Genomic DNA, 40,827 nt, shown 5'->3' with positions numbered 1-40,827 from the left:
ACTCACCACAATCATTTAGCACTCAGCAGTTAGCATTACTTGAGACTATCCCTGCAATGCAACAGGCGATTGCCGAACTCCAAGCCCAAATCCAGAACCTACTGCCCCCATCAGCAGAGTTCATGCCTCCCGGCTGGGATGCCGAAGTTTGGAGATCGCTTCCTTCGCAGGACAAACGCCACTTCCGGTTCTTGTACCGTCGTCGCAACTTCCGACCGTCCCAAGAGAACCAACCATTGGCCCTACCTGCTACCACTGTTGAGCAGATGAAGGAACGGCAACGGGCTGAGGTTGAACAGTTGATTGGTGAAGTGTCGCCAGAAGAGAAACAGCAATTTCAGGCCGCGAAGCTCCAAAAGCTCAGGGAATTTTGGTCGCAAGCTTCCGTTGAAGAACAAAAAGATATGCCGTTTTAGACATTGGGTAAAAGTATGAGCAGTAAACTAATTACTCCAGAATCACCTCTGCTGGTTCCACCATTACTGGCCGCAGAGATTGGTTTAGAAGAAGCGGTAATACTCCAGCAGATTCATTACTATTGTCAAATCTCCAAGCATATTAAAGCTGACGGGCGGCGTTGGTGAGTGGAAGACGCTCCAGGACTGGGGGCAAACACTGCCGTTTCTCAAAATCTCTACAATTAGGCGGGCGATCGCTAACTTGAGGAATTTCGAGCTAATCGATGTCTGCCGTCATAGTCAAAAGACTTGGTATCAGGCGAACTGGTTTACTGTCAACCTGGAGAATGTCGAAGCTTTATGGAATCGCATTTGCCACGCATCAGCAGATCGATGTGAGTCCTCTTAACATATCGAGTTGCTCAGTTCCAGTAGATGATATCAAAGAGTTCACTCCTAAAGAGTTCTCTTCACAACATCATGCTGCTGAGGAAGAAAAAAGTGAAGTGGAAGAAACCGAGATTTCGGACTATGAACGCGAATTGGTTTGTCTAACCCCAGAATCAGAGTTACCCCAGACCCTTCGCTTCGTTGATGAACAAGAACTGAATGACTCAACGGGCGTGGAAGACCATCATGAGGACACTTTTTCCGGGGCGGTTGAAGCTGATTTAAATGTGCCTAAGCAGGAAATTGCGGAGGTTTGTAATGAGTTGAGGCGGTTGCGGATTAATCCTCAGCCTTGTTTGGGCGTGGTCAAGAAGCATTGGGATAATGTAGCACGGGTGAAGGATGCGATCGCCGAAGGCTGGTGTGATAACCCGACTGGACTGTTTATTAATTCCTGCAAGAGTGGGGCTAAGGGCAAGAATACTGTTACCGCAGATGTTAGTGCTTGGTTTGAGTGGGCGCGGCGGCAGCGGATCGTGCTGGCGATGTCGGGTGGGGTTGTGTATACGGTTGATGGTGAGGCGGTTGCGGTTGTGGAGATGATGAGGCGGTTTCCGGTACAGGAGTAAGGTTCTGCATCTCCTCAAAATGCTGAAATCAATCATCGAGTGATTAGATCGCTGCATAGTCTAAGGCGTGACTCTAGCGAATGAAGAAACTCAATATGACAGAAAGATTAAGCAAAAATACTCTTGTAGATTTTCTGCTGGGATACTAAGACAATGACCCAGCTTAAAGGATTGTAATTAAAAAGCTGATAGTGAAGTTTCCGCAGTGGAGAATTGTTGCAGTGAATAGGTTACTGGTGAAGAAGAATGAGTAGCAATAATTACAACTGTATCAAATTTTATAATATATTTTGAAAGTTAAAAAATAATAAATATTTCAGACAATTTTGTAAGTGCTTTTTATCACAATTACTAAAGATACTTTTGGCACGATTAACGGCAATAACTCTGAAGCTCATCTAAAACATAGGTATATGAAAGGTGGAATAGAAGCTGATATCGGCAGATGATGTAAGCCAAGGCAATTTAAGGAACAATAAAATATTTAGAAAACTTTTAATACTCGTGTTTAAAAATCTGCATTGACGAGCGCACTTGCATAATGTGGAATAATTAGGTGATACGGCTGATGATGCTCACGGGAAAAGAGTTATATGATCGCCCTGCCTGGAGTTACGATCCAAAGCAAAATCTATGAGAGTTCAGCCTCTTTGGTGTATCGAGGGATCAGAGCGCAAGATAATTTAGCGGTAGTTGTAAAATTACTTAAGCAAGATTATCCTTCTACCCAAGAACTAATTCGCTACAGACAGGAATATGAAATTACTCGTCTCCTAAATCTAGAAGGAATTGTCAAGGCATATAGCCAGCAGGAGTATCAACGCACTCTTGTCATGCTCTTAGAAGACTTTGGTGGAGAATCTTTAGAGCAATGGATGTATAAGCGATCAAACTTCAGCCCTATACCTTTATCGACTTTTCTACCACTGGCAATCAATATCACAGAGATTCTGAGCAACATCCATACAGCCAATGTTATTCATAAGGACATCAACCCTGGAAATATCGTCCTCAACCTAGATACTGGGGTTGTAAAAATTATTGACTTTGGCATAGCCACCCGATTTAGCCGTACTAATCCAACTTTCAAAAGCCCGCATGGTTTAGAAGGAACACCTGCTTATCTATCTCCAGAGCAAACAGGGCGGATGAACCGCTTAGTTGATTACCGCACCGATTTTTACTCGCTGGGTGTAACATTTTACGAACTGCTGACTGGACAGTTGCCGTTTCCAACAACGGACATACTTGAGCTAGTCCATTGTCATATTGCCAAACAGCCTATACCGCCTCACCAACTGAATGAAACGATTCATAAACCAGTTTCAGAGATCATTATGAAATTGATGGCGAAAAATGCCGAGGATCGTTATCAAAGTGCTAGGGGTATCAAAGCGGATTTAGAAAGCTGTGCTAACCAACTGATAGAAACAGGGCAAATTAATTGCATTCAATTAGGTTTTCAAGACGTTTCGGGTCAGTTTCAAATTCCCGAAAAACTATATGGGCGCGAAGCAGAAATTGAAGCATTATTGGCGGCGTTTGACAGAGTGGCAGGAACAGCAAATGTTGGCAAAGCTTGCCGAGAAGAGGAAAGCATAGGAAATTCTCAATTTAAAGTAGAAATGATGCTAGTGTCGGGCTACGCAGGAATTGGTAAATCAACCTTAGTGCAGGAAATCTATAAACCAATTACCCAAAAGCGCGGCTATTTTATCTCTGGGAAGTTTGACCAGTTGCAGCGCAATATTCCCTACAGCGCGCTCGTCGATGCGTTACGAAAACTGGTGCAGCAACTGCTGAGTGAACCAGATGAGCAGTTGTTGCAATGGCGAGCGTACCTTCTAACAGCTTTGGGAACCAACGGACAAATCATCATTGATGTAATCCCTGAAGTTGAGTTAATTATTGGCAAGCAGCCACCTGTACCGTCCGTTGGAGCAACTGAATCTCAAAATCGCTTTCATCTAATCTTTGGAAAGTTTGTGCGGGTGTTTTGTTCAGAATCACACCCTCTTGTTATCTTTTTAGATGATTTGCAGTGGATGGACTTAGCAACACTTAAATTAATTGAGTTGATGTTGCTTGATGAAGAAACCCAATTCTTATTTTTAATTGGAGCCTATCGAGATAATGAAGTGAACTCGACACATCCACTAGTATTAACATTGGAAAGGCTGCAAAAACAAGGAGCAGTGCTTAGGGAGATTATTCTAGCACCCTTAACCCTTGAGCCATTGAATCAGTTGATTGCCCAGACGCTACATCAGAATGCAGACACCGTTCGTTCCTTAGCTGAGTTAGTGCTGCATAAAACTGGTGGTAATCCTTTCTTTGCTAGTGAATTTTTGAGAATGCTGTATAGCGAAAATTTGTTGACATTTGATTATGAAAACTTAAACTGGCAATGGAACATCGCTCAAATTCAATCCCAAGATATCACCGATAATGTTGTGGAGTTAATGCTTCGTAAGTTAAAGAAACTACCAGAACTTACACAGCAAATTCTTCGTTTAGCCGCTTGTATCGGGGCTGAATTTAACTTAAATACTTTATCAATTATTTGTAATAAAACTCCTAAAACGATTTTCGTAGATTTACTAACGGCCATTCAAGATGGGTTCATTCAACCTATATCTGAATTAGACAAGGATTTGTTAATTCAAAAGTATAGGTTTTTACACGATCGCGTTCAACAAGCCGCCTACGCCTTAATTGATGAGGCGCAAAAACAAAATGTTCATCTGCAAATCGGTCGCAATTTACTAGAAAAAACTTTGGGCGATCGGCTACCAGATCGATTATTTGAAATTGTCGATCATCTCAATCAGGGAATTGAGTTTGTTACAGATCAAGCAGAACGTAATGAAATTGCCAAACTGAATCTATTGGCAGGTCAGAAAGCAAAAGGAGCGATCGCCTATACTGTGGCGAAAAAATATTTAGCTACAAGTAGAAAATGGCTAGCAACTTTAAGCTGGCAAACAAACTATGATCTGACATTAGATTTATATGTAGAAACAACAGAAATCGCGTATTTATGTGGTGAATTTGAAGATGTAGAACAGTGGGCAAGAGTCGTTCTACAAGAAGCCAAAACGGTTCTCGATAGCGTAAAAGTTTACAAAGTCAAAATTCAGGCTAACATGGCGCAAGGTGAGCAGTTGAAAGCAATCAATACTGCGTTGCAAGTTTTACAGCAATTTGGGATTAGTTTTCCCGAAAAACCAACTCAGTCAGATGTTCAACGTGAACTTGACGCAATTAAATCCCGTTTAGATAAAAAACCGATTGAGAACTTAAGCCATTTGCCCCAAATGACTAATCCAGAGAAGTTGGCGGCAATGCAAATTCTGTCTAGCATCACAATTGCTGCTTATAGCACTGCTCCTATTTTGATGCCTCTACTTGTATCTAAACAAGTTAATTTGTCCATCCAATATGGCAATGCGTCTGTATCTCCCTTTGCGTATGCCAGCTTCGGATTAATTCTTTGTGGAATGGTCGGTGACATTGAGTTTGGCTATCAATTTGGGCAGTTGGCTTTAAGCCTGTTGTCAAAGCTGAATACCCATGCACTTAGAGCTAGAACACTGTTGACCGTTTATACCTTCATCATCCACTGGAAAGAACACGCAAGAGTTCTATTGAAACCATTACTAGAAGGCTATCAAAACGGGCTGGAAACTGGAGATTTAGAATTTGCCGCTTATTGTGCTTATAATTACTGCTTCCAATCCTTTCTCCTTGGAAAAGAACTCGTGGAAGCTAAACGTGAGATGGCAAAATACAAAGAAGTAATCTATCAACTCAAACAAGGAGTGGCACTCACTGCAACTCAAGTATTTCGCCAATCTGTCTTAAATTTGATGGGACGTTCGGTCAATCCAACCCGTTTAATTGGCGAAGCATACAATGAGGAAAATGGATTGCCCCAGCATAAAGCCGTAAATGATGGAACTATTATCTTTGTTGTCTATCTAAATAAACTTTTCCTATGTTATCTATTTTACGAATATGCTCAAGCATTTGAAACCTTAGTAATAGCGGAATCTTATGTAGCCTGCGCCACGTCCGCAACGCTAGTTCCTTTGTACTACTTCTATGCTTCTCTGACAAGACTTGCAACCTATCTGGAAAACAACGCTCAGGTACAAGCAGAAAGTTTAGAGAAAATTGTGGAAAGTCTAGAGAAAATGAAGCAATGGGCAGATTACGCGCCCATGAACTATTTGCATAAATATTATTTATTGCAAGCCGAAACAGCAAGAGTTTTGGGTCAGTTATTGGAAGCAGAAGAGTTCTATGAACAAGCAATTCAAAGTGCTACAGACAATGAGTATTTGCAAGAAGAAGCATTAGCCTATGAATTAGCCGCGAACTTTTACCTATCTCGTGGTAGGAAAAAGTTTGCCCAAACCTATATGAAAGAAGCTCACTACTGCTATGAACGCTGGGGAGCCACTGCAAAAGTAAAGGATTTGGAAATTCGCTATCCACAATTTTTTTCTCAATCATCAGGTAGGGCTTCCACGTCACTTCGCACGACTTCTGGAAACACCTCTAATCACTCAGACATTCCTTTCGATTTAGTGACGGTGATGAAAGCATCTCAGGCAATTTCAAGCGAAATTGAACTGGATCATTTGCTCCATTCCTTAATGAAGATCTTAATCGAGAATACTGGCGCACAAACAGGAATTTTAATTTTACAAGAAGCTGGAGAATGGAAAATTGAAGTTACTTGTAAAATGAATTTCGATCTGGGTGAGAACACTTGCACCATCAATATAATGCCGTCGCTTTCAATGGCTAGTTGCCTTCCCACAGCCATTATTAACTATGTTATTCGCACAAGAGAAAGCGTAGTATTGAATGATGCAACCCGTGAGGGCAAATTTATGCTTGATCCTTACATTAAAAAGCATCAACCTCAGTCGATTCTATGTGCGCCGCTCTTTGATCAAGGCAAAATAACTGGCCTTGTGTATTTAGAAAATAATCTATCGACTGGAGCTTTTAGTAGCGATCGCATCAAGATGCTACAGCTTTTATCAGGACAAGCTGCGATCGCCATTACCAATGCCAAACTTTATGCTGAAGTGAAGGAACGGGAAAGCCGTCTTATACAATTTATTGATGCAATGCCGATTGGAGTTACTGTCCATACTTCTACGGGACACATTACTTATGCTAATCGGGCAACCTATCAGTTAACAGATAAAGCTGATCTCCTAACGGAAGCCCCACCTGAGCAAATCTCTGAAATCTATCAAGTTTATAAAGCTGGAACTAATCAATTATATCCTACTGACCAACTGCCCATTTTTCGGTCTCTGGCAGGGGAGACGGTTACTGTAGACGATATAGAAGTTCGTCTATCAGATAAAACCATTCTTGTACAAATTTCCAGTACACCTGTGTTTGATAAAACGGGAAAGATTGCCTACGCTATTACCGCTTGTCAAGATATAACCGAACGCAAGCAAGCGGAAAAACTGTTAGCCGATTACAACCGCACCTTAGAGCAACAGGTTGCAGAACGGACGGTAGCTTTACAGGAAAGCGAAGCCGCACTACGTTATCGAGAACAGGAATTGCGACTAATTACCGACGCTCTTCCAGTTTGCATCAGTTATGTGGATACCAATCAACGCTATCGCTTTGTCAACCGCACCTATGAGATGTGGTTTAACTGTCAGCGAGATGAGATTCTGGGTAAATCTGTCTCTGAACTTTTGGGTGAGCCAGCTTATCACATTGTGGAACCCTACATCAATCGAGCGCTGGGAGGGCAGCTAACAAACTATGAAGCAGAAATTCCCTATCCGCTTGGCAAAAAGCATATTAGTGCTACCTTCATTCCAGATTTTGATTCCAATGCTCAAGTCAGAGGATTCTATGGTCTGATCACAGACATTGGCGAACAGCGAAACGCTGCACTGCGTGAACGCAAACGCGCCGAAGAAGCCTCAATTCTGGAAGAACGCAACCGCATGGCGCGAGAAATTCACGACACTTTAGCACAAGCTTTCACTGGGATTCTACTGAATGTTGGGGCGGCGACACAAGTGCTAACAGATGATTTAGAAGCGACACAGGCACATCTGGAAATGATCGATGAATTGGCACGAGCCGGGCTTGCCGAGGCCCGTCGTTCAGTGGTAGCACTCCGTCCCCAGCTATTAGAAGATGGCAGTTTACATAGCGCCCTTTCTCGCCTAGTAGCTCAGATGAGATCTGCTGCCGATACCGCTATTATCTACAAAATTAAAGGCACAGCCTATCCAATGCTTGCCGAGGTTGAGAATAACTTACTACGGATTGGACAGGAAGCATTAACCAATGCCGTAAAATACGCTGATGCTTGCGAAGTTCGTGTGGAGTTAGTGTATGAAAATACACAATGCATCTTGTGTGTTAAAGACGATGGAAGGGGCTTCGGGGTTGGTAGCATCCCAAGAGTTGGCGGATTTGGATTGCTGGGAATGAGCGAGCGTGCAGAATACATTGGAGGACAGCTGACAATTAAGAGTCAACCTGGGCAAGGAACAGAAATTATTGTCACTGTAACTCGATAGTAACATTTCAATTTTTAAGTTTGTACTTACAATTTCTTAATAATTATGAGCCAATCAATGATTATTCGTGTTCTGATTGTTGACGATCATTCCATTATCAGACAAGGATTGGCAACCATCATTAACCGCGATCCAGAAATGACGGTGATTGCTCAAGCAGAAGATGGGCAAGAAGCGGTAATTCACTTTCGTGACTACAAACCAGATGTAACGCTAATGGATTTACGAATGCCGCAGATGGGAGGAGTTGAAGCCATTACTGCTATTTGTACTGAATTTAAACTTGCCCGAATTGTTGTGTTAACAACCTATGATAGTGATGAAGATATCTATCGCGGATTGCAAGCAGGCGCTAAAGGATATTTACTTAAGGATGCTAAACCCAACGAACTTCTGAGTGCGATTCGCACAATTCATCGCGGTCAGCAGTATATTCCACCAGAAGTAGGGGCAAAACTAGTGCAGAGGATGAGCAATCCAGAACTGAGTGAGCGAGAGCTAGATGTACTCCGTTTAATGGCACAAGGAATGAGTAATTTAGAAATCAGCACTACTTTGAGTATCGGTGAAAGCACCGTCAAATCTCACGTTAATCGAATTTTAAGTAAATTGGGAGTGAATGATCGCACTCAAGCTGTGATTGTTGCAGTTAGACGAGGAATTGTCAGTTTGTAAGCAAGTTGTACTAAAGTTTGAATTTAGATTCCAACTTTAGTTGGAGTTAATCTTCCACTTATGTATGGACAGATTCATCAATCGTTGTATTGTAAAAAAGTTTCAACTCTGAGTGGACGACAAACAAGAGTCAATTGCATATATTGAATTCATGCAAATACAAAGAGCAATTTAGTTACTTTCCTTGAGTTTGCTTTGCACAGATTTCACAAAGAGGGATGTATGATGGTCGCTTGCGATGAGCATACTTGTCCTCGGAGGTATCAGTGAGTTATGACCGTGACGACAGTTCGTTATTCGTTCTACCTTCAACACAGGATCACATACAAGGTGTGCTGGATGCAACTGTGGTGCTAGTAATGTATGGGGATTACCAATGTTCTCAGAGTGCAAACGTTTATAGGCTAATTAAAGTTATTCAGCAACAGCTTAGTGTTTTTTTAGGAGAGGATTATTTGTGCTTTATATTCCGTCATTTTCCACAAACACAGCGCCATTCTCATGCTCAACGTGCGGCTGAAGCAGTCCAAGCGGCTGGCGTGCAAGGCCAGTTTTGGCAGATGCACAACACTTTGTTTGACTATCAACAAGAGTTGGGAAACAGTTATCTTGTGGAGTATGCCAATAATTTAGGACTAAATATTCCCCGATTTCTGCAAGATATCTCCAATCAAGTACATATAGCTCGCATTCATCAAGATATCGAAAGTGGATTACACAGTGGAGTCACTGCCGCCCCAGCACTGTTTATTAATGGAATTAGATATACCAATCGCTGGAACCTTGAACAGTTGATGGCAGCTATTGCCACTGCAAGTAATTAATGAGAAGGTCAGCAATTATGCAAAGAAGAACCAGTTTTGAAAGTAAAGGGCTAAAGTGTTCCGTCACTTTCTACACTCCAGATAAAGCCGCATCTGGCAATCGCTATCCAGCCATTGTCATGGCTCATGGAATTGGCTTGACCAAAGAAATGGGATTGCCGCAGTTTGCTGAGTTCTTCGCTCAAGCCGGGTTTGTCGTTTCGCTGTTCGATTATCGCTACCTTGGTGCTAGTGAGGGAGAGCCTCGTGGACAAATGCTCCCTACCGAGCAGCATGAGGATTTCCGCAATGCTATCACCTGGACTCAATTACAAAGCGAAGTTGACCCTGAGCGCATAGGTCTTTGGGGCTTCTCCTATAGCGGCGGTCATGCGCTGCATCTGGCTGCATTCGATCCGCGCGTGAAAGCGATCGTCGCACAGATGCCTACGGTGAATGCGTTTCTCAACTCCCGTCGCCTGGTCTCCCCACTTGAACTCGATGAACTCACAAAGGTGCTTTCACAAGACCGGATAAAACGGTATCAAACCGGAGAGGTGAGCTACTTCCCTTTAGTAGCCCCGCCAGGTCAACCCAGTTTCCTAGCAACACCCGACGCTTTCAATTGGATTGAATCGGCCAAGAGCGCCAGCGAAGGAAGATGGGAGAATCGCCTCACCTTTGAATCGATTGAACACTGTCTCTATTACGAACCGATTCCTCATCTGGAGGCAATCTTTCCAACGCCAGTATGCCTGATTGTGGGTGAGAAGGACTTTCTTGCATCTCCCGACTTGACCGCCTCTGTCTATGCGCGGGCGATGGAGCCGAAGTCTCTGACAATCTTGAAGGGCGGACACTTTGACGGCTTCCAGGGAGAGGGGTTCGAGATTGCAAGTACAACTGCCTTGGAATGGTTCGAGAAATATTTGCAACAAGCTTAAAAGTCTTTCCAGGCATTCTGAAGCAATCTCACAAGACAGAAACCTTGAGGAAAACAAGGAAATATACAAAAACTTTTAAAAGCTTACTTATGATTAAGAGTGAGTCTGAGACGGTAACAAAAATCCATGACTTTGATGTTGCTGTTGTAGGTGGGGGTGTGTCAGGTGCCTATTGTGCCTGGCGACTCCAGCGAACTCCAACTGAGCAACTTGGATCGGATCTTGCACTTCTTGCCAAGCAGCACCCAGACAAGAAGCTACGCGTGGGTTTGTTTGAATATAGCGATCGCATCGGAGGGCGTTTATTGTCATTACATCTTCCTGGTGTCAATCTGCCAGTAGAGCTTGGTGGTGTGCGTTTTCTCGAAAGCCACAAGCGCGTAGTGAAATTGGTAGAACACTTTGGACTTAGTAAAGAAGAGCTTCCGGTGTCCGATCCCGATGGTAAACACCTTTTCTACCTCCGTGGATACCATTCCACAGCCTCCGACTGGAACCGACCAGGGTTCGATCCGCCCTATCGATTGGAAAGCAGCGAGCGTACGCGATCGCCAGGGCAACTTCTCCATGAGGTTGCGTTTCGCCATCGCCAACGTGTCCAACAGAACCCAGAGTATTACCGTAACATAGGCTTTTGGAACCTGCTGCTGGATGAGTTGAGCGATCAGGCATACCGCCTCATCCGCGATGCAGTTGGGTACGAAAGTATCGTCAGCAACTGGAATGCTGCTGAGGCGATTTTATTTTTACTAGCTGATTTTGCACCAGATGCCAAGTATTATCGCTTGCAAAAAGGGTTTCAACATCTGCCCCATGTTATGAGCGAAGACTTTAAGGCAGCAGGCGGTAAGATTCTGAAATTACACCGTTTACACCGTCTTGATCGCAATCCGTCCAATGGCAATATCCGTCTAACCTTCGATAAAGGACTAAGTTCTTCAAAGCTCTCCGGCCGACGTATTTTGGGTAAGGAAGTCTTGTATGAAGCTCATCATGTGATTCTGGCTTTGCCTCGCAGAGCAATCGAGATGCTTCATCCCGACAGCTTTATCTTTGATTCAAGTACATTTGAGAGCGATATCAAAGCTGTGCTAGCACAGCCTACTTTCAAGATATTCGCAGCCTATCGTCGTCCCTGGTGGCAAACGGCTAGACAAATCTCTGCGGGACGCTCTATCACCGATCTACCTCTGCGGCAATGTTACTACTGGCACACCGCCGATGGAAAAAATGGAAACTGGAACTCTGTGCTAATGTCCAGTTACAGTGATGGAGCGAGTGTCGAGTTTTGGGCTGGTCTTGCGCGTGACCCTAACCGATATCAGCCTCCATTTCACTCTTCCCCACCAGGTATTGGGATTCCTGCTGAGGGCGACTTAAATAATTCACTTGCGCCAAAGGCAATGGTTGAGGAAATGCAACGTCAACTGCGCGAATTGCACGGAGTTGCTGACTTACCTGTACCAGATCCACTAACATCTCCTTTCATTCCGCCTTATATAGCCGTATTTCAAGACTGGACACAAGATCCCTTTGGTGGGGGCTGGCATTTCTGGAAAATTGGAGCTGATTCTAAACAGGTGATGCAAAGAATGCAGCGCCCTCTACCTGAAGAACCCTTGTATATATGCGGTGAAGCTTGGTCTACTCAGCAGGGATGGGTAGAAGGTGCGTTGGAAACGGCTGATATAGTGCTTGAGGAACAATTGCATTTGCAACCCCTGTACTGACAATGCCCATTTCCTAGCTGTTAGTACCGATATGCTGCTTGAAGCACAACTGCATTTACAACCAATTAATGGATAACTAAGGAGGCGGCAAACACAAGCTACATCGGTGCAAAGTAGATTTTGACTGCTTAGTACACACATCATTCATCAATAGGAACAATCTCATGACACAATCTCTCTGGTTTTTTGGCGCTCGCCTCAACATCATTGCCGATCACACCACCACTGGAGGTCAGTACGATCTGATCGAAGGCTACTTCCCCCCTGGCTCACAGACTCCTCCCCATCGCCACACGCGCTATTCTGAACAACTATATGTGCTAGAAGGAGAAATGACGGTCTGGGCAGGTGAGAATAAGGTTGTACTGAATGCTGGTGAAAGCTTTTTGATTCCGGTTGGCACACCTCACGTCGTCGCTGCACTCAGCGATAAGCCAGCTCGCGGCTTGGTCGTTGCTTCTCCCAGTGCCTTTGCCCGGCTGATTGCAGCAGTGGGAACGCTGGATGAGACAGAACCACCGGACATGGAGCTAGCTGAACGCATTACTGCTGAGATTGGTGACGAAATTCTGGGGCCGCCGGGAGCTTTACCCACCGCTTAATTCTATAAGAACATAGTAATACTCTGAGCATTGGTCGATTTCTTAATTTGTAACAGCCGATACTTTGTTCTCCAGCGATCGCTTTAGTTTGCGATCGCGCGTAGACAAGGCAAAGGCTTCTGACAGCATGGATACGGTATGTCGGCTCAGGGACAGCAAGTTGGAAAGCACAAAAGATTGCGAATCCATTTTCCCTATTTGGCAAAGCCAAACTAAAACTACTAAATCATGTTCAAACTATCCGTTAAATTGTCTGTTGCAATAGTCATTCTTACAGCATTAGTCCTGATCGGTTTGCAATCTTTTCAAGCAAAGCCTGTTCTATCTAAAACGCCAGATATACAAGCTCTGAATCAGTCAAGACTTGTTGCAACTGCCCCCACACCCCCCAACCTTGTCCGTGCTGTATTGGGAGGCAGACCTGTTTATGTGCTGTACGTGACCCGAGCCGAAGATACTGTCTTGGTGCGTTGTTACCCTACCTATGAACCCACAATCACGGTTCGACCAATGGGGGGTGATTCCAATGCCAACGCTCAGAGGGAAGGGGTCATGACCTGCCGTCCTTCTGCATAAAAACTATACTGAGCAACCCATTTGAAAAGAAAACATACACCAAGAAATTTTCATATGCACAAGATAATGACAAAATTCTGAGTCCGCCTAGAACTTTACTTTCCGCATAAGACAACAAATCGATTCACAAAAAAGGAGACTCTAATGCCTTACGTTACTGTCGGTAAAGAAAACTCTGGAAACATCGATATTTATTACGAAGATTTCGGAGCAGGTCAGCCGATTGTGCTGATCCACGGGTTTCCTCTAAGCGGTCATTCCTGGGAAAAGCAGGTGGGAGTTTTGCTGGACAAGGCCTATCGGGTCATCACTTACGATCGCAGAGGCTTCGGAAATTCTAGCCAGCCGTCCTTTGGCTATGACTACGACACCTTCGCGGAGGATCTCAACACGCTGATCGCAAAACTTGACCTGCGCGATGTTGTGCTGGTCGGTTTCTCAATGGGGACTGGCGAAGTGACACGCTATTTGGGTAAGTACGGTTCGGAGCGCGTCAGTAAAGCCGTGCTAATGGCTCCGGTGCCACCGTTCCTGCTCAAGACAGACGACAATCCGCAAGGAGTCGATCACAATGTCTTCGATGGGATCATGAAGAATATCGTTGCTGACCGTCCAGCATATCTGTCCGCATTTTTCAAAGACTTTTACAACGTGGATATACTTCTCGGCGATCGCATCAGTAACGATGCCATCCAAGCGAGTTGGAATGTTGCAGCAGGAGCTTCCGCTAAAGGAACTCTAGACTGTGTACCGTCTTGGTTGACCGATTTTCGTGACGATCTACCACGCATCGATGTACCAACTCTGATCATTCATGGAGATAGCGATCGCATCCTTCCATTTGAGTCTACCGCAGCGAGGCTGCCGCAGCTAATTAAAGATAGCCGTCTCGTGGTGATACCTGGCGGCCCGCACGCTATCAATTGGACTCATGCCGAACAAGTGAATCCTTTACTGCTGGACTTTCTTAAAGGAAATTAATCAGAATTCCAAAATCCACCCGAAATCAACAGTATCTGTTGCGATTGTTAAGAATTCTTGCAAAAAAGAAAACATGGATCTTCAACAACTTACGGCGCTGGAAAATATTCGTCAGGCCAAAGCACGCTATTGCCGATTCATCGATTTGAAGCAGTGGGACGATTTCAAAAACTTATTTACGCCGACGGTGCATATTACTTTTCATGGTGTTGAAGGAGAGCTATTATACCAATTTACAGACCTTCAAAGTTTCATCGACCAAACAGCAACCACGTTAAGCGGATCTCAGACCATCCATCAGGTTCATAACTCTGAAATTCAATTGACTTCGGAAACGACAGCGCGGGCGATCTGGTCGATGGAAGACTGGATTATTTATCCCGAAGATGTAAAGGGGCTTTTCAAAATGCTTCATGGCTTCGGACATTATTACGAAACGCTGGAATTGAGAGAGGGCTGCTGGCTCACCACGACACTTAGCTTAAAAAGAACCATTTTGGCTATTACCTGATCGGTGCAAGGAAAAAACATGGTTCAGAAGATGAAAGCGGTCATAATGACCGAACCTGGCGGTTTGGAAGTGTTGACTTACACAGAAGTCGATATGCCGCGTATTGAGCATCCAACCGATGTACTAGTAAAAATCAAAGCGGCAGGTGTTAATCCAGGCGATTGTCAAAATAGAAAATTCGGGTTTCCTTCCTATGCAGCAGGGGCAGGGAAACAGGGCTTTAGTATCCTGGGAATGGACGGAGTTGGCATCGTCGAGGCGATAGGAACGGGCATCACGCACATCAAGCCGGGTGATGAAGTATGGTATTATGACGGCGGCTACGCAGATAAACATGGTAGCTACGCGCAATATAAAGTCGTTAATGGTCATTATTTGTCCCCAAAGCCGAAGTCGCTTGATTGGGTAACAGCCGCAGCGTTGCCCGTCGTCGCTTTGACGGCGTGGGAGGCGGTAATTGATCGGGCGAATGTCCAATTAGGTGACTTTGTATTGGTACACGGCGGCGCTGGTGGGATTGGGCATATCAGCATCCAACTGGTGCTAAATCGCGGTGGACGTGTGGCGACGACAGTTAGTGGCACTGCAAAGGAAAAATTGGTACGTACACTAGGAGGCGAAGTACTCATCGACTATAAAAAAGTGGATGTGAAGCAAGCGCTGATTGACTGGACAGGCAAGGATGGTGCAGATGTTGTGCTTGACTACATTGGTCGTGAAAACTTTGCCAACAGCATCGACCTAGTTGCACCGTATGGAACGCTCGTAAATACAGTCGTCTCTAATTGGCCGAATGGGAATAATCTCGTTGCTGAATATAAAAATTTGAGTATGAAGTTCGTCAATATTGGTTTGCCGCAAGTGACTGGCAACCATGAATTTCGGGTTCGCCAAACGCAGGTTCTCAAAGAAATCTCACGACTCGTCGATGCTGGTGAATTGCAGGTTCACCTCGATCGAGTTTTTCCACTTCAACAAGTAGCCGAAGCGCAGCGATCGCTAGAGGCTGGTGAAATCATCGGGCGCGTTGTCATCGAAGTGTAATCAACGAGTAATTATGATAAAAAACGGAAAAATCGGCGTTGGTATCATTGGTGTTCATCCCTCGCGCGGATGGGCTATGACCGCGCATATACCTGCGTTGCAAGTATCACCTGATTTCAAAATCGTTGCATTGACAAATTCAGATTTAAATGTGGCGCACGAAGCAGCACTTAAGTTTAATGTACCGTATGCCTTCCAACGTCACGAGGATTTGTTGGCGTGTCCAGATGTGGATTTGGTTGTCGTTACCGTCAAAGTACCATATCACTTTGAATTAGTGAGTGCTGCAATCCGGGCTGGAAAATCGGTTTATTGCGAATGGCCTTTGGGTAACGGACTGCAAGAGGCAGTTGAACTGGAACAACTCGCTAAAAAATACAAAGTTCATGCGGTGGTGGGATTGCAGTCTCGCACAACGCCGGAGGTTAATTTTATTCGTGACTTAATTCGTGATGGTTATGTAGGCGAAGTTCTGTCCGTTTCACTTATTGGTTCAGGAATGATCGGCGGAGCAATGATTCCTGAACAATTTGCTTATACTCTAAATCCAAAGAATGGTGCTGGCATGATAAACGTTGCCTTTGCCCATGCGATCGATGCTGTGGGTTATGTGCTGAACTCTGAGTTGAGTGAGGTCATGGCAACGTTAGATAGCAGGAGAAAGACAGCGCAGGTAGTCGAAACAGAGGCGATCGTTGCAATGGAAACACCGGATCAAATTGTCATCAGTGGTAAAATGAATAGCGGTTGTGTGGTCTCTGCCCATTTTCGAGGGGGTTTATCACGAGGCAGCAATTTCAGGTTGGAAATTAATGGGACGCAAGGTGATCTGATTGTCACAAGTTCGCTTGGCTATCCTGGGCTTGGCAAAACTAAAGTCCAAGGTACTCAAAGTGAAAATGCTGCTATGCAAGACCTTGATGTCCCGCAAAAATATATAACGGCAAATGCAGATATAGGGATAATAGCAATGACAGTTTTTAATAATTATGCCCTACTTGCCAACGACCTTAAAAGTGGAACAAAGACGACACCGACATTTGCAGATGCTGTGATTTTACACCGCCTCATAAATGCCGTTGAACAATCGGCTGCAACTGGTAGTAGACAATATACCTAAAATTTCTGCGAAAGATTGCTAAACGTTACTCGGTAATTATAAGCATCATCATAAAAAACTAGACGGAAAAATTGCAGTCGTGATAGAAGCATCTTAAAGAATTGATGCCTCAATCGCCCAATACCTAATAGCCAAAGGTAAGGAGGAAAATTATGAACATTAACAAAAATGACACCGCAATAGTAGTTATTGATCCGCAAAACGATGTCTTGAGCGAAACAGGGGTTTCTTGGGATTTGGTAAGTACCAGCGTTAAAGACAATAACACTATCGAGAACATTGAGCGAATCTTCAAAGCCGCGAAAGAGCATGAATTTGAGGTTTTCATCTCCCCTCACTATTACTACCCCACCGACTACGCCTGGAAATTTGCCGGAACTGTAGAGCAAATGATGCTTAAATCTAAGGAGTTTGATCGTAGGGGTGCGTTGAGCCTCGACGGTTTTTTGGGGTCGGGTGCTGACTGGCTTGATCGCTATAAGCCCTTTATTGAGGATGGCAAGACAATCGTGGTTAGTCCCCACAAAGCCTATGGCCCACAGAGCAATGACCTTGTTTTGCAACTGCGTAAGCGCAATATCAACAAAATTATTCTGCTCGGAATGTTAGCAAATATTTGTGTTGAAGCTCACCTGCGCGATTTAATCGAGCAAGGATTCGAGGTCGCTGTCATCAAAGATGCAACGGCTGCCCCTCAACATCCAGAACTGGGTGATGGCTACAAGGCTGCATTGATCAACTTTGCATATCTTGCCAATACTGTTCTGTCCACAAACGAGCTTATAGAAGCAATGCAATAACGTCAAACTCAAAAGAAGCGGATTCAATTTCCGATTCACATTCTTCATTTTGATGCAAGTTGACGACACAATAATTCATCAATCATTTAGAGTATTATTTCCATGACTGTTCATAGCTTATTGACTCCGGAAAACTCCACTGTCATCTTTATTGATCATCAGCCGCAAATGACCTTTGGCGTGGCGAATATCGATGCTCAGACGTTGATTAATAATACCGTCGGCTTGGCAAAAGCAGCAAAGATTTTCAATGTACCAACTATCCTTACTACTGTTGAGACCAAAGGTTTTAGCGGCTATATGTGGCCCCAACTACTAGAAGTCTTCCCTAACCAAACGCCAATTGAACGCACCAGCATGAACTCCTGGGAAGAGTCCAAATTTGTAGCCCAAGTCGAGCGCATCGGTCGCAAAAAACTGGTAATAGCGGCATTGTGGACAGAAGTATGTTTAGTGTTCCCAGCAATTCAAGCGATAGAAGCGGGTTATGAAGTCTATGCAGTTGTGGATGCGTCCGGTGGTACTAGTCAAGTTGCTCACGATGCTGCCATTCAACGCATTGTCCAAGCTGGATCTGTGCCTGTGACATGGCAGCAAGTGCTGTTGGAATATCAACGCGATTGGGCGCGTAAGGAAACTTACGATGCTGTAATGGGTCTGGTTAAAGAACACTCTGGAACCTATGGAGTGGGCGTTGAGTACGCCTACACAATGATACATGGTGCGCCTCCGAGTAATCAGAAAGTGCCTACCTTGTCTGATGATTAGAGTACAAGTATTGTGAGGAGTTGTAGTGTGAGTATTTGTTTTAGTACGAAGCTTGCACTATACTCAATCGTTCTTTGTACTTACACAGCAGTAACCTTGCACGCACAGTTTATCCCCGGTGGAGAGAGGCATCGAACACAGCCAATTCCCTATTTCTAAGGGTCTGGATTTCGCTAATCATTTCACCTCATGCTCAACCTTCTTAATCCCATTCTTAATTTCCGTTTTATTTCAAAGTGTGCTGCCGAAAATTGCTGAACAATCTGGTGTCTTTAGGGTGGTTGTTCTCAATGAAACTTTTTTTTCAGTTAATTCTCTCGTCATGTCTAATCTTTGAACTATACCTCACTCAAAAAGGTATTTTTGAGTCTGCTGATGCCCAGGATATGTTACACGATCAAGTTACATCTGTTAATCAACTTACTGATGTGCAGCATACAGATTTGGCATTTCAAGCATTTCAAGCATTAGTTAATCGCTACGGCTGCATTGTTGATTATCCTAATCAAACATTTCAGGGCAATCGCTCAATTACTCGCTATGAGTTTGCTGTCGGGTTGAATGCTTGTGTTGCTCGGCTCAATCAGCTACTAGCTAGTGCGACAGCAGATTTGATTAAGAAGCAAGATTTACAAACTTTGCAAAGACTTCAAAAGGAATTTGCAGTAGAACTCTCAATATTGCATGGACAGGCAGATTCCTTAGAAGCGCGCACGGATCAATTCAATTCTCAGCAATTCTCGACGACAACAAAATTTACTGGAGAAGCAGTTTTTGTCGTGAGTGGTGCATTTGGCGATGATAAAGCTGTACCATCAGGAGAAACAACTGGCTTCAGGGGTAAGGTCGGTAACAGTATCATTTTTAGTGATCGCGTGCGGTTAATCTTTAACACCAGTTTTACAGGGCAAGATTTACTGAGAATTCGGTTTCAGGCTGGCAACATTCCTAGCTTTAGGGAAGCCACAGGAACAAATATGGCTCGCCTGAGTTTTGATGGTGATACAGGCAATCGATTAATTTTAAATCAACTCTATTATCAATTTCCCATTGGGCCTGCTGTTAAGGTGACTGCGATCGCCCAAGGTACTTCGTTTGATGTGGTCGATACCATTAATCCTCTATTGGGAAGTGATGGCAAAGGTTCTATCTCCGCATTTGGGATTCGCAGCCCCATCTACCGTGAAGAAACAGGTGGGACAGGTATTGGTATCAGTTATAACTTGAACTCAGCCATTAATTTGGCAATGGTTTATCTTGCTACTGAAGCTGGCAACCCGACTGCGGGATCTGGATTATTTGATGGTTCTTACTCTGCTCTAGCACAACTAACGTTCCAACCCACGAAATCCTTAAGTTTTGGCTTAACCTATGCTCGTTCTTTGAATGCGATCGATATTAGTACAAGTAGTACCATTACCAATGACCCCTTCAATGGAGCCAGTAACAACATTGTTGGGAATAGCTATAGTCTTGCAGCTTCCTGGCTCGTCAACCCTGCTTTCAGATTAGGGGGATGGGTAGGATATCTCCAAGCATCGGCACAACATCTCTCCAATGATCCCACCGCTGAGATTTTTTACTATGCTGTTAATTTTGGATTCCCAGATTTGGGCAAGGAAGGCAACCTATTAGGGTTTGTCTTTGGGCAACCCCCCAAAGTGATCGCTAATGAGTCTGGGGTAGTAGATCGCAACACCTCGTTGCATTTTGAAGCCTTATATCGATTTCAAGTGAATGATAATGTCTCAGTCACACCTGGTGTAATCGCTATTATCAACCCTGATCACAATAGCAATAATGACACGATTTTTGTTAGTACCATTCGGACGACGTTTCAGTTTTAGGCTCTGTACAGGCACGATAAGATCTGTTTTCTTTTTTAACTATTAAATTACCTAGAACGTTAAATTCTATGTTTGATGAACCATTAGCAATCAATATAAGTGAAGAAAACTGTCCAGTCACTGCTGTGATCTCTCATGTAGTGAGACCGAGACGTGAGCAAGGTTACGAAGCATGGTTTCATGGCATTGCCGCAGATGCACGAAAATTCAAGGGACATCTAGGTGTCAGCACTATTCGACCCCAAGATCATCTCCATCCTGAGTACGTAGTCATTCTCAAGTTCGATTGCTATGACAATCTCAAGACCTGGTTAGAATCGGATACTCGGCGGGAATGGATTGAGCGATTGCAACCCTTGATTGAAAAGCCAGAAGATATTCAAACCCTGACCGGATTAGAAACCTGGTTTACCCTCTCAAACAAGCCTATGATGTCTCCACCACCTCGCTACAAAATGGCATTAGTGACTTGGCTAGGAGTATTTTTCACTCTTCCTCAGCTCAATCGTTTGCTAGTACCGTTGCTGTCTGGACTACCTGTATTGCTTAATCAACTGATTAGCACAGGACTCAGTGTCGTTCTGCTGACCTATGTGATTATGCCGCGCCTAACGCAATTATTTCGTAAATGGCTGTATCCCATTTCATACACCTCTTCTGCCACTTTCCGGAATAAACAAGTAGTAAATAAGTCAAATCATCCAGAAGTATAACAGGGGTTAAACTGATTTATGGCAGTAATTAACTGATTGAATTTAGTAATAAGTGTGAATTAAAGAAAATACCTAGCTAAGAACAAATCAACAAAAATAATAAAAGTGGTTGAATAATTAAACACAGATTATTTAAAGTATTCTTCCATTTGTATTCATGATTCCATTGTGAATGATTATAAAAATCAACATCACTATTTTCTCCTTTAGCCTGAATTTAACGAGTCGAAATGCTAGATTGTGATTTCATTCGCCCCCATCTTTGAGGTGGGTGAGGTTTTAGTAAACAACACCTAGATACAAATTTGCTTAGTTGAGTATTTTGTAAACGAGTTTATTATATGCTGAAAAATACTTTTTTGAAAAAGTTTGCTACTGCCGCAGTAGTAAGTGCATTTTTATTGTGTGTAGGTATTAATAATGCCTACGCAGCTTCTTTCAACTCTATTTCTCGTATTTATGCTTTTGGCGATAGCTATTCAGACAATGGTGCAGCACTTAAAATTACAACAGCAGCAGTCAAAGCTAAAGTGCCTGGAGTATTTATCTTCCCTCGATTGGATATGTATGACTCTGATGGTCGGTGGACAAATAATCCCGGATTAACCTCAGTTGAAATACTGGCAAAACAAGAAAATTTACAGTTAACAAATTATGCTGTAGGTGGTGCAAAAAGCAGCAATGGGAATTTATTTAATTGGCTCGATCAATATCAAGATACGGGTTTATTTGGTCAAATCAAACAATATAAAACAGAAGTTAATCATGTGGCAGATTCTCAAGGGTTATACTTCATTTTTATATCTATAAATGACTTGTTAGAAAAATTACTTAATAATCAGACTAGTTCGGTTAATGCACTAGCTGATGCTGCTGTTAATAATATTGCTTCTGGGATATCACAACTTGCAGTGCTAGGTGCAAAACAGTTTTTTGTCGTAAATTCTACAGATCTAGCTGCATTACCGCTTTCTAAGAAATATTCACAAGACGCAGCTAAGTTTAGAGATGTTATCAATGAAAGTCTTCCCCATCAAATCGATACCCTGAATAAACAGTTAGGTGTTGAAATTGCACTATACGATCACGTTGCAATTAGCAACAAAATTCGCTCTAACCCAACAGCATATGATCTTACTAATGTAAATGATGCTTGCGAACTTTTATACACTACTGGTGGGTTAAAATCTAGTTGTTCAACACCTGATAATCATTATTACTTCGACGAGATTCATCCCAGTCGTCGTGTACATCAAATCATTGGTGAAGATATGGCCAATTTCTTAGAGACACGAAAAATAACGACTCTTCCTGAATCATCGACTGTTGTCACTTTAATATCTTGTATGGGTTTGATAAGTCTACTACAGTGTAAAGTTATAGTAGGTAAATAATATTTATCTGTCTTGCGATTATCGTTTCTTATGCTCAACAAAACGTTGTTTTGTGATATCCTCGGCTAAAAAGAAATATTTTTATCCAGCAAAGGGTTCAAGGTTTAAGTGCGTTCGCTCCAAATGCAGGCCATGTTTCACGACAAGCCGAAAGGAAGGCGGCAACAACTTCATGCAAACGCGTCTACGCTTTGTTCTTCTAGAGCCAATTCAGGTACTTCAATAGCAGTAATATTAATTGTAGCTGGATTCTCTTCTTGGGGAAGTTTATTTGAAAGTGCGCTTTCATTGCATGAGGCAAAGATAACGGTGGTACATTTAAGTTACCAACTCATAATCAGCGGCAATTGGGGTCGAAAATCTACCTGTTTCCCCTGTTCCTCTCCATCAAAACCAAGCTCTACACAATAGTCTATTCCTACTCGCAGCTTCATTTGATTTGTATCAATCACTGCTTGAAGTTCCGGTGACAAACCCTTTGCATAAGGGCCAATCAACGCTACACGCGTAATCTCGCGCCAACCAACACTATGCTCTAAAGGTTGTAATTTCTCAGTAGGGTATCGATCTGGACGTTGACCAAATGGAATTTGAAATAGCATTGGCTCGGTTAATACTTCACTATTTGTGCCTACCGCAATACTGGTTGTTTGGGGCAAATAAGGTGGGCGATATGCCCAACTAGAAAATGCTATTGTGTCACCAGAACCTACCGCAGGGCGTAAACATATCCCAAATGGACACGCACCATTTTTTCGATTCGTCCATCGCTCCCATAGACGAGTCAGATGAATTTGCTCAGACTTTGCTTGTTCGGGATTATGTACCCACAAAAATTCCAGCATGGCGTTGTGAAAAAAGAAACGACGATTAGCTGTGCCTTGCCCAGGATGTGGGTTAGATGAACCCTCAACTAGACCAAATGATACTAAAGTTTCAGCTTCCCAAGCATTAATATCAGTACAGATAAACAGATGATCTAATTCAAATGCCATAGTTTCAAAACTAAAAGAGGATAAGCTTACTCGGCTTCTTAAGTCTAATGATTCCAACTGACAAACTTCAAGCACCACTATTACCAATGGTTCAAGCCACTTATTTCATGTCCACATAAAAACTGCATAGCATTAATTTATAATCTCGTATTCTTTCTCTATAACACTCAATAATTTCTCCTCAACCGCCGTAAGATAAGGACGGTTCAACTTCCCCAACGACTGCAACAGATTTTTGACTGTCTCCTCCAGAGAATCCGAATATATTCTGCTGATGCGATTGCAGATTTCTTGCATCTGCTGACATTCATCTGGCAGATACTTAAAAGATTTGAGATGCTGCACCCCAATCGTCAATTCACAATCCCAAGTTTTCACCATACAGCTAAACTCACCAACATAAGTCACGATGCACCAACAGCCACCTTTACCCCTAAGTTCTGGGTTATCCTTGGCTAAGATTTGGCAGACTTCGCCAATCTGATAAGTGTTGGGAACTTGGGTGCGTTCGAGGATGCGTTGCACCACATCTTTAACGATACGTCCTGACGGGACTTTGCCCCCGGCTTCCTCCACTGCACTTTGCCATGCTTCAACCTGCTGTTGGGGTTCTAAAGCTACCAGAGGTCTAACTTGTCTTTCATTTGTTGGAAAAACTTGTCGTTCATCTTGGGATATTTCTGAATTTTGTAAACCATTGGTTAACAAATTATCCATGACTGTCGCTGCGGCGATTTTATAACTTGCGGCAATTCGCGTGTAACCAAATCTATCGCGGCAATATTCCTCAAAGGTTTTGTGAGTGGATCTGTACAGTCTGCGATCGCGTAACTCCGCCAAAGCCTTACCAGCCTCAAAAAATGCCCGTTCCACCTTACGTTCCAAATGTAGGCGATCACTTTGTTCTTGCTCGGTCAATTCAGGAACTTCAACAGCAGGAACGTCAACGATTGCTGAAGCCGGGTCTTCTGAAGGGGTGATGTCTGAGTTGAGAGATGCTGAATTACTTGATTCGGCAGAGGTAGCTTTTTTGTGCTTACGGGGTGGGGTGTTCATGTGCCTACCTATAATTCGGCCTTGTCTGAACCAGTATTCAAATCTGCCATGATTACTGTTGAATAAAATTTATGGGGTTAGTATCTTTAACCCCATTGAGGATATTAAAGTATTGCAGACATATCAAAAAGTAAATGAAGTCTTAGCAATCGCTCATCTGAGGCGAGCAATTAATTTGCAACTTTAAGCACTTTCGTCAATAAAAAACATTTCACCTAACGAGGCATTAAATAATTTGCAAACCTTAATTACTGTTTGATTATCCAAACGACTAAAGCGATTGTGATACAACCTTCCAATAATTGTCGGACTTAACCCAGTTCGTGCAGCAACCTCTTGCTGGGTTAAGTCTTGTTCCTCCATGTACTCCCGAAGTTTACATTTCACGTCCATTACGTTGAATTCTATCTTACAGAATAATAGTTTAATACTTTCCTGTCAACAGCTATCTAGCATTAAGTTGACAGCTATATATATAGCTGGTAGTATATTGACATAGAGAAAGCGCTCCCGACGGCGAATCTGAAGCGCTCTCTGTCCCGATAGGAACTTATTAATCATGACACACACTATATATAGCCATCAACAGCTGCAACTGAAATCTATTGCTCAACTGAAGCATATCTACACCGAAATTGGCTGCACAGTTGAAATAACAGACAAACGCTGCAAGAATTCTTGGATTAGTGCGATCATTTCCCACCAGTCCGCCCAGCTTCAGAAGATTGACGAACAAGCCCTCGCCCAAGCCGAACTGAACCGCCACATCGCAGACCAAGCTAACGTGATCGCACCCGACAAATTAACGATAGTCGAAATATCTTTCTACGATCAGGAATACTACGCAGACAACCAGTTGATAGCTGCAATCACCCATGATGCCGATGACTTTGCGACGCAGCGCTGGGTAGTGATGGTGAACGGTGCGGAAGTCCATCGTGCTACTACCCCAATGCAGTGCCACCGCTACATCTGCACACATTACAAAGATGGTTCATTACCAGTGCAAGAGCAAGAAGCAGGGGGGCAGGGAGCAGGGTGCGGAGGGGAAACTTCTTTGTGCCCCTTGTCCTCTTCTGCTACTGGCAACGAAATCATGGTACAGATTTTCAACGAGTGTGAGCAACATGGTTTGGAATTGCTCGACGATGGGATTTATACCAGTGATGGTGAGAAACTAGGCGAAGTCGGCTGCACAGATGGTCATTGGTGGGCCATACGCGCAACTGAAGGGAATCAGGAGCGATTACCCTGTAGCTCAGTGGAGTCGGCAGCACGATCGCTCTTTGGGGTGAAAGCTGTGTCTTATGAAGAATTGTTAGACCGACCGTTTGAACAGTTGACCCCCCAGGATTGGCAAAGGCTTTTGAACTATGAGGCGCATTCAGAAGCAGTAGCAGCGTAATTTTCACAGGGCGATCGCTTTTGTCAATGTTGAGCGATCGCCTCCAGCACTTGCAAGCCAATCGCCCTAACCCATCCTCACAAATCACCAATTAAATATATGCAACCCACAATCACGATACCCAAAGACTGGGAGTATCCCCGCTTTACTCTGGGTGAGCGCCATTCTAATTCAAAATTGAAGAAGGTAATTTTGCATTTTGAATTTTGCATTTTGAATTGTTTTGGACAAGGCTGGCGCTATACCGTACTGCCAAACAAAAATTCTTCAGAAGTCCGGCATTATTTTGACGACCAAATCTAAACGCTTTCTGTTGCAGAGATACAGGCACAACTCCAGGCTGAAATTGAAGAGCATCAACAGCAAATCAAAACCCTGCAACAGCAATTAGCAACAATTATAGGAGGCAACATAAATGCCTAAGTCACAGAAGAACTTTTCCGAATTGACTGCTGCTAATTTATTGCACTCGCTGCGTTGTCGTGGTGGTTGTGCGCCATTGCATACTATTAAGTTTTCCAATGTGGCTATTCAATCTTTGCTAGATAGAAAACTTGTAAAAGTGCAGAACACTGGCTGTGGTTTTTTGTTGGAAATCGTTGAGGAAATGCAATAAAAAGTCAGGAGTTACGAGTCAGAATTCCAAAGGATAAAAGCTGAGTTGGGCATAGCAGATTCATCAGTTAAATCCTTGATTAGTAATTATTCTGACTCTTGAATTCTAGCTTTGGGATTTTTTAAAAAGGAGCAATTAAAAATGTCTCATCCCAATTTGCATATATTAATTGATGCGGCACAGCTAATCCTTGAAGAGATAGCCAGACACCCAGATTACCAAGCACTTGATTATCAGCCTGATTTAACAATCGTGGATGCCCAAACTGCACTGTCTTACTTAATTCATGCGACAACGCCGTTAGAGAGTTTCAGAGAGGCTACGCCTGCAACTACTGTTTGAGCCTAGAATCACTGGTTAAGGTCGGAGCGTTACCACTTCGACCTTAGCCAGCGAGTATGTCGATGGAATAAATTAATTGAGTAGAAAGAACATTGACAAAGCAAATAATGTAGTAATCAATCCCATCGTTCCAGATGTACTTATGGGTTCAGACGTTTAATGGATGTAGCCTTCGCCAAATAAGTAATATTAAGTTCTCCTTGTGTTACTATTTGATCCCAAAGAGCGCCCCAACCCTTTTCCAATCCAGTCACAACGGGTATTTCTTCTGGATCGAAATTATCTAGCAGAATCGTTTGGATAACGATAGGTGTGATCCAGGTTAAGCCATAATAAGCGGGGATATTTGTCATCACACCATACCCCTGCACAGAATACATATACTGGATCATGCCCACAAGGGAAAGTAGTCCGTTTTCATCCAAGAACTCATAAAACGTTTTATCCCGCAGTTCCTCTGGTGGTTTCAGTGGCATCGGCGTTTGTGAACCCATGATTTTCCAATGAAGGACACTGTACTTGGCGAGTGCTAAAGCAATATAAGACATTACAACGTTTGGCAGTTCATTTGGATCGAGATTTAGTAAGGCTTTAGCCTTCAAAAGGATATAGTCTTGTTGTGGAAGAATCGCCTCATTAGGAACATAAGGCGGTTCAAATTCCCCTTCGATGACAATCCCTCTAAAATTCGGTTCACCTTTAGCGAAATTAATTTGAGCGTTGTCCACAAAAAATTCCTTGAGATCCTCAACCAGGTGATCATAGGCTGGCGATAAATAACATGTGCCTAACTCACAGACCGTATTCTCTGGTGATCCGCCTGGATAAGGTTCGTTTTCAGTAATGGTATAGGTTTTTCCACAGTATCGGTCGGTTGATTCCAGAATTTCTATATCCGTGTATCCCAACCTCTTTAGCCTAGTGGCAAACAAGAGACCGCTAACACCAGCACCCAGGATTACAATAGGCGCGTTTAACTCAGTTGGTAAGGGTTTTTCTGCACTGCCGACAAAATTCAGCACTAATTCGGCGTAATCCCAGCAATGCAAGACCGATTCAAAACAAGTGAATCCATGTACATACAAAGTCTTATTTTTACCTTGCAAATTCAGAATCTTCCAAGGTAACTTTTCCTCGAACAAGCCCTCATTAGAGAAGTGATCAAAGTAAGGCGTAGTAAAGGTTTTCAGTACTTCGTATTCGGTAGAGAATGGCCACCAGTCGCTGTTTGTCAATTGCTGGTTAAGTATTTTTTCAAACTCATTGGAGGACAATGGTGTCTCTGCTTCGCCTTGCAATTGATAGACAGTTACCAAGTTATACGCCATCTCATTCGCAAGGTTAGAGCCAAATTGCTTGACGGACTCATTACGATATGCATAGATACTTCCATCCATTTGCCCCAATACTTTCGGAGCAAAGATGCCAGGATATGTTGCCTGGGTAGATGGATTATTGATTTGGACTTTAAGTAGCGAGGTATGGAATGTAAAATTTTTCAACTTGTCAAATATAGCGAGTTCTTCAGTCGTGTAATCACAAATGTTATACAAATTCCTGGGGTCACAAGCTATGACAAGTAATTCGCACTCTTTTGGGGGTTGAATATTACCGTTGATTGTGTATTCAAGGAGGACTGGGTTAGAACGTGAGGGCGAAGAAGGCGCTACGTCCTTGCTCTTTATTTGCTGTTTCATTGCTTAGTTGTTATTTAAGACAAGGAGGACAAAAGGCTTAACTACACCGCTTCAAATTTCCATTTGAAGTGATCGGCTTGCTGGTTAGCCCATTACAGAACATTGCTTCCATCCAGAGTTTTCTGTGGGGTAATTCATGCAACGTGACAGTTATTTAAGAGTCACTCATCTACATTAGGGTTCGCAGAGTATTCTAATAGTTTACTAACCACGCTCTCGATAGCCTCTTGATCTTCTTCTTGAAGCCTTAAATCCGGCGGGAGTTGTTCAGTATTTATAAGAAACGTTGTTAGTTCTGATGGAAAGTTGAGTAAATCGAAGTACGCGTCTATATGTTGCTGTTTAGCTTGTGCCAAGAATTGCAGGAGTCCGTTGATATCTTGATCTGACACAGACACATTTTCTGTTCCCAGTGCTGATTTTAGAGCCTCTGACAACTGAACATCTAGCTCTACTTGCTTAGAACTTGTTTTTGGAGTTTGTTCTATAGGCCGTAACCTACCTTCTAATGGAGGGGTTAGCCGCTCAAGGTGGGTATAATATCTTCCGGCTGACAACAACTTACCTATGTTCACGAACTTCTCAATAAGAGGGTTAGAGGGGATCTGAGGCTCGTAAAGGCTGGGTATTTGACTCAGCAGTTCTGGTTTCCAGGCATGGGGAACAATATCGAGACTATTCCAAATGCGCGTTGTTGTGTTGCCAAGTTTCAGCCTATAGCGTTCTGCAAAATAATAATTGCCTGGTGTAGGGCCAGCAAATGTAACAACCTTTAATCTAGCTCGATTATTTGCATCCCATGTTGATTTTCTCTCATGCAAAGCAAGTGCTAGGACAGGAGACAATGCACCACCTAGACTAGCACCTGTTAGTAAAATCTCTATGTTTTCGTCCGCTTCTTTTAACAGGTCTGTGAGAAAGTCAATGATTGTTGTAGACGAGCCTGGATGTGGCCTCAAGAGATTGTCCAGACCTATCTTAGTTCCCATAGAAATTTTGGGACGAAACTGCGGCTCGTTCTCAGCATAATCAGCCCAATCCGCTAGTACTGCAACGTACAAATCTTCAATCAACCAGTTCTGAAGAGACTTAGGATTTGTACCAGCAACACCAATAACGTATTTATTGCCTTGCTGTGCCACATAAATTGCATTAGTTGCATATTTATTGAACGGAGGCCGAGCCAGATAAACAAACGGCCCCCATACCCGGTTCCACTTCCCAATAACTTCTGTAAGCTTCGAGCTTTCTTCTAGGTAAAAATCTATGCGGCGAGCAAGCAAGCCTTCCAACTCCTGAGCAGGATTTGGAAATATTCCAGGTTCGTCATCAGACGGTGGTACAAGTTGACCAGCAATGCCATTGATTATCCATCCAAGCGCCCACGCTGTCTGCTTCTCAACAAGAGCAAGATTTGGTGCTGTTGTGGTTACCATAGTTTAACTGTTGAAATTTAGTAGATTTTGAACATGAGTCCAGCTTTTCCACTTTCTGTCAACGCATAGACAACTCAGCACAATATTTCACCACAAGACATAAATCTGGGGCACTATACTATTACAGCAGCTATAAGTAAGTGGCTAGCTTTATGTCAATACTGTTCAGTTACAGCAAAAAACATAAAGCTATGTAGGTTAGGTTTTTTGGGTTGCGCTCCGCTTAACCCAACCTACAATTCTTCTTACTGGACTGTATTAGGCTTGATGTGTCTAGTTTGAAAAATGCTTTTGTGTAACTTGCTAGGCTCATATCAACATCCTCTTACATTGATCATAAAAATGCAAGGACAGATAGACACTTAAACAGAAATCTATCAAAAGAGGCAGGATAAAAAACTGAAACCTCAATTGGTACATTTTTATTCTTAGCTAAAAGAAGATTTCGCTACTAAATACCAACCTTTTCTGGCACGGTGATGCCATTACACCCGATTGATGCGATTGCCTTCGGCACTGCCTCTTGGGCAATCACAGATTTCTTGAACCTGCTCCCATTCCTGGGGCATGTACTCGAACGATTTAAAATGCTTTAGCCCAACCGTCAGTTCTCCATCCCAAACTCTTACGGTGCAGCTAAAGTCGTTCACTTGAGTAACAATCGCCCAGCAGCTCCCTTTACCTCTGAGTTCGGAGTTGTCTTTGGCTAAGATTTGGCATACCTCTCCAATCTGTTAGCTTTTGGGTACTTGGGTGCGTTCCATAATTTGTTGCACCCATCTTTAACAATGCGATGAGTGGTACTTTGCCCCCTGCTTGTTGTACTACTGTCTGCTAAACCTCTTGCTTTCGTTGAGATTACGTTAATTAAAGTTTAGCTTTACATTTACTAATCCTTTAGTAGAAGTATATTCCCAACCAAGACTTTTCTTAAGAAAGAGATATTAATTAGAAACTTTATTAAAAATTGTAAGGATAGTACAAAAAATCAACACAAATTTATGCAATCACCAGAAACTCAAACAACAAACTTTGAGAGTACAGCTCCTTTGTCTAAGGATACTACTTCTGATATTAAGCACGAATCAAAAACTGAGCCAATGACGCAGGTACAAGCAGATAGCGTGCTGACCCGTGAACAACTGCCTAACAAGGGATTTCGTATTGCCCTCACCCTGGTTACTAGCGTGATTCTTCTGAGTGTTGCCGCTATTTACTTCGGCATTATTCATCCTTAGTACATTATTACAAAACCGAATGACACGCCCCTTAAAGCTAAATCGATTATAAGGCCTACGGGTGTGGGGTTTAGTAATAAAGGAATGTCAATATCTCTATTGAAAATTCTATTGCTGTAGTAGATAAAAATGTTGAACAACACGCTACTCGAAAAGTTACAGGAGCATTTGTCCAATATCTCTACGCTCCAGCGCTACAAAGAGAATTTGCCAAAATAGGGTTTCGTCCTGTTGATACTGTGATCGCAAAACAACTCAATAGCGATTTTCCTCAAATTAAAACTTTGTTGAAAGTTGAGGATTTAGGAGACTGGAACAGTATTGGGCAGAAATTTTTTAGTGAAGGTGCTATTTTTGACAAAATTCAAGCTCAGAAAGCTCTAAGCTAAATTGCTGAAATTTTTCCACTCTACATTTGACGATTCTGGACTATGAGTCATACTAAAAAAAGGCTCATATCCCTCTTCTGTCACTTTCCTAAAGGGCGATCGCTAGAAGCCTCATGAGGCAATCAATACAAGCTATACTATTAGGAAAAAATAGGTCTTGTATTTGTTCTTAGAAAATAATCGCGCGATTGCCTACGGCACAGGCGTTGCCAATCACTTGCTATACAAAAGCTCTAGAATTCAGAAATGGCAAATGTTTTCGGAGAGTGACAGAAGAGGGATAATTCCAGCGATCGCTAATTATATTTTCCAACAACCATTTGATTGAGGAGATCGTTTAAACTGGGTTGACATTATTGATGAAAACTTATTAATAGGGAGGTGAAGTAATGAACCAGTCTCAGGAGGAAGACAAAAATAAATTCCTTTACCCTCGTGGTCGCTACTACGGACAAGTTAAACCAGAAAACTTAGTGTTTAATGCTAAGTTGCAAGAATTTGCTCAAAAAGTTGCCATGATCACCAGTTTAGAAAGCAATGGTAAGCTTGACCCCAAAGAGGCTTACCAGCAAATTAAGGAACTTTGGAAACAGTTGAAGCACAGTAAGAAGGAACTGGGGATCGGTAACGAACCACCGACAACAGCCTGAAGTTACTTTAATTCCGGGGTAATCACCTCAAACTCATTCCTCCTGAGTGAAACTATAATGTTTTCCTCATCTGAATCTACTTGAATGAGCCATCGGGTGCTTGATTGACCATCTGAGTGTGACTCTCGACCACAAACTACCCCAACTTTTCCAGTTACATAAAAAGGACGTAGAATCAAAACTTTATCTCCTACTTGAACAGGGTCTGGGGTCTGCAATAACGCTCCTAAAGCTGTTAACTCTGAAAAATGAACTTATACAAGTGAATAGCTCTATTTTATATCCTTATCTTAATGAAAGCTTAGTTACTAGCTAATCTTCCTGTTAATGCTTCTTATGGAATGGTTTGATTTGTATGCAGCAAGTACTTGTAGCTAAGAAACAAAATTGATATAAAACAAATTTATAGGTGTGGGATAAACACAACCCACAGGCATCGGAACAAATGACTAGAAATACATACAAGTTTGCTGCTGCTTGGGAAGATGAACCGATTGTATTTGGTGCTTCTAGACCTGGTTACTCCAATCAACAGGTATCTGATTGGATTGAGTTCATGAAAAAACAAAATATCCAACGAGTCTGCTGTCTTCTCCCCCAAAAGCAACTAACTCTTTACTCAAATCTTTTAGGCATATATCAACAAGAATTTGGTAAGCAGCAAGTTTGTTGGGCACCGATTACAGATTTTCAATTCGCTAATTTAGAAATGCTCACCCAAAGAATAATTCCTTTTTTAGTAGCAGCAGACAAACAAAGTGAAAAAGTAGTTGTACACTGTTCGGGTGGTATTGGCCGCACTGGTCATGTGCTAGCTGCATGGTTGGTTAGTATTCGGGGATTCTCCAATAAAGATGCGTTAGCCGCCGTCAAAAGAACAGGCAGAAATCCTTATGAAGCTGCGATCGCATCTATGTTTACTTTTAAAAATCCCTTGAAAGCTATACAGGAACTTAATGTACTTTTAAATGATTGCCGTCTAGTAGTCTGTTCGACTAATCCTGACGAATTTAGTTGACAAAGCTATCCTCTGTATTTGAATCAATTACCAATGTGTCCTTTGAATCATAATTTGAGAAAAATTTTGAACCATAAATTGGAAAAAAGTTAACGAAAATTCAGGCTTTTGCGCCAATCACAAAATTTAACTTTGCATTCACACATGAGAGAGAGTTGAAATTCTGAAGCATAAATAGAGAATGAGTTGAAAAAACACAATTGGACAAAACTTGCACAAAAAATCTCTAAAAAAATTGCTCTAACTTAAACTTTCAATTCAAAATATGGTTCAAATGCCCATGTTATGGTTCAAAACTGTTGTTTTAGTAGATATCTGGGTAAAAATCAAATATTTCATTGTCCTAGCGATCGCTCTGTTGTTGGGCGATCGCTAACCTCAAATCGTAGCTGAATAATAATGATAATCAAGCAGAAGGATTGATACAAACATTGCTCGTATCAGTCTTTTTATCCCCTACACGATAATCATTATTGGTAAAAAAACTCGAATATTAAAAGTGAACTATAAACTGGATACTCATTTCTGAAGCATATCATGAGTTAAAATTTCATTTTTTAGTTCAAATCACACAATGACGCGTAACGCTTGACTTCCACATCTGCGTTAACAACTACAATGGCATGGTTAGCAATGGGTGAACATTTTGATGTTATTAATTTGACCCCCAAAGACCGCAATCTTACTCAACCCCTAGCACCAGTTACATAAGCAACTGTTAAAGGATGTTGAGGATGATTAAAAACCTGCTCTACAGTACCTGATTCAATTAGTTGTCCAATGCCGTCTTGTACCCAAAATAAAGCGACTCGATCTGCAATTCTCTTGGCTTGAGCCAGATTGTGAGTAACAATTAACACAGTATAGCGCTGGCGCAAACTGATAATTAAATCTTCAACAACGTTGCTGGAAATAGGGTCGAGGGCGCTACAAGGTTCATCCAGTAGTAAGACTTCTGGCTGCAAAGCCAAGGCTCTAGCTATGCACAAACGTTGCTGTTGCCCACCAGAAAGAGCTAAAGCTGAAGATTGCAATCGGTCTTTTACTTCATCCCATAGCCCTACATCTTGGAGGCTGGTTTCGATAATCGTATCAATTTGGTAGCGATCGCGGATGCCATGCTCTCGCAAAGGTAATTCCAGATTCTGCCATATTGAGAAAGGAAAGGGATTGGGTTTTTGAAAAATCATGCCGACTTGACGCCGCAAAGCGATGACATTGATTTTGGAATTTACCACTTCTAGACTACCAATGCGGATTCTTCCCTGAACTCGACACTTGGGAATCATATCGCTGAGGCGGTTGAGACAACCCAGGAAGCTAGTTTTTCCACAACCAGAAGGCCCAACCAAAGCCAAAATTTCTCCGGCATTAACAGCTAAGTTGACATTAGCAAGGGCAGTTTTTTGTGCGTATTGCAGAGTTAAGTTCTCAATTTGAATCAACGGTTCAGTAACTGCCAAGATGTCCTCCTCTATATCCACCAGTCCTCATCCAGAAATAACTCTGCTGTGTAACCAACGTTTTGCAATCCACGCTGCTGTGCCATTAATCAACAGCAGTAGTAATAGCAAAACCGATGCACTAGCATAAGCACTCTTATCTCCTCCTGAAACGTTCATTGAGAGATCAAAAATATGAACCGAAAGAGTACGCCCAGAATCGAGGAGCGATTGTGGCATTCGGTCTACGTAACCGCTAGTGAAAATTAAAGCCGCAGTTTCCGCAATAGCCCGACCAACACCAAGCACAAATCCCACAACTAAACCAGGAACAGCAGCAGGTAATAATATCTGAAATATTGTGGTTGTGCGCGAAAAGCCAAGAGCGGCGGCTCCTAATCTGTACTCATTAGGAACCGCTAAAAATCCTTCCTCTGTAGAGCGAATCAAGATTGGTAGCACCATACACGCCAGTGTGAGTCCGCCTGAAATAATGGAAAACCCCAGCCCTAAAATTTTGCAAAACAAGACGTTACCAAACAACCCGAAGACAATCGAAGGTACACCAGCAAGTACATCTAGACTGCGGCGCACTAATCTAGCGAACCAACTATCACTAAGAGTAAATTCTGCTAATAAAACTGCTGTACCAACACCAACGGGCAGGCAAACTGTCATACATACACCAATAATTAAAACGGTAGAAACGAGAATACTGGCAATTCCACCTTCTCTACCCGCATTTTCTGGTTCACTAATCAGAAATTCCCAAGATAAATATCCCATACCGTGCCAGAGGATATCGCTGACTATCCATAAAAAGATGGCGGTAACGAAGGCGGCTGTCGCCCAAACTAAGCTTGTTGCTAGCCACTCTCTAAGAGTGATACGATTGTCTTTGCTTTGTTTTATCTCTGCCATTTGCCTTGACTGATAACTTCAGCGATCGCCACTAAGACCACAATCATTCCCATCAATATCAAACCACTGACAAAGAGCGCACTACGGTGATCCCCTGTGGCATAGGCCATTTCTAAAGCAATATTGGCTGTGAGTGTGCGGATGGGGTCAAATAAGCTTTTTGGAGTCTGTACCACATTGCCACATACCATCAAAATTGCCATTGTTTCACCAATGGCACGACCTGTCCCTAAAATTAAGCCTGTAAATAACCCTGATTTGGCTGATGCAAAAACTACTGTGCAGATTGTTGTCCAACGTGATAAACCTAGTGCAGCAGCACCTTGAATGTAAGAGGTGGGAACTTTTTCGAGGCTAGCATCGGCTACAAGGGCAACTGTTGGCAGAATCATCACCGCCAAAATTGCTATTCCTGCTAATAGGCTTGGCCCTGGTGGATGAATTTTTCCAATCAAAGGAACCAGCACGACTAATCCCCAAAAGCCATACACCACAGAAGGAATCCCCGCTAATAATTCAATGAGGCGGCGATAGAGTTGAGCTACCATTAGCGGGGCATAGAATTGGCAAAAGACAGCAGATAAAATGCCTATAGGAGTAGCAATTAGCACTGCACCAGCCATTGCCAAAAAAGTACCCAGCAACATGGGTGAGAGATTATATAAACCTGCTGTGGGGTTCCAAGAGGAGTCGGTAAAGAAGCGGGATAGTGATATACGACTGAAGATTGGTAAGGATTCGGAAATTAGAAAAACAACAATTAAAAGTGCGATCGCTCCTGCGGTTGTTGTCAAACCTCGTAGTATCCAAATTAACCAAATATCATTGGGCGATTGAGACAAAGTTTTGCTTTTTAACAATGTCACTTACCTGCTGCGATTGTGCAAAGTCAATAAATTCTTTAGCCAGTCCTTGGGGTTCGGTTTTTGTAACCAAGTTAAGCGGTCGAGAAATAGGAAAGCTGCCGTTTTGTACATTAGCTGTTTTTGCTGCTACACCGTTTACAGCTAGCAATTTGATTGGTACTTTATTGGCGGCGCTATTTTCTGCCGAGCCAATGGAAACATAGCCAATAGCATTCGGGTTTCCGGCTACAGTCTTAATTCCTTGCTCATTATCACCAATCACTACTTGTGCTTTGATGTCAGTATTTTTTAGCTTGAAGTAGTGGGTAAACAATTCCAGGGTAGAACGTCCTTCGGCTTTATTAACAACTGTAATTGCTCCATCCTTACCCCCTAGCTGTTTCCAGTTATTCACCTTGCCTGTGTAAATATCTACAATTTGCTTGTCAGTTAGGGATGGTACGGAATTTTCCTGATGGAGAATCACCGTTACTCCATCACGAGCGATGGAAAAGGCTTTTAAATCTTTTTCGTCGGACTTTAAGGCACGGGAAACCATGCCAACATTGGCTACACCTTGACGAGCATCTGCAATACCGCGAGAAGAACCGCCTGATTGCACATCAACTCGCACACCGGAATGTTGCGATTCAAACTTTTTGCCAATTTCTGCTGCTAATGGTGCAACTGTACTTGAACCAGTAAGTACCAATTTTCCTTGTAGCCTATTTGCATCATTTGTGACTGCTTGCGGAGGTTGAGAACAACCTTGCAACCAAATGCTTGTCACTAATCCTATTGCGATCGCCGAAATTTGTGAATGTTTCATCTTCTACCTTTAGATATTCCAGGTTTTAGTTGAACGAGAGAACACAACAACCAAGGTTTAAAGCCTTACCTGTAGCTACTTCGACTTGAGGGGCAAGACGATAGAGAAATGCTTTGCCATCTCGCTCCCACACAACCAATTTGGCTCGACGCAAAACCTGTAAATGATGAGAGAGGAGACTTTGCTCCAAATGCAAAATTGCATTCATCTCTCCAACTCGCTTCGGACTTTCAATTAAGAGTTGTAAAACTCCTAAACGGGTTTCATCTGCCAGTACCTTAAGCTTGTCTACACAATCGATACTTAAATTTGGGCTATTTTGCATTGCCTTGAAAACGATAAGTTTTCGTTGTTTCAGTATAAATAGCAACAATTACAGAGTTGACAATTAAAATTTATTTGCACTTTTTAATAAACGACTGTTCATATGAAATTGTATTCATGCTTAGTATCTCATATTTGGTAACTCTCCGGTTCAACAGTTCTATGCTTGCTTTTTACTCTTGTTCATGAGACTATAAGCTTCATCAAAAATACGCTATTCTGACGGATTAACAGTATTTTACAAGTAGTCACAGTGACTAAAACAAGCAGTAGAAAGTAGAGGACGTAATATATCAGCTTGAGCTTGAACCTACAAAACCAGAAATATACGGTCTGCTTCAGTAGCAAATACATCAAGAAAGCGATGACTATACGACTTGACGAAAAAACCGCCTTTGCCACAACCAGAAGCAACCTGTGAAGAAGTCCTAACTCACTCGAATACACCCGATTGATGCGATTGCCTTCGGCACTGCCCCTTGGGCAATCGCAGATTTCCTGCATCTGCTGACACTCGGCAGGCAAGTAGTTATAAGATTTGAGATGCTGTACCCCAACCGTCAATTCTCCATCCCAAAGCTTTACACTGCAACTGAAGTCATTAACGGAGGTAACAATCGCCCAGCACCCGCTTTTACCCCTGAGTTCGGGGTTGTCCTTAGCTAAGATTTGGCAGACTTCGCCAACTTGGTAACTGTTGGGTACTTTGGTGCGTTCCATTATCCTTTGCACCGCATCTTTAACGATACGATGAGATGGTACTTTCCCCTTGGCAGATTCTACAGCTTGTTGCCATGCTTCAGGCTGAATATCCGGGTCAAGCTTAGACAGTGGCCTGATTTGCCACTCATTAGTCGGCAAAATGTGATCGTTCCGATCACATTTTTGCTCTAAGTTATCAAATATTACTGCTGCATCCATTAGAAGATAAGACTGGCGACGATTATGGCCAAAGCGATCGCGGCAATACTCTTCAAAGGTTTTGTGAGTGGAGCGATATAACTTGCGATCGCGTAATTCCATTAATGCCTTCCCCGCCTCAAAAAATGCCCTCTCTACTTTCCTTTCCAGGAGTAGGCGATCGCGCTGTTCTTCTTGTGTCAACTCTGGAACTTCAACAGCAGTAACGGTAATCGTTGCTGAAGCTGGATCTTCTTGCTGGGAGATATCCTCGTTTACAGAGTTAGCTGCTGAAGTTGAATCGGTAGATGCGGCAGAGGTGGCTTTGTTGCGCTTACGGGGTGGTTTATTCATGATTCTTCCACCTCTTTTAACTCAGTGGCATTTGCTCAAAATTAATTGCAAACAGGTTCTGGGTGCCATGAATAATTACGTAAGCATATTTGCGGTGTATCTCGTAAAAAAGCTAATTAACACCAGACATAGCTCAGTAAAAGAAATTGAAAGGAGAAGATAAAAAATGTTGGGGAGCAAATTAATCATCAAAGCTCACTCCTAAATCTATACCTAAAACTTCTTCTATTTTTCGTAGAGTTTCTTCAGCGACACCACCTAAAACAGCTTCTGCCTCTAGCTGATACCAATAGTTACGAGATATTCCAACTTCTTTGGCCAACTGTGTTACTGGCCGCCCCCTAGCTTCTCTGGCCTGTTTAATTCGCTCACCCAACCCAGGAACATCAACTTCTAGCTTAATAATCCGTCTTACTTTCACAGTCATAGTCGTAATTCCAATTCTAAAAGTATATGTTAATTGTCAACTAAACAGTTGACAACTTGTTAATTAACAGATTACACTATTAGGTATAAAGAAAGCGCCCCGACTGCGAATCAAAAGCGCTTTCTGTTCCATAACAGAACTTACCAATTATGACTCATACCATTTACAGCCATCAACAGCTGCAACTGAAATCCATTGCCCGACTCAAGCAAATCTACAGCGAAATCGGCTGCACAGTCGAAGTAAGCGACAAACGCTGCAAGGATGCATGGATTACCGCAATCATTTCCCATCAGTCCGCCCAGCTTCAGAAGATTGACGAACAAGCCCTCGCCCAAGCCGAACTGAACCGCCACATCGCAGACCAAGCTAACGTGATCGCACCCGACAAATTAACGATAGTCGAAATATCTTTCTACGATCAGGAATACTACGCAGACAACCAGTTGATAGCTGCAATCACCCATGATGCCGATGACTTTGCGACGCAGCGCTGGGTAGTGATGGTGAACGGTGCGGAAGTCCATCGTGCTACTACCCCAATGCAGTGCCACCGCTACATCTGCACACATTACAAAGATGCTTCATTACCAGTACAAGAAGAAGCAGGGGGGCAGGGCGCAGGGAGCAAGGGAGAACAAGATTACCAGCAATACGCAGCACCAGTACAGGACAAAGAATTAGCTAACACTGGTAACGAAATCATGGCGCAGATTTTCAACGAGTGTGAGCAGCACGGGTTGGAATTGCTCGACGATGGAATTTATACCAGTGATGGTGAGAAATTGGGCGAAGTCGGTTGCACAGAGGGCAAATGGTGGGCCATCCGCGCTTCTTCAGACATTCAGCAGAAGGTAGCGTGTGACTCGGTGGAAGAGGCAGTGCGTAGATGCGAAGCAGCTTGTCGTGAGACATCGCTATTGGTGAATCCTGTGTGTTGCGATGAACTCTTAGACAGAGCTTTTGACGAACTGACGACTGACGAATGGTGGAGGCTGCTGGAGTCTGAGGCAGATAACAGTGAGCTAATAGCGGCATAGGGAAAGAGTGGGCATCACACAATTCGCAATTCGCAATTCGCAATTCGCAATTTAATATAACCACCTGCAATTGGGGCAAGCCTCAGTAATTTTGTCCCAATTGCTCAACCATCCTTTCAACCGTCAGCAGATTTATGCAACCTATAATCACGATACCCAAGAACTGGGACTATCCACGCTTTACGTTGGGTGAACGCACACAGCAAGGAATTATCGTTGGGCTTGAGTACTACGCCCAAGACACTTTTCTGGCAGAAGAATATGGACAAGGCTGGCGTTATTCTTTGATCCCACATAAGAATTCCCAAGACTTGCTGCATTACCAAGAGCATCAGATAAAAACGCTTTCACGACAAGAATTATTCTCGCAAATCACTGCTGAAATTGACGCTCATCA

Annotated in this window: 44 protein-coding genes and 2 pseudogenes; 30 read left to right on the top strand and 16 right to left on the bottom strand. The window is 42.9% G+C overall.

What is annotated here, in order from left to right; genetic code table 11:
• The 9 genes and pseudogenes from AC5JL8_RS27515 to AC5JL8_RS27475 form a co-directional block, all read left to right on the top strand.
• Positions 1-416, top strand: a pseudogene (locus AC5JL8_RS27515) (BRO family protein); the annotation flags it as partial.
• A gap of 15 nt (positions 417-431) precedes the next feature.
• On the top strand, positions 432-584 hold the full coding sequence (locus AC5JL8_RS27510; RefSeq protein WP_495882861.1) for a hypothetical protein: 153 nt from the start codon (positions 432-434) through the stop codon (positions 582-584).
• A gap of 209 nt (positions 585-793) precedes the next feature.
• On the top strand, positions 794-1,417 hold the full coding sequence (locus AC5JL8_RS27505) for a hypothetical protein (protein ID WP_495882860.1): 624 nt from the start codon (positions 794-796) through the stop codon (positions 1,415-1,417).
• A 593-nt stretch (positions 1,418-2,010) separates the two neighbouring features.
• On the top strand, positions 2,011-7,998 hold the full coding sequence (locus tag AC5JL8_RS27500) for an AAA family ATPase (RefSeq protein WP_495882859.1): 5,988 nt from the start codon (positions 2,011-2,013) through the stop codon (positions 7,996-7,998).
• A gap of 45 nt (positions 7,999-8,043) precedes the next feature.
• Positions 8,044-8,673, top strand: a complete 630-nt coding sequence (locus AC5JL8_RS27495; RefSeq protein ID WP_495882858.1) for a response regulator — start codon at positions 8,044-8,046, stop codon at positions 8,671-8,673.
• A 266-nt stretch (positions 8,674-8,939) separates the two neighbouring features.
• The gene (locus AC5JL8_RS27490) at positions 8,940-9,497 is read left to right on the top strand and encodes a DsbA family protein (protein ID WP_495882857.1); all 558 of its coding nucleotides are present in this window, start codon (positions 8,940-8,942) and stop codon (positions 9,495-9,497) included.
• A 17-nt stretch (positions 9,498-9,514) separates the two neighbouring features.
• Positions 9,515-10,420 (top strand): alpha/beta hydrolase, encoded by a 906-nt coding sequence (locus AC5JL8_RS27485; protein WP_495882856.1) that lies wholly within the window; start codon positions 9,515-9,517, stop codon positions 10,418-10,420.
• 89 nt (positions 10,421-10,509) lie between these two features.
• Complete coding sequence (locus tag AC5JL8_RS27480) at positions 10,510-12,150, top strand: flavin monoamine oxidase family protein (RefSeq protein ID WP_495882855.1); 1,641 nt, start codon at positions 10,510-10,512, stop codon at positions 12,148-12,150.
• A gap of 164 nt (positions 12,151-12,314) precedes the next feature.
• Positions 12,315-12,752, top strand: coding sequence for a cupin domain-containing protein (locus AC5JL8_RS27475; RefSeq protein WP_495882854.1), 438 nt, complete (start codon positions 12,315-12,317; stop codon positions 12,750-12,752).
• A 42-nt stretch (positions 12,753-12,794) separates the two neighbouring features.
• Here the strand turns inward: AC5JL8_RS27475 and AC5JL8_RS27470 are convergent, their stop codons facing one another.
• Entirely contained in the window at positions 12,795-12,941 is a 147-nt protein-coding gene (locus AC5JL8_RS27470; protein ID WP_495882853.1) for a hypothetical protein, read from the bottom strand.
• 39 nt (positions 12,942-12,980) lie between these two features.
• On the opposite strand from AC5JL8_RS27470, the gene AC5JL8_RS27465 reads away from it, so the two are divergent.
• The 9 genes from AC5JL8_RS27465 (at position 12,981) to AC5JL8_RS27425 (ending at position 21,112) form a co-directional block, all read left to right on the top strand.
• Entirely contained in the window at positions 12,981-13,328 is a 348-nt protein-coding gene (locus AC5JL8_RS27465; RefSeq protein WP_495882852.1) for a hypothetical protein, read from the top strand.
• Positions 13,329-13,472: 144 nt separating this feature from the next.
• Positions 13,473-14,309 carry an alpha/beta fold hydrolase gene (locus AC5JL8_RS27460; protein ID WP_495882851.1) on the top strand — a complete coding sequence of 279 codons (837 nt, stop codon included), beginning with the start codon at positions 13,473-13,475 and terminating at the stop codon, positions 14,307-14,309.
• Positions 14,310-14,382: 73 nt separating this feature from the next.
• The gene (locus tag AC5JL8_RS27455) at positions 14,383-14,820 is read left to right on the top strand and encodes a nuclear transport factor 2 family protein (protein WP_495882850.1); all 438 of its coding nucleotides are present in this window, start codon (positions 14,383-14,385) and stop codon (positions 14,818-14,820) included.
• 18 nt (positions 14,821-14,838) lie between these two features.
• Positions 14,839-15,864: a zinc-binding dehydrogenase gene (locus AC5JL8_RS27450; protein ID WP_495882849.1), complete on the top strand. Its 1,026-nt coding sequence runs from the start codon at positions 14,839-14,841 to the stop codon at positions 15,862-15,864.
• A 13-nt stretch (positions 15,865-15,877) separates the two neighbouring features.
• Positions 15,878-16,984: a Gfo/Idh/MocA family protein gene (locus tag AC5JL8_RS27445; RefSeq protein WP_495882848.1), complete on the top strand. Its 1,107-nt coding sequence runs from the start codon at positions 15,878-15,880 to the stop codon at positions 16,982-16,984.
• A 152-nt stretch (positions 16,985-17,136) separates the two neighbouring features.
• Positions 17,137-17,784, top strand: a complete 648-nt coding sequence (locus tag AC5JL8_RS27440; RefSeq protein WP_495882847.1) for a cysteine hydrolase family protein — start codon at positions 17,137-17,139, stop codon at positions 17,782-17,784.
• A 102-nt stretch (positions 17,785-17,886) separates the two neighbouring features.
• Entirely contained in the window at positions 17,887-18,552 is a 666-nt protein-coding gene (locus tag AC5JL8_RS27435; protein WP_495882846.1) for a hydrolase, read from the top strand.
• Between the two features lie 290 nt (positions 18,553-18,842).
• The gene (locus AC5JL8_RS27430; protein ID WP_495882845.1) at positions 18,843-20,399 is read left to right on the top strand and encodes an iron uptake porin; all 1,557 of its coding nucleotides are present in this window, start codon (positions 18,843-18,845) and stop codon (positions 20,397-20,399) included.
• Between the two features lie 68 nt (positions 20,400-20,467).
• Positions 20,468-21,112 (top strand): antibiotic biosynthesis monooxygenase, encoded by a 645-nt coding sequence (locus AC5JL8_RS27425; protein WP_495882844.1) that lies wholly within the window; start codon positions 20,468-20,470, stop codon positions 21,110-21,112.
• Here AC5JL8_RS27425 and AC5JL8_RS27420 read toward each other — a convergent pair.
• A pseudogene (locus AC5JL8_RS27420) lies at positions 21,097-21,308 on the bottom strand (IS701 family transposase); the annotation flags it as partial. The gene AC5JL8_RS27425 and the pseudogene AC5JL8_RS27420 overlap by 16 nt on opposite strands.
• A 145-nt stretch (positions 21,309-21,453) precedes the next feature.
• Here AC5JL8_RS27420 and AC5JL8_RS27415 point away from each other — a divergent pair.
• Positions 21,454-22,506 carry an SGNH/GDSL hydrolase family protein gene (locus AC5JL8_RS27415; RefSeq protein WP_495882843.1) on the top strand — a complete coding sequence of 351 codons (1,053 nt, stop codon included), beginning with the start codon at positions 21,454-21,456 and terminating at the stop codon, positions 22,504-22,506.
• Between the two features lie 323 nt (positions 22,507-22,829).
• On the opposite strand, the gene AC5JL8_RS27410 is transcribed toward AC5JL8_RS27415, so the two are convergent.
• The 3 genes from AC5JL8_RS27410 to AC5JL8_RS27400 form a co-directional block, all read right to left on the bottom strand.
• Positions 22,830-23,501 (bottom strand): hypothetical protein, encoded by a 672-nt coding sequence (locus AC5JL8_RS27410; RefSeq protein ID WP_495882842.1) that lies wholly within the window; start codon positions 23,499-23,501, stop codon positions 22,830-22,832.
• A 132-nt stretch (positions 23,502-23,633) separates the two neighbouring features.
• A complete protein-coding gene (locus tag AC5JL8_RS27405) occupies positions 23,634-24,557 on the bottom strand; it encodes a hypothetical protein (protein ID WP_495882841.1) in 924 nt (307 codons plus the stop codon).
• A 183-nt stretch (positions 24,558-24,740) separates the two neighbouring features.
• Entirely contained in the window at positions 24,741-24,950 is a 210-nt protein-coding gene (locus AC5JL8_RS27400; protein WP_495882840.1) for a helix-turn-helix domain-containing protein, read from the bottom strand.
• 166 nt (positions 24,951-25,116) lie between these two features.
• Here AC5JL8_RS27400 and AC5JL8_RS27395 point away from each other — a divergent pair, with 166 nt between their 5' ends.
• From AC5JL8_RS27395 to AC5JL8_RS27380, 4 genes are all read left to right on the top strand, one after another.
• Positions 25,117-25,962, top strand: coding sequence for a hypothetical protein (locus AC5JL8_RS27395; RefSeq protein WP_495882839.1), 846 nt, complete (start codon positions 25,117-25,119; stop codon positions 25,960-25,962).
• A gap of 99 nt (positions 25,963-26,061) precedes the next feature.
• Positions 26,062-26,265 carry a hypothetical protein gene (locus AC5JL8_RS27390; protein WP_495882838.1) on the top strand — a complete coding sequence of 68 codons (204 nt, stop codon included), beginning with the start codon at positions 26,062-26,064 and terminating at the stop codon, positions 26,263-26,265.
• A 112-nt stretch (positions 26,266-26,377) separates the two neighbouring features.
• Positions 26,378-26,578 carry a hypothetical protein gene (locus AC5JL8_RS27385; protein WP_495882837.1) on the top strand — a complete coding sequence of 67 codons (201 nt, stop codon included), beginning with the start codon at positions 26,378-26,380 and terminating at the stop codon, positions 26,576-26,578.
• 141 nt (positions 26,579-26,719) lie between these two features.
• The gene (locus tag AC5JL8_RS27380; RefSeq protein WP_495882836.1) at positions 26,720-26,920 is read left to right on the top strand and encodes a hypothetical protein; all 201 of its coding nucleotides are present in this window, start codon (positions 26,720-26,722) and stop codon (positions 26,918-26,920) included.
• A 140-nt stretch (positions 26,921-27,060) separates the two neighbouring features.
• On the opposite strand, the gene AC5JL8_RS27375 is transcribed toward AC5JL8_RS27380, so the two are convergent.
• The 3 genes from AC5JL8_RS27375 to AC5JL8_RS27365 form a co-directional block, all read right to left on the bottom strand.
• Entirely contained in the window at positions 27,061-28,617 is a 1,557-nt protein-coding gene (locus AC5JL8_RS27375; protein ID WP_495882835.1) for an NAD(P)-binding protein, read from the bottom strand.
• A 161-nt stretch (positions 28,618-28,778) separates the two neighbouring features.
• Positions 28,779-30,053, bottom strand: a complete 1,275-nt coding sequence (locus tag AC5JL8_RS27370) for a lipase family protein (RefSeq protein WP_495882834.1) — start codon at positions 30,051-30,053, stop codon at positions 28,779-28,781.
• A gap of 485 nt (positions 30,054-30,538) precedes the next feature.
• Positions 30,539-30,703, bottom strand: coding sequence for a hypothetical protein (locus tag AC5JL8_RS27365; protein WP_495882833.1), 165 nt, complete (start codon positions 30,701-30,703; stop codon positions 30,539-30,541).
• Between the two features lie 351 nt (positions 30,704-31,054).
• Here AC5JL8_RS27365 and AC5JL8_RS27360 point away from each other — a divergent pair, with 351 nt between their 5' ends.
• The 4 genes from AC5JL8_RS27360 (at position 31,055) to AC5JL8_RS27345 (ending at position 32,330) form a co-directional block, all read left to right on the top strand.
• Complete coding sequence (locus AC5JL8_RS27360; RefSeq protein ID WP_495882832.1) at positions 31,055-31,291, top strand: hypothetical protein; 237 nt, start codon at positions 31,055-31,057, stop codon at positions 31,289-31,291.
• Positions 31,292-31,530: 239 nt separating this feature from the next.
• A complete protein-coding gene (locus tag AC5JL8_RS27355; RefSeq protein WP_495882831.1) occupies positions 31,531-31,680 on the top strand; it encodes a hypothetical protein in 150 nt (49 codons plus the stop codon).
• A 157-nt stretch (positions 31,681-31,837) separates the two neighbouring features.
• Positions 31,838-32,008, top strand: a complete 171-nt coding sequence (locus AC5JL8_RS27350) for a hypothetical protein (RefSeq protein ID WP_495882830.1) — start codon at positions 31,838-31,840, stop codon at positions 32,006-32,008.
• Positions 32,009-32,069: 61 nt separating this feature from the next.
• Complete coding sequence (locus AC5JL8_RS27345; protein WP_495882829.1) at positions 32,070-32,330, top strand: DUF7219 family protein; 261 nt, start codon at positions 32,070-32,072, stop codon at positions 32,328-32,330.
• A 2-nt stretch (positions 32,331-32,332) separates the two neighbouring features.
• Here AC5JL8_RS27345 and AC5JL8_RS27340 read toward each other — a convergent pair whose 3' ends face one another.
• Positions 32,333-32,548 carry a hypothetical protein gene (locus AC5JL8_RS27340; protein ID WP_495882828.1) on the bottom strand — a complete coding sequence of 72 codons (216 nt, stop codon included), beginning with the start codon at positions 32,546-32,548 and terminating at the stop codon, positions 32,333-32,335.
• A 227-nt stretch (positions 32,549-32,775) separates the two neighbouring features.
• On the opposite strand from AC5JL8_RS27340, the gene AC5JL8_RS27335 reads away from it, so the two are divergent.
• Positions 32,776-33,348, top strand: coding sequence for a protein-tyrosine phosphatase family protein (locus AC5JL8_RS27335; protein WP_495882827.1), 573 nt, complete (start codon positions 32,776-32,778; stop codon positions 33,346-33,348).
• A 686-nt stretch (positions 33,349-34,034) separates the two neighbouring features.
• On the opposite strand, the gene AC5JL8_RS27330 is transcribed toward AC5JL8_RS27335, so the two are convergent.
• The 7 genes from AC5JL8_RS27330 to AC5JL8_RS27300 form a co-directional block, all read right to left on the bottom strand.
• Positions 34,035-34,832 carry a phosphate ABC transporter ATP-binding protein gene (locus tag AC5JL8_RS27330; RefSeq protein ID WP_495882826.1) on the bottom strand — a complete coding sequence of 266 codons (798 nt, stop codon included), beginning with the start codon at positions 34,830-34,832 and terminating at the stop codon, positions 34,035-34,037.
• 6 nt (positions 34,833-34,838) lie between these two features.
• Entirely contained in the window at positions 34,839-35,711 is an 873-nt protein-coding gene (gene pstA, locus AC5JL8_RS27325) for a phosphate ABC transporter permease PstA (RefSeq protein ID WP_495882825.1), read from the bottom strand.
• On the bottom strand, positions 35,699-36,577 hold the full coding sequence (gene pstC / locus AC5JL8_RS27320) for a phosphate ABC transporter permease subunit PstC (RefSeq protein ID WP_495882824.1): 879 nt from the start codon (positions 36,575-36,577) through the stop codon (positions 35,699-35,701). The genes pstA and pstC overlap by 13 nt, the downstream gene beginning before the upstream one ends.
• Entirely contained in the window at positions 36,534-37,385 is an 852-nt protein-coding gene (locus tag AC5JL8_RS27315) for a phosphate ABC transporter substrate-binding protein (RefSeq protein ID WP_495882823.1), read from the bottom strand. The genes pstC and AC5JL8_RS27315 overlap by 44 nt, the downstream gene beginning before the upstream one ends.
• 25 nt (positions 37,386-37,410) lie before the next feature.
• Entirely contained in the window at positions 37,411-37,710 is a 300-nt protein-coding gene (locus tag AC5JL8_RS27310; RefSeq protein WP_495882822.1) for an ArsR/SmtB family transcription factor, read from the bottom strand.
• 182 nt (positions 37,711-37,892) lie between these two features.
• Complete coding sequence (locus AC5JL8_RS27305) at positions 37,893-38,963, bottom strand: hypothetical protein (RefSeq protein WP_495882821.1); 1,071 nt, start codon at positions 38,961-38,963, stop codon at positions 37,893-37,895.
• A gap of 181 nt (positions 38,964-39,144) precedes the next feature.
• Positions 39,145-39,390 carry a helix-turn-helix domain-containing protein gene (locus AC5JL8_RS27300; protein WP_495882820.1) on the bottom strand — a complete coding sequence of 82 codons (246 nt, stop codon included), beginning with the start codon at positions 39,388-39,390 and terminating at the stop codon, positions 39,145-39,147.
• Between the two features lie 149 nt (positions 39,391-39,539).
• Between AC5JL8_RS27300 and AC5JL8_RS27295 the strand changes: the two genes are divergently transcribed.
• Together AC5JL8_RS27295 and AC5JL8_RS27290 are read left to right on the top strand one after the other, a co-directional pair.
• On the top strand, positions 39,540-40,430 hold the full coding sequence (locus tag AC5JL8_RS27295) for a hypothetical protein (RefSeq protein WP_495882819.1): 891 nt from the start codon (positions 39,540-39,542) through the stop codon (positions 40,428-40,430).
• Positions 40,431-40,564: 134 nt separating this feature from the next.
• The coding region (locus tag AC5JL8_RS27290) for a hypothetical protein (protein WP_495882818.1) at positions 40,565-40,827 on the top strand (263 nt) is incomplete at its 3' end.

This window comes from Mojavia sp. (assembly GCF_059505145.1).
Note: the sequence above shows the minus strand (reverse complement) of the source record. Positions and strands in the feature narration are given on the sequence as shown.

Excerpts from the sequence above, each read along its gene's own strand:
- AC5JL8_RS27510 (WP_495882861.1), top strand. The coding sequence starts at position 432 with ATGAGCAGTAAACTAATTACTCCAGAATCACCTCTGCTGGTTCCACCA.
- AC5JL8_RS27500 (WP_495882859.1), top strand. The coding sequence starts at position 2,011 with ATGATCGCCCTGCCTGGAGTTACGATCCAAAGCAAAATCTATGAGAGT.
- AC5JL8_RS27495 (WP_495882858.1), top strand. The coding sequence starts at position 8,044 with ATGAGCCAATCAATGATTATTCGTGTTCTGATTGTTGACGATCATTCC.
- AC5JL8_RS27485 (WP_495882856.1), top strand. The coding sequence starts at position 9,515 with ATGCAAAGAAGAACCAGTTTTGAAAGTAAAGGGCTAAAGTGTTCCGTC.
- AC5JL8_RS27480 (WP_495882855.1), top strand. The coding sequence starts at position 10,510 with ATGATTAAGAGTGAGTCTGAGACGGTAACAAAAATCCATGACTTTGAT.
- AC5JL8_RS27475 (WP_495882854.1), top strand. The coding sequence starts at position 12,315 with ATGACACAATCTCTCTGGTTTTTTGGCGCTCGCCTCAACATCATTGCC.
- AC5JL8_RS27470 (WP_495882853.1), bottom strand. The coding sequence starts at position 12,941 with ATGGATTCGCAATCTTTTGTGCTTTCCAACTTGCTGTCCCTGAGCCGA.
- AC5JL8_RS27465 (WP_495882852.1), top strand. The coding sequence starts at position 12,981 with ATGTTCAAACTATCCGTTAAATTGTCTGTTGCAATAGTCATTCTTACA.
- AC5JL8_RS27460 (WP_495882851.1), top strand. The coding sequence starts at position 13,473 with ATGCCTTACGTTACTGTCGGTAAAGAAAACTCTGGAAACATCGATATT.
- AC5JL8_RS27455 (WP_495882850.1), top strand. The coding sequence starts at position 14,383 with ATGGATCTTCAACAACTTACGGCGCTGGAAAATATTCGTCAGGCCAAA.
- AC5JL8_RS27450 (WP_495882849.1), top strand. The coding sequence starts at position 14,839 with ATGGTTCAGAAGATGAAAGCGGTCATAATGACCGAACCTGGCGGTTTG.
- AC5JL8_RS27445 (WP_495882848.1), top strand. The coding sequence starts at position 15,878 with ATGATAAAAAACGGAAAAATCGGCGTTGGTATCATTGGTGTTCATCCC.
- AC5JL8_RS27440 (WP_495882847.1), top strand. The coding sequence starts at position 17,137 with ATGAACATTAACAAAAATGACACCGCAATAGTAGTTATTGATCCGCAA.
- AC5JL8_RS27435 (WP_495882846.1), top strand. The coding sequence starts at position 17,887 with ATGACTGTTCATAGCTTATTGACTCCGGAAAACTCCACTGTCATCTTT.
- AC5JL8_RS27430 (WP_495882845.1), top strand. The coding sequence starts at position 18,843 with ATGAAACTTTTTTTTCAGTTAATTCTCTCGTCATGTCTAATCTTTGAA.
- AC5JL8_RS27425 (WP_495882844.1), top strand. The coding sequence starts at position 20,468 with ATGTTTGATGAACCATTAGCAATCAATATAAGTGAAGAAAACTGTCCA.
- AC5JL8_RS27415 (WP_495882843.1), top strand. The coding sequence starts at position 21,454 with ATGCTGAAAAATACTTTTTTGAAAAAGTTTGCTACTGCCGCAGTAGTA.
- AC5JL8_RS27410 (WP_495882842.1), bottom strand. The coding sequence starts at position 23,501 with ATGGCATTTGAATTAGATCATCTGTTTATCTGTACTGATATTAATGCT.
- AC5JL8_RS27405 (WP_495882841.1), bottom strand. The coding sequence starts at position 24,557 with ATGAACACCCCACCCCGTAAGCACAAAAAAGCTACCTCTGCCGAATCA.
- AC5JL8_RS27400 (WP_495882840.1), bottom strand. The coding sequence starts at position 24,950 with ATGGACGTGAAATGTAAACTTCGGGAGTACATGGAGGAACAAGACTTA.
- AC5JL8_RS27395 (WP_495882839.1), top strand. The coding sequence starts at position 25,117 with ATGACACACACTATATATAGCCATCAACAGCTGCAACTGAAATCTATT.
- AC5JL8_RS27390 (WP_495882838.1), top strand. The coding sequence starts at position 26,062 with ATGCAACCCACAATCACGATACCCAAAGACTGGGAGTATCCCCGCTTT.
- AC5JL8_RS27385 (WP_495882837.1), top strand. The coding sequence starts at position 26,378 with ATGCCTAAGTCACAGAAGAACTTTTCCGAATTGACTGCTGCTAATTTA.
- AC5JL8_RS27380 (WP_495882836.1), top strand. The coding sequence starts at position 26,720 with ATGTCTCATCCCAATTTGCATATATTAATTGATGCGGCACAGCTAATC.
- AC5JL8_RS27375 (WP_495882835.1), bottom strand. The coding sequence starts at position 28,617 with ATGAAACAGCAAATAAAGAGCAAGGACGTAGCGCCTTCTTCGCCCTCA.
- AC5JL8_RS27370 (WP_495882834.1), bottom strand. The coding sequence starts at position 30,053 with ATGGTAACCACAACAGCACCAAATCTTGCTCTTGTTGAGAAGCAGACA.
- AC5JL8_RS27360 (WP_495882832.1), top strand. The coding sequence starts at position 31,055 with ATGCAATCACCAGAAACTCAAACAACAAACTTTGAGAGTACAGCTCCT.
- AC5JL8_RS27345 (WP_495882829.1), top strand. The coding sequence starts at position 32,070 with ATGAACCAGTCTCAGGAGGAAGACAAAAATAAATTCCTTTACCCTCGT.
- AC5JL8_RS27335 (WP_495882827.1), top strand. The coding sequence starts at position 32,776 with ATGACTAGAAATACATACAAGTTTGCTGCTGCTTGGGAAGATGAACCG.
- pstA (WP_495882825.1), bottom strand. The coding sequence starts at position 35,711 with ATGGCAGAGATAAAACAAAGCAAAGACAATCGTATCACTCTTAGAGAG.
- AC5JL8_RS27315 (WP_495882823.1), bottom strand. The coding sequence starts at position 37,385 with ATGAAACATTCACAAATTTCGGCGATCGCAATAGGATTAGTGACAAGC.
- AC5JL8_RS27310 (WP_495882822.1), bottom strand. The coding sequence starts at position 37,710 with ATGCAAAATAGCCCAAATTTAAGTATCGATTGTGTAGACAAGCTTAAG.
- AC5JL8_RS27305 (WP_495882821.1), bottom strand. The coding sequence starts at position 38,963 with ATGAATAAACCACCCCGTAAGCGCAACAAAGCCACCTCTGCCGCATCT.
- AC5JL8_RS27300 (WP_495882820.1), bottom strand. The coding sequence starts at position 39,390 with ATGACTGTGAAAGTAAGACGGATTATTAAGCTAGAAGTTGATGTTCCT.
- AC5JL8_RS27295 (WP_495882819.1), top strand. The coding sequence starts at position 39,540 with ATGACTCATACCATTTACAGCCATCAACAGCTGCAACTGAAATCCATT.